A 56,958-nucleotide genomic window follows, 5' to 3' on the forward strand; every position below is an offset into this window, starting at 1 on the left:
CTATTTCGGGCCGCTGGCGGCGGGCATGCGGGCGTTCCTGATCGACCCGGCGGCACGACATGACGCCGTGCCGCCGGCGCACCGGCTGGCCTCGGTTTTCGACCTGCCGGCCGTCCTCTAGGCCGTGCTCCATTCGTGGGCGCTGCCTTCGTGCAGGGCGGCGTAGACGCGGTCACGGATCCCGTTGGCCTCTGTTGTGGACAGTGTGTGGCTAAGGTCGCGGAGCACGAGGCGGAGCAGGACGTTCTTCTGTCCTTGGCTGAGGCCCATCCGGTGGCGGGCGGATTCGGGCAGGTCGGCCCAGGGCGTCTCGCTCCTGACCGAGACCTCCTCGACGGCGGTGGCGTCGTCGCCGAGGGCCGCTCTGACCCGGTCGCCGAGCTGTTCGACGTCCTGGTCGTCGGCGACCGCGATCGACAGGTCGCGGCTGGTGGCGGGCATGGCCGAGACCGGTTGGTACGGGCTCAGGTCGCGCATCTGACGTGCGATGCGCGGATCGTCGGCCCGCAACAGGCGGATGTCGTCGATTCCCTTGACCAGCATGGCGATCCGGTCGAGGCCGAGGCCCATGGCGAGGCCCGTCCGGTGGTCGTCGCGCAGCACCTCGGGGTGGGCGAGGCCACACTCACCGATCTCGACGCCGTCGACGTAGATCTCGCGTCCGTCCAGTGTGTAGGGATGGGCGCTCTTGGGCGTGTCGATCCGCCGCCCCGGCAGCACGGCGTGGACCACTGTGTCGATCATCGCTTGCAGGTCGGCGACGGTCAGTCGCCGGTCGGTGCTGACCCGCCAGAGGTCGAGCTGGTGGGGCTCGCCGACGTGCTGGCGGTCGATCGCGTCGCGGCGGTAGCACATGCCGGGGACGCTGAGCAGGATGTCTGTTTCTTGGAGACCGTCCAGCAGCCTGGGTATCCGGGCGGTGGTGTGCGACCGCAGCATCCGCTCGGCGTCGACGTAACGGCTGTAGCGGCGGTCCCGGGTGACAGCAGCGCTCTCGTACCGCAGCCGGTCGTAGTTGTCGGCGACGCTGACGACGCGCGGCCCCGGATCGCGCCGGACCGGGATCTCCCAGCGCGCCGCCAATGCGGCCTCGATGTCGGCGACGACGTGTTGGATCGCGTGCTCACCGGCGGCGGGGTCGGTGAGGTCGCGACGGGCCAGGGCGGCATCGAGTTGGGCAGGGGTCAGGTAGGACATGGCAGTGCTCCTCACGGGTTTCGGGCGGACGATGCGACGAAAAACCCCCGGCGTAGGCCGGGGGTTCTTCGTGGTCGTCCGCACCCGCAAGGGGCGATCGAAATCAGCGCACGACGCTCAACCCACCGGTCTCCCGGGGGCGGCTAAATCGCATCACGCGCGGTCGCATGCCACCAGTGTATGCCGAACCGCAATCCCTTTGCCGGGTCACGGCTTTGACCGGTCTGGGTCGGTCCGGCCGGCCGTGGTTGGTCAGGCCGCGGCGCGGATCGCGGCTTCGACCCGGCGGCGGAGGTCGTCGACCTCGAAGCCGGCCTCGGTCAGCACCATCACCCCTAGGCCCTCGCCTTCGCGGAGCACGCCGAGCAGGACGTGCTCGGTGCCGATGTAGCGGTGCTTGAGCCGGAGCGCCTCGCGCAGGGACAGCTCGAGAGCCTTCTTCGCGCGGGGCGAGAACGGGCCGCCGGTCATCGGGCGGCGGCGGCGCAGGCCGAACAGGCCGCGGGAGTGTGGGCGGGCCGGGGGTCGCAGCGCGCCTTCGCCGAAGGCTGCTTCGACCTTTCGGCGCACCGCTTCCAGGTCGATCCCGATCTGCCGCAGGGCCTCCGCGTCGGCGTCGCTCAGGGCGCGCGATCCCGACCCGACATGCGCCTCGATGCGAGCGCGCAGGTCGTCGGCGGTCACGCCGGCCTCGCGCAGGACGCGCCCGGCCACTCCGCCGCCGCCGCCCTCCGGCGTGTCGTCGAGCATCGCGAGCAGCAGGTGCTCGGTGCCGACCTTCTCGTGCCCCAACGTGCGCGACTCGGCCACGGCGCCCTTGACCACTGCCCGCGCCCGATCGGTGAACCGCTCGAACATCACGCCTCCTGTGACGGACGCACGACCGGACGCCCGGCGTGCTTCTTGTGTACGGCCTGCCGACTCACCTCGAGCGCGGCGGCGATGTCCTGCCACGACCACCCCTGCGCCCGCGCGTTGTCGACCTGCACCGTCTCCAGGCTTTCGAGAAGGCGGCGCAGCGCCAACACCGCACGCAGACCGACCTTTGGATCGGTGCTGCTGGCGGCCGCGGCGAGGTCCACTGCCTGAGTCATGCCGTCAATCTACGTTGACATTCGTCGGTTGTCAACTCCGGTTGACGGCGCGGCTCGGACGGTCGACGTGGTGACGACGACCGGAGGGGAGGTCGGACGGCGAGGTCGCGGACTTGCGCGGTCGCGAAGCGGCGCGGGCGGCCGAGGTAGGGGCGCAGGGGAGGTTCCTGCGGTTGTGGCCTCGCTCCCGGGGAATGGGGGCTTTTCCGCGCGGCGGACGGCGACTTGTCAGCGGTCCTCGCCTCGATGCCGCTGCGGGTGTGGCGGCACGACACCGTCACGCCGTTGTCGCCGTACCCGAGTGCCCAGCTCGATCGGCCTGCCTGCCGAATACGGCGACTGCTTGGTCGGTTCTACCAAGTGGGAACCTCGTCGGTCTCGAGGAGCGTCTTGAGGCTGGAGATGATCTGCGGCCAGCCGGTGGTGATGGCGTTGAGCACCGCGCTGTCGGGGCCGGGGAAGCCGCCGTGGATCACCGTGAGCTTGACGGCCGTGCCGGCGGGCTCCAGTTCGAAGGTCACTGTGGACCGTGGCTCGGCCGCGAACCTGGCGCGATCCTCTTCGGCGATGCCGGACGCCTTGGCCCAGTCGGTGGTGAAGGTGTGCCAGGTGTAGGTCAGTCGCCGCGGCGGGTCGGACTCCAGGATCACCTGCTCGGGGTCGGCGATCCGGGCGCCGTCGGCGAGCCAGACCATGGTGGAGTCGGCGGCCCAGTCGGTCTCGAACTCCGTGCCCCAGTAGCGCTTCGTGAAGGCCGGGTCGGTCAGCGCCTGCCAGAGCTTCTCCGGCGTGGTGTTGATGTAGGTGGTGTAGACGAACTCCGACGTACTCATGCCTGATCGCTCCAATGTGGTCTTGAGGTCGGCCAGGGCCTGCGCGCGGCCGCGGTCGTAGCGGTTGATCCAGCGGTCGGCGATCGCGTTGACCGGGGCGGCGTTGAGGTAGTGCAGCTTCTCCCGCCCGCGGCGGACCGTGGTGACGAGCTCGGCGGCCTCGAGCACCGCGAGGTGCTTGCTCACCGACTGGCGCGCCATGTCGAGCCCGGCGCAGAGCTCGCGCAGGCTCTGGCCGTTGCGCGCGTTGAGCGAGTCGAGTAGTTGGCGGCGACTCGGGTCGGCCAACGCCTTGAAAACGAGGTCCACGGGGTCACGTCCTTACAGGCAACCTTATGGCTGCCTTTCGACCATAGGCAGCCGTGTGGCTGCCTGTCAACTGGGCTCGTTCTCGCCTTAGATGATCAAGTAAAAACTGTCGTACGTACGTTCTAATCTGCCTGCATGGATGTGGAGCTGGCCACCCCGGGTGGCGAAGGCGGTCCGTGGGGCGATGGGCCTCAGTGGCGTTCGGCGGCCGTGGGTTCCGGCCCGCGGTGCGGCGACCTGATGCGCGCCCTGGGCGCGGGTGTGCGGTGAGCTGAGATGACGATGCGGTCAGCGCAGGCGGGGCAGCAGCGCCGGCACCTCGCGCATGTGGTCGGCATAGCCGCCGCGGCGATCCAGCGACCGGCGGTCCATCAACGGAATGCTCGCGGCCTTGAAGAGCACGACCATGGCCACGGGCCCGAGCACAGTCCACCACCACGCGGGCGCGGCGGCCAGGCCGAACATCCAGAGCCCCCACCAGAACGCGATCTCACCGAGATAGTTCGGGTGGCGCGTCCGCCGCCACACCCCGGTCGCCAGGATGCGGCCGCGGTTCTCCGCCGCGGCCGCGAAGCGGTGCATCTGCCTGTCCGCCACGGCCTCCAGCGCGATCGCGCCCGCGGTCACCGCCGTGGCCACCACATCGAGCCAACCGAAAGGACGTGAGCCGGCGAGCGCGGGCCAGACCGGGAGCAGACCGAGAAACACGACGAGCGTGGGCATGAGCTGGATGCCGCCCAGGTTCACCAGCCACCACGGCACCCGGCCGCGCGTGGCCCGCAGGTGCTCGTAGCGCCAGTCGACGTGGTGCAGGCCCTTCCAGCCGTAGGCCCAGTTGCCGGTGAGCCGCACGGCCCAGACGGCGATCAGGGCGAGCACGACGGCCTGCCGCGCGCCGTCGCCGTTCGGGGCCTCGGCGACCCACCAGGCGGCGACGACGGGCGGGGCGACGCTCCAGTACGGGTCGTACAGGCTCGCGTTGTCGAGCACCATCGACATACCGAAGATCAAGATGGTCGCGACGATGTCGGCCACGAACACGATTAGCAACGGATGCCAGGAAGGAGGCGCCATAGCGACCACCACCCAAGCGGCGGCGAACGCGAGCAGATAGGCGCCCAGCACGACGACCATCGACCAGGCTCGCGACACCGATGGCCTACGCACGCGACCCTCCCGTCCGAGATCGCGATCATCGTAGGCGCCGCCACCGCCCAACACCATGCCCACACCACCTCTCGCAATCGAGGCGGCGACCGCCGTCGCATCGCGCCTCGCGGCGCCGGCTGGCTCGCGCTCGACGCTGCCACGCTGCGGCGAGGTGCTGCGTCACGGTGGGTGAGCGGCGCCGCGCCCCGCCGCGGCGGGCGCCGGGCGACGCGGCGCCGCGCTGCGCGGCGCTGCGCTGCGCTGCGCGACGCTGCGTCAAGGGCGTTGGGCGACGCTGCGTCAAGGGCGTTGGGCGACGCTGCGTCAAGGGCGCCAGGCGACGCTGGGCTGCGGTCCGGGCGACGCTGCGCTGCGCGACGCTGCGTCAAGGGTGCCGGGCGACGCTGCGTTCCTGGTGCTGCGGGCTGCTGGGTCGTGCCGGCCGTGCGGTGCGTGGCCGGCAGCGCTGGTTCGCTCCGCTGCGTTCCCGGCCTTCGCCAGCGCGGCGAGGCGGCGATGCGCGGGCGCGTGCCCCGGTTCCAGGCTGGGCATGCGTGAAAGTGGGGATGCGCACCCGAACGAAACTCGGGTCGCCAGAATCGTTGCGGTCCTGCACACTTCTGTCGTGGAAGGGAGACGTTCCGGGGTGCGCTCGGCTGTGGTGTTCAACCCGGCCAAGCTGGACGATCCCGACGATCTGCGGGTCGTGCTCGAGAAGGCTCTGGCCAAGGCCGGCTGGCCCGCGCCGGAGTGGCACGAGACCACCCGCGAGGATCCGGGGCGCGGGCAGAGTCGCGCGGCGGTCGATGCCGGCGCCGATGTCGTGTTCGCGTGCGGCGGTGACGGCACCATCATGGCCTGCGCGTCGGGGCTGGTCGGGACCGAGGCGGCGCTCGCCGTGCTGCCCAGCGGCACCGGCAACCTGCTCGCCGCCAACCTGGGCCTCTCCGGTGACCTCGCCGCCGGGATCGCCGTGGCGATCGAGGGTGGGCGGCGGCGGCTCGACCTCGGGCTGCTCAAGGGCGGCGACGAGAAGCGCTACTTCACCGTGATGGCCGGCATGGGGTTCGACGCCCAGATGCTGGGGTCGACCTCCGAGACGACGAAGGCGCGGATCGGCTGGCCGGCGTACATCGTGGGTGGGTTGAAGCATCTGCGTGACGGACCGATGCGGATCTCGGTGCGGATCGACGACCGGCCACCGATGCGGCGGCGGGCGCGGTCCGTGCTCATCGCCAACGTGGGCCGGCTGCAGGGCGGCGTGCGGCTGTTCAAGGAGGCCGAGCCCGACGACGGTTGGCTCGACATCGCGATCCTCACCCCGCGCACCGTCGGGCACTGGGCCGCGCTCGGCTGGGCGGTGCTGCGGCGCCGGGGCCGGGTGCCGCGGATGGAGACCTACCGCGGCCACCGCATCCAGGTCAGCAGCAACCGGCCGCAGCCGCGCGAGCTCGACGGGGATGTGATCGAGGCCGGCCGCACGCTCCAGGTCGAGGTGCAGCCGCGGGCGATCTGGCTGTGCGTACCCCGACCGGAAGACTCCGACGACCTGACCTACGACGTCGACGCGGCGTCCGAGCGGGGCGAGCGGCTGGTGCAGCAATGAGCTCCACCCGCATCGTGCCGGAGACGCGGCTGATGACCGCCGAGCAGCTCACCGCCGACGACGCCTGGCACACGCTCAAGCGCCACGGCGGTTGGCATCTGCTGCGCGACGCGTTCGTGCGGCTGCGCTACGGCGACGGCTTCAGCCACGCCCGGGCGTTCGCGTTCCAGCTCTGCCTGGCCGTCGTACCCTTCCTGATCGCCCTCACCGGTCTGACCACCGACCTGGGTGTCGAGGCCGGCGGCCGGGTGGTCGCCGACACCGTGATCGCGCTGACCCCGGGTGCCAGCGTCGACGTCGTGCGCGACCTGCTGGTCGACGACGAGCGCACCGAGGACGCCGGCGAGCTGGCGCTTGCCCTGGGTCTCCTGACCGGCCTGGTGGCGCTGACCATGGCGATGTCGCAGGTCGAGCGCGGGGCCAACCGGATCTACGGTGTCGAGCGCGACCGGCCGGCGTTCTTCAAATACGTCCGGGCCGCGGTGCTCGCGGTGACCGCCGGCCTGCCGATGCTGCTCGGCTTCCTCATCCTCGTCGCCGGCGGGCCGATCGGGGCCTCCCTCCAACAGCATTACGGCTGGGGTGGCTGGGTGCACGACGTCTTCGACGTGGTCCGCTGGCCGCTGTCGATCGCCCTGACCGTTTTCGCCGTGGCGGTGCTGTTCCGGCACACCCCGCGCCGGCGCCAACCCGGACTGTCGTGGCTGCTGTTCGGCGCCGGCATCGCGACCGTGCTGTGGGTCGGCGCGAGCGTCCTGCTCGCCATCTACGTCGCGGTCGCCGAGAGCTTCAACCAGACCTACGGCGCGCTCACCGGGATCATGGCGCTGCTCATCTGGGCCAACCTGACCGGCGTGGCGTTCTTCTTCGGCCTCGCGTTCGCCGCGCAGCTCGAAGGCATGCGGGTCGGCGCGCCCGAGCCCGCCGAGCCTGACATGTGGAAGCCGATCGAGCAGCGCGTCGACGAGGGTGTGCCCGAGACGACTTCCGGGTAACAGATCCGCCCATGACGGTCGGTACGGACACCGGGGCCCAGCCGGACGCGAAGGAACGCGGCGGCATCCTGCAGCGCCCCCTCGAACACTTCACCGCGCGCAGCCTCGGGGGCCTCGTCGCGGTCGTCGTCGCCGGGATCGCGTTCGGCGTGCTGCTCGCCCTGGTCCGGTTCAAGTTCGGCCCGTTGTACGACCTCGACCACGGCGTCGCCGACTCCGTCAACGGCTACGTCTCCGACCACGAGGGCCTGCTCAACGTCATCCGGTTCGTCACCGACCTCGGCGGGCCGCTCAAGGTCTGGGCGGTCGTCCTCGGCGTGGCGGTCCTGCTGATCCGCCGCCGCATCCGCCTCGCGGTCTACCTGGTGATCGCCGGCCTCGGCGCCCTCGTCCTCGACCCGACGATCAAGCTGCTGGTCGGCCGGCTGCGCCCGGTGGTCGACGTCCCGGTCGCCCACGCGCCCGGCAACAGCTTCCCCAGCGGCCACGCGCTCGGCTCGTTCGTCGTCTACGGCTCGCTGCTGCTGGTCTTCCTGCCGGCCGTGCCGAGGCGCTGGCGCCCCGCCGTCATCGCCGCGGTCGGCACCCTGGTCGCCCTGATCGGGGTCAGCCGGATCGCGCTCGGCGTGCACTTCGTCTCCGACGTGCTGGCCGGCTGGCTGCTCGGCGCGGCCTGGCTCGGCATCACGTTGTACGCGTTCCGCCTCTGGCGCCGCGAGGACGGCCGCCCCGAGCCGGCGCTCACCGAGGGCCTCGAGCCGGAAGCCGCGCAGGACCTCAAGCCGGCGCCGACCGAGCGCGCGGTGCTGCACCACCCGTGGGTCGGGCTGGCCGAGGTGCTGGTCGGCTGGGTGCTCGTACTCGGCGCGCTCTTCGGTTTCGGCATGTGGGCCAGCTACCACGCCGACGGCACGGTGATCGCGGCCCTCGACGACGCGGTGCCGCGCTGGTTCGCCGAGCACCGCACCCCGATGCTGGACGGTTGGAGCCACTGGGCCAGCAAGGCGGGTGACACCCACACGATCCTCGCCGTGTCGCTCGTGTTCTGCACGCTGGTTCTGGCACGCTGGCGGCAATGGCGGCCGATCCTGTTCCTCACGCTCGTGATGATCGGCGAGCTGACGCTCTTCCTCTCCTCGGCCGCCGCGGTCAACCGCCCGCGCCCCGACGTGCCGCACCTCGACCAGAACCTGCCGACGGCGGCGTTCCCGAGCGGCCACATCGCCGCGACGCTGTGCCTGTGGACGACGATCGCACTGATCGTCATGGCCCGCACCGACAGCTGGTGGCGCTGGCTCTCGATCGTCGCCGCCGTCGTCATGCCGGTCATCGTCACCACGTCGCGCTTTTACCGCGGCATGCACCACCCGAGCGACCTGATGGGCGCACTCATGCTGACTGCCCTTTGGGTCGGCCTGCTCTTCGTCGTGCTGCGCCCCAACGCGGAGGCGGTGAAGGCAGATGCGGGTGATGACCTACAACATCAAGACCGGGGGGTACGACGGTTCGCGCGGCGCTCGGCTTGACGACATCGCTGAGGTCATCGCCTCCGCCCGACCCGACATCGTAGCCCTCCAGGAGCTCCGCGGCGAATCCGGCCCCTGGCTGGCCGAGCGCCTCGGCATGCGGATGGTCCGCGCCCGCTCGTTCTGGGGCCAACCGGTGGCGATCCTGACCGATCCAGAGTGGACGGTGCTGTCGGCCGGCAGCGTCGCCCGCCCGTTCCACCACGCGGCGGCCCGCGCCGAGGTGGCCACCCTCGGCGGCCCGCTCACGGTGATCTCCGCACACCTCAACCCGCACTGGGGCTGGCGCCGCCTCGCCGAAGCCCGCTGGCTGGTCAACGCGGTCGGCCGGGCGCGCCTGGCGCTGGTGATGGGCGACCTCAACACCCTCGACCCGTGGACCGACCACCAGGAGCGGCTACGCGCCCTGCCGCCGCCCTACCGGGTCCGCCACCTCCGCCGCCGCCCCTTCGGCCGCCCCCCGTCCGACCGCGACGTGGGCGCGCTCGCCCGCGTCGACACCCGCGCCATCGCGGCCCTCGACGCCGCCGGCCTGATCGACGTGTTCCGCACCGTCGGCGAGGGCCCGGCCGAGACGGCACCGACGGCGCTCGGGGGAGCGGAGTTCTCCGGCATGCGCCTGGACTACATGTTCGCCACCCAAGGGCTCCGCGACCACCTCCGCTCCTGCCGCGTCCTGCGCACGCCGGCCGCCGACCGCGCCAGCGACCACTACGCGCTGCTCGCTGAGATCGACATCTGACGGGCGATTCACTGCCTGCCTGCGACTTCATGGCTCGTTCGTCGCGCTGCCCGACGATGCCGCGGATAGTGCCGCAGCGCCCGGCCGTCGTGCGCCTCAGCGCATTCTGTCGACCGCGTCGGCGAGGGCCGAGACGGACGCCACCGATGCCAGGTCCGCCTTGTAGTGGTCGTCGTTCCGCGCCGGTTGCTCGGCCAACGGAGTGTCGATCGCGTCCCGGGAGGTCGCGGTCCACAGCCCTCGGGAGTTGACGACCCGGTAGAGACCCGCCTCGGCCCCGCCCTTGTGTCGCAGAAAGACCACCATCTCACCCTGGGGCAGCGACGCGGAGACCTCTTTGACGGCGTCGTCGGGGCCCGCGCCCTGTTGAGCGCTGATCATGAACTCGACGGGAACGGGGGACGGGATGCGTCCGCCGGCGAGCTGGCGTGACACCGAAAGGTTCACGGCGAGATAGTGGACACTGTCGCCAGCCTCCGCGCTCACGGTCCGCATCTTCCCGACTCCGCTGAATCGGCCGAGAACGGTCGCGTCGGCGCTCATCACCATGCTGCCCATGGGCGCGTACGGCTCCACCTCGTCCCCGGTGATCCGGAACGTCTCCCAGAACCGTTCCGAAGCGTCACCGGAGTTGCTCAGCGCGCCCGCCGAGTCATCGGACGCGCACCCCACCGCACCAACGAACAAGGTGACGGTAAGCAGCGCGGTCAATGACGCCGCCCGAATCCGTTTGGCGAGTGACATCTGATTCATCGGATCCCCATCGAGTGTCGCCCTCGCTGGCCTCGCACGCGTTCCAGTGTCACAGAACCAGGGCGAGGCCACACTGACGATGAGGCAGGCTCGCCTCGCGTGGGGAACGCACGATCCGAAACCAGCTGGTGCGCCGGGCGCCGGCGGGTGCAGGATCTGGCGGTGGACGAGGTCGCGGCGCGGTTCGGGCTCGGGACGGTTGCGGACAACCCGGTCCGGGTCACCGGGGGACTGTCCAATGAGGTGTGGCGGGTCGTGACCGACACGGGAGCGTTCGCGGTCAAGCGGATGGTGCTCAACGCCGACCGGCCCGACTTCGTCGGCAACGTCGAGGCGTCCTACGCCGTCGAACGACGGGCCTGGCAGGCCGGCGTAAGAATGCCGGAGCCCGTCCCGGATCCGGACACCGGCCGAGCCCTCGCCACCGTCGACGGCAGCCTCTTCCGCGTGCACCGCTGGCTCGACGGCCAACCCCGAGCCGGCACCGCCACGGACGCCGCCGACCTGCTCGCCACCATCCACGCCGCCGGCGCACCCCGCCGTGCCCACGGCATGCTCGTCGTCGACAGCCACCGCGACCTCGACCGCAAGAACGCCCTCCTGCGCGCCGACGGCACCCTCGCCGCCCTCGACTGGGACGCCGCCGGCCCGATCGGCGCCGTCCACGAGGCCGCGGCCCTCGCGCTCGACTGGTCCGCCAACGACCCCGGAACGTTCGCGACCGCCATTGACCGCTACCAGGACCGCAGCGGCCTCACCGTCCCCGCCGAGCCGTGGATCTTCGACGGTTGGATCGCCGCCCAACGTGGCTGGCTTGATCACCACCGAGGGGAGAACGGCGACCCGGAGCAGGTCCGGCTGACCCTCGCCCACCTGCAGGGACTCGACGACAACCGCGACGACCTGCTCGCCGCCATAGGCGCCTGACGTCCCGACCCGAGCATTGACAGCCCTGAAACCCGATGGCAACATGGGAGCGCTTCCAGCCATAGTCATCAATGGAGGGGACGGCTCGTGACCCGTCATGCCCGCGGCCCGGCCGCCCTCGTCATCACCGCGCTGCTCGTGGCCGCGGCGCCCGCGGCACCGGCCCACGCGGCCCCGGTCGAGCACATCGCCAACGGCACCTTCGACGCCGGCACCTCGCCCTGGTGGTCGACCGCCAACACCACCCTGGCCGTACGCGACGGCCGCCTCTGCGTCGACGTTCCCGGCGGCACCGCCAACCCCTGGGACGTCGCCATCGGCCACAACGGCATCCCGCTCGCCGACGGCGCCGCCTACACCCTCGCCTTCACGGCGGACGCCACAGTGGACACCACCGTGGCGGCCAACGTCCAACTCAACGCCGCCCCCTACACCACGGTGTTCTCCACGAGCGTCACCGCCGACGGCACACCGCGGACCCACACGTTCACCAGCGACCTGACCGCCACCGACGGCACGTTCACCCTCCAGCTCGGCGGCAAGGCCGACCCCTACACGTTCTGCCTCGACGACGTCAGCCTCACCAGCGACGGCGAGCTCGACCCCGAGCAGATCGAGAACGGCGACTTCGGCGACGGCCAGGCCGGCTGGTACTCCTACGGAACCACGAGCACCGCGGTCGAGGACGGCCGGCTCTGCTCCGTCGTGCCCGGCGGCCTGGCCAACCCGTGGGACGGCGGGGTCGGCCAGAACGACGTCCGCCTCACCGCCGGCGCCGCCTACACGCTGAGCTTCGACGCCCAGGCCGACCCGGCCGCCACCGTACGCGTCGCGGTGCAGCTCGGCGCCGACCCGTACACCGGCTACTTCAGTCGCGACCTCGCGCTGACCCCGGCCGGCGACCACTACGAGTTCACCTTCACCGCCCCCGACGACACCCCGGCGGGCCAGGTCGCGTTCCAGGTCGGCGGCAACGCGGCCGGCTACCGCTTCTGCCTCGACAACGTCTCCCTGCGCGGCGGCGAGGCCGAGCCGCCCTACGTGCCCGACACCGGCCCGCGCGTCCGGGTCAACCAGGTCGGCTACCTCCCCGACGGCCCGAAGCGCGCCACCCTCGTCACCGACGCCACCGCCGCCGTGCCGTGGCAGCTCAGGAACAGCGCCGGCGCCACGGTGGCCAGCGGCTCGACCACCCCGCGCGGCACCGACGCGGCATCCGGCCAGAACGTGCACACCATCGACTTCACCGGGTACGCCGCCGAGGCGCGCGACCTCACCCTGACCGCCGACGGGGAGACCAGCCACCCGTTCGACGTCACGAAGACCCTCTACGACCAGCTGCGCTCCGACTCTCTGCAGTTCTTCTACATCCAGCGCAGCGGCATCGCGATCGACGGCGACCTGGTCGGCGAGGAGTACGCCCGCCCCGCCGGCCACTTGGGACAAAGCCCGAACCAGGGCGACACCGACGTCCCGTGCCAGCCCGGGGTCTGCGACTACCGGCTCGACGCCCGGGGCGGCTGGTACGACGCCGGCGACCACGGCAAGTACGTGGTCAACGGCGGCATCGCCACGGCCCAGCTGCTGAGCACCTACGAGCGCACGAAGACCGCTCCCACCGGCCGTTTCGGCGAGAAGCTGGCCGACGGCACGCTCCGCGTCCCCGAGCGCGGCAACGCCGTCCCGGACGTCCTCGACGAGGCGCGCTGGGAGCTGGAGTGGCTGTTGCGAATGCAGGTCCCCGCCGGCAAGCCGCTGGCCGGCATGGCCCACCACAAGCTGCACGACCAGAACTGGACCGGCCTGCCGCTGCAGCCGCAGGACGACCCGCAGCCCCGCGAGCTGCACCCGCCGTCGACCGCCGCCACGCTCAACCTGGCCGCCGCCGCGGCGCAGGGCGCCCGGCTCTGGGCGCCCTACGACCCGGCCTTCGCGGCCCGCGCCCTCACCGCGGCCAAGACGGCGTACGCCGCCGCCAAGGCGCACCCCGCCGTCTACGCGAGCCCGACCGACGGCAACGGCGGCGGCGCCTACAGCGACAACGACGTGACCGACGAGTTCTACTGGGCCGCCGCCGAGCTCTACCTCACCACCGGCGCGGCGACCTACCAGGCCGACGTCACGGCCAGCCCGCACCACACCGGCGACGTGTTCGCCGCGACCGGCTTCTCGTGGGGCAGCACCGCGGCGCTCGGCCGGCTCGACCTCGCCACGGTCCCCAATGGACTGCCGGCCGCCGAGAAGAACCGCATCCGGCAGTCCGTGCTGACCGCGGCCGACGCCTACCTCGCCACGGCCGCCGGCCAGGCCTACGGTCTGCCGATGCCGGGCTCGCCCAACGCGTACTTCTGGGGCGCCAACAGCAACATCATCAACAACGGCGTGGTGCTGGCCACCGCGTACGACCTGAGCGGCCAGGCCAAGTACCGCGCCGGCGCCATCGAGGCGATGGACTACATCCTCGGGCGCAACGCGCTCAACCAGTCCTATGTGACCGGCTGGGGCGAGAACGCGTCCGAAAACCAGCACAGCCGCATCTTCGCCAACCAGCTCGACTCCGCGCTGCCGCACCCACCGGCCGGCTCGATCGCCGGTGGCGCCAACGCGAGCCTCGACGACCCGTTCGCCAAGCAGTTGCTCGACGGTTGCCGGCCGATGTTCTGCTACGTCGACGACATCAACTCGTACGCCACGAACGAGGTCGCCGTCAACTGGAACTCGGCGCTGGCCTGGCTCGCGTCGTTCCTCGCCGACCAGGGCGCCGGCCCGGCCCCGACGGCCGTGTCCTGCCGCGTCGTCTACACCAACTTCGGCGCGTGGCAGGGCAACACCGGCTTCACCGGCCAGCTCGACATCACCAACACCGGCCGCACTCCGATCGACGGCTGGACCGCCCGGTTCGCGTTCACCGGCGACCAGAAGCTGCGCGACGCGTGGCTGGCGCAGGCGAGCCAGGCCGGTGCGGTGCTGACGGCCCGCAACGAGGCGCACAACGCCCGCATCCAACCGGGGGCCACCGCGATGTTCGGCTTCAACGCCACCCAGTCGTCCTCCTACGCCAATCCCGCGCCGAGCCTGGTGACCGTCAACGGAAGCCGGTGCTCGTCATGAGGACGCCAGCGGTCGTGACGGCGACCGCGCTCCTCGGCGCGAGCCTCGCCGCCGCGGTGGGCACCGCCACCGCGGCGGCGGGGTGCCGGGTCGACTACACGGTGCCCAACCAGTGGCAGGGCGGATTCGGCGCGAGCGTGACCGTGACCAACCTCGGCGACCCGATCAACGGCTGGACGCTCACCTGGGCCTACACCGCGGGCCAGACCGTCACCCAGGCCTGGAACGCCACCGTGACCCAGTCAGGGACCGCGGTCACCGCCCGCGACGCGGGCTACAACGCGGCCCTGCCGACCAACGGGACGGCCACGTTCGGCTTCAACGGCGCCTGGACGAGCAGCAACCCGGCCCCGGCGACCTTCACGCTCAACGGCACGGCCTGCACCGGCGGCACCGCGCCGGAAACGCCAGCGCCGACCCCGACCGACCCGCCGACCAACCCGCCGGCACCGGGCGCCAAGCAGGTCGAGGACCTCGACCGCGGCGCCATCTCCGTCCGCTCCGGCACCGGCAACCTCGTCTCCTGGCGCCTGCTGGGCACGGAGGCCACCAACACCGGCTTCCACGTCTACCGCGGCACCACCCGGGTGACCACCACCCCGATCACCACGACCACGAACTACCTCGACGCCGGGGCCCCGACCGACGCCGCCTACACGATCCGCGCGGTCGTCAACGGCGTCGAACAGCCCGCGAGCCCACCGGCCCTGCGGTTCGTCAACGGCTACCTCGACGTGCCGATCCAGCGCCCGGCCGGCGGCACCACCCCGACCGGCGAGGCCTACACCTACAGCGCCAACGACGCGAGCGTCGGCGACCTGGACGGCGACGGCGACTACGAGATCGTGCTCAAGTGGGACCCGAGCAACGCCAAGGACAACTCGCAGGCGGGCTACACCGGCCCCGTTCATGTCGACGCCTACCGGCTCGACGGCACCCGGCTGTGGCGGATCGACCTCGGCCGCAACATCCGCGCCGGCGCCCACTACACCCAGTTCCAGGTCTACGACTACGACGGCGACGGCGCCGCCGAGGTGGCCATGAAGACCGCCGACGGCAGCCGCTCGGGCACCGGTCAGGTGATCGGCAACGCGGGCGCCGACCACCGCAACAGCAGCGGCTACGTGCTGGCGGGCCCGGAGTTCCTCACGATGTTCGACGGCCGCACCGGCGCCGTCCGGTCCACCGTGGACTATCAGCCACCGCGCGGCACGGTGTCGAGCTGGGGCGACAACTACGGCAACCGGGTGGACCGCTTCCTCGCCGGCACCGCGTACCTCGACGGCGCACGGCCGTCGCTGATCGTCTCCCGCGGCTACTACACCCGCACGGTCATCGTCGCCTACGACTTCCGCGGCGGCGCCCTCCAGCGCCGCTGGACGTTCGACTCCAACACGGCGGGCAGCGCGTACGCCGGGCAGGGCAACCACAGCCTCACCATCGGCGACGTCGACGCCGACGGCCGCGACGAGGTGGTCTTCGGCGCGATGACGGTCGACGACAACGGCTCTCCACTGTGGAACACCCGGCACGGCCACGGCGACGCCGCCCACCTCGGTGACCTCGACCCGGGCCGCCCCGGTCTCGAATACTTCAAGGTCTCCGAGGACGCCAGCAAGCCCGGCTCGTGGTTCGCCGACGCCCGCACCGGCCAGGTGCTCTGGTCGACCGCGCCGGCCGGTGACAACGGCCGGGGCGTCGCCGCCGACGTGCACGCCGGCAGCCCGGGCGCGGAGTCGTGGTCCTCCGCCGTCGACGGCCTGCGCTCGACCACCGGTGCGAATGTCGGCCGCAAGCCGTCGTCGGCCAACTTCGTCATCTGGTGGGACGGCGACCCCGTGCGGGAACTGCTCGACCAGACCCGGATCGACAAGTACGGCACGGGCGGCGACACGCGCCTGCTCACAGGATCCGGGGTGGCCGGCAACAACGGCACCAAGGCCACCCCGGCCCTGTCCGGCGACATCCTCGGCGACTGGCGCGAGGAGGTGATCTGGCGGACCACCGAGAGCACGGCGCTGCGGATCTACGCGACGCCGAGCCCGACGGACCGGAGGATCCACACGCTGGCCCACGACCCGCAGTACCGGGTCGCCCTCGCGTGGCAGAACACCGCCTACAACCAGCCGCCGCACCCGAGCTTCTTCATCGGCGCGGGCATGGCCCAACCACCGCGCCCCAACGTCTACGTGAGCTGACTGACCAGCTCGAACGAGCGGATCCGGTCCTCGACGTCGTACACCATGGTGGTCAGCATCAGCTCGTCCGCCCTGGTCGCCTCGAGCAGGGCCGACAGCTGCCCGGAGACCGTCGACAGCGAGCCGACCGCCTGCCCGACCTGGCGGTCGGCCATGAACACCCGTTCCACCTCGGTGTAGGGGTGGGCGGCGGCCTCCTCCGGCGTGGCCAGCGGCTGCGGCCGGCCCTGGCGCAGCCGCAGGAACGACAGCCCGGCCGGCCCGGTCAGGAACTGCGCCCGCTCGTCGGTCTCCGCGGCGACCACGGACACCGCGACCATGGCGTACGGCGCGTCCAGCCACCGTGACGGCCGGAACCGGTCGCGGTAGAGGGCCAGGGCCGGCAGCGTGTTCTGGGCGCTGAAGTGGTGCGCGAACGCGAACGGCAGCCCGAGCAGCCCGGCCAGCTGGGCGCTGTAGCCGCTCGAGCCCAGCAGCCACACCTCGGGCGACTCGCCGGCGCCCGGTGACGCCACGATCTGCCCGGGGTCATCGCCGGTGAAGAAGTTGATCAGGTCGGCCAGCTCCTGCGGGAACTGCTCCGCCGACAGGCCCTCGACGGTCCGCCGCAGCGCCAGGGCGGTGGCCTGGTCGGTGCCCGGAGCGCGGCCGATGCCCAGGTCGATCCGGCCCGGATGCAGGGCCGACAGGGTGCCGAACTGCTCGGCGACCACCAGCGGCGCGTGGTTGGGCAGCATCACGCCGCCCGAGCCGACCCGGATCGTCGAGGTGTTGGCGGCCAGGTGCGCGAGCAGCACGGCCGGGGCCGAGGAGGCGATGGCGGGCATGTTGTGGTGCTCGGCCACCCAGAAGCGGCGGAAGCCGAGCTCCTCGGTGCGCTTGGCGAGCGCGGTGGTGTGGGCCAGCGCCTCACCGGGCGAGCCGTTGGCGGCGACGGGGGCGACATCGAGGACGGAGAGCGGAACGTCGATCACGAACCAGACTCAACGCCGCCGGGCGGGAATACCTTCCCGTTACAGCCGTCGGAGAGCCGGAATCAGGTCACTCTCGGCCCAGTCGAGGAAATCCCGCTGGCTCTCGTCGCCGATCTGGAGGACCGAGACGCTGGTGAACCCGGCGTCGACGTACTTCTTGACCGCTTCGACGTGCGCGTCGAGGTCCGGACCGCAGACGATGCCCTGGGCGACGTCCTCCTCCCGCACGAACCGTGACGCCTGGGCGAACGCGTCGGGGTTCGGCAGGTTGGAGTTGACCTTCCAGCCGAGGCCGAACCACGGGAACTGCTCGTGGGCGATCTTCCGGCAGGCCGCCTCGTCGGTGCCCCAGCAGATCGGCACCTGGCCGTAGCGGGGCTTGCCGGCGCCGCCCGCCTCGTCGAACATCCGCAGCAGCTTGGCCACCGGCTCGGTCGCGATCGCGCCGTCGCCGTACTCGCCGGCCAGTCCCGCCGACTCCGGCCCGGAGAGCGCCACCGCGATCGGCACCCGGCGGTCCGAGCGGTCCCAGACGTACGCCTCGGGCACCTCGAAGTACTCGCCGGAGTAGGTGAGCTTCTCGCCGTCGAGCAGCGGCCGGATGATCTCCAGCGCCTCGGCCAGCATCGCGTGCCGCTCGCGCACGTGCGGCCACGGCCCGACCACGTGCTCGTTGAGGTTCTCGCCGGCGCCGACGCCGAGCACGAACCGGCCGTCGGCCAGCAGCTGCATGGTCGCCGCCTTCTGCGCCACCACGGTCGGGTGGTAGCGGCGCGTGGGACAGGTGATGTAGGTCATCAGCTCGACCCGGGAGGTCGCGTGGGCCACGGCGCCCAGCACCGACCAGGCGTACGGCGCGTGCCCCTGCGCGTCCAGCCACGGGTAGTAGTGGTCGGAGATGGTGATCTGGTCGAAGCCGACCTCCTCCGCCCGGATCGCGTAGTCGACCAGTTCCTTCGGCCCGGACTGCTCGCACAACAGGGAGTAGCCGACGGCGACCATGGTTTCCCTCCTCGAAACATCACCTTTCGCCCCGCATACCCCGCTCGCCGGGGGCCAACCGCCCTCGGCCCGGCCGATGTGACGACCGTCAACTTAACCGGTTGACCTGTCCCGGTCGGCGGCCCTAATGTGGAGCGACGCCCCAGGGAGCCGGGCGGCAGCTGACGGGCCAGCTGCCGACCCCTTGTCACGTCTCCCTTGTGAAGGCAGGAAATGCGATCCCGACTCCTCGCCGTCCTCACGGCGCTGTTCGCCGCCGCCCTCGCGGCCACGTTCGTCCTGACCATCGGTTCGCCGGCGCGCGCGGCCGCCGGCTTCACGGTCGCCAACGGCCGGCTCTACGACGCCAACGGCACCGAGTTCGTCATGCGCGGCATCAGCCACGCGCACACCTGGTACCAGACCCAGACCCGCGCCTTCGCCGACATCAAGGCGACCGGCGCCAACACCGTGCGGGTCGTGCTCAGCGGCGGCCGCTGGCCGGCCAACGGCGCGGCCGACGTGGCCAACGTGGTCAACCTGTGCAGGCAGAACCGCCTGATCTGCGTGCTGGAGAACCACGACACCACGGGGTACGGCGAGCAGAGCGGCGCCGTGCCGCTGGCCACCGCCGTCGACTACTGGATCGGCCTGCGCGACGTGCTGGCCGGCCAGGAGCGCTACGTCATCATCAACATCGGCAACGAGCCGGTCGGCAACAACGCCGTCAGTCCGACCTGGACCCAGGCGACGACCACGGCGATCCAGCGGATGCGCCAGGCCGGCTTCGACCACACGCTGATGGTCGACGCGCCCAACTGGGGCCAGGACTGGCGGTTCGAGATGCGCGACAACGCGGCCGCCGTGTTCGCCGCCGACCCTGACCGCAACACGGTGTTCAGCATCCACATGTACGGCGTCTTCGACACCGCCGCCGAGATCACCGACTATCTCGGCCGGTTCCGCACGGCCGGGCTGCCCATCGTCGTCGGGGAGTTCGGCCACAACCACTCCGACGGCAACCCCGACGAGGACACGATCATGTCGTACGCCCAGGCCAACCGGATCGGCTACATCGGCTGGTCGTGGAGCGGCAACGGCGGCGGCGTCGAATACCTCGACATGGTCACCAACTTCGACCCCGCGCGGCCGACGAGCTGGGGTCAGCGGATCGTCGACGGGGTCAACGGGATCCGGTCGACCTCGCGCGAGGCGACCGTGTTCGGCGGCGGCCCGACCGGCAGCCCCACCGCGACGCCGACCACCGGGCCGACCCAGACCCCGACCGCGCAGCCGACCACGCCGCCGCCGGCCCGTGGCTGCACGGCCGCGTACCGCGTGATCGGTCAGTGGCCGGGCGGTTTCCAGGCCGAGGTCACCGTCACCGCCGGCAGCGCCGGCACGAGCGGGTGGACCGTCGGCTGGAGCTGGGCCAACGGCCAGCGGATCAACCAGTCCTGGAACGCCACACTGTCCACCTCGGGCACCGCGGTCACCGCGCGCAACGTGACCTACAACGGCACGCTGGGCGCCGGCGCCAGCGCCACGTTCGGCTTCCTCGGGTCGTGGACGGGCAGCAACACCACGCCGACGCTCACCTGCACCGCGAGCTGAGCCGGCCGGCGGCGCCGGGGTCGCTCAGTCGACCTCGGCGCTGCCGCTGACGCGGAGCTTGCGCCGCGCGCGCTCCGAGAACGTGGTGTGGCCGAGCCGGATGACCCGCGCCGCGGCCGGCACGGCGTTGACGTCGATCCGGTCGCCCGGGCCGACATAGGTCGCCACGCCGCCATCGACCTCGACCGCGAGCCGCCCGCTGCGCTCCAGCACGTCCAGCGTCACGGTCTCGTCGACCGAGAGCATCAGAGCCCGGTTGTACGACGAGTGCGGCGAGGACGGCACCACCAGCATGCCCTCGAGCCGGGGCGACACGATGGGGCCGCCGGCCGAGAACGCGTACGCCGTCGACCCGGTCGGCGTCGCCACGATCACCGCGTCGGCGGCGTAGCGGACGAACGGGACGCCCAGGATGCGCACCCCGACGGCCGCGGAGCCGTCGCCGGGCACGCGTACGAGCGCGATGTCGTTGAAGGCCGTGACCTCTTTGTCGTTGGGCAGCCGCGAGCGGATGGCCAGGCGCTCCTCCAGCGAGAACTGCCGGTTGTCGATCGCGGAGAGCGCCCACGGCAGCTCGTCGACGTCGATCTCGGGCAGGTAGCCGAGCTTGCCCAGGTTGACGCCCAGCACCGGCGACTTGGTGCCGGCCGCGAGCCGCATGCTGCGCAGCATCGTCCCGTCGCCGCCGAGGCTGACCAGCAGGTTGGCCTTGGTCGCGAGGGTCTCCGCGTCGACCGGTATCGCGCTGCAGTCGATCCGCGCGATGTCGTCGGCCAGCCCCAGGACGGACGCGCCGTGGCCGTTGGCCCACTGGAGGATGGTCTCGATGGCCGTGGCCGAGTCGCGCTGCGGATGCAGCACGATCCCGACGGTATGCACCATTCCCACAGCGCAACTGTAGTGCGTAGACGACGGAGCGCCCGGTCTCGACGACCGGGCGCTCCAGTGCGACGGTCAGCGGTTGGCGGCCGCGACCTCGTAGAGCTTCTCCGGGCTGACCGCGCCCGCGAACACCCGGCCGTCGTCGGTGAGCAGGCCGGTGACCAGGCGGCTGGTGAACAGCCGGCCGCTGCCCCAGGCGCCGCTGACCTTGGGGAGCTGGCCGAGCAGCCCGCTGATCTCCGGCGCCTCCGCGTCGTTGGCCTTGTTGTCGAGCTTGCCCATGACGACGCTGGTCCAGCCCTCGCCGATGATCTTCGGGCCGGCGCCGGCCGGCCGCTCGGCGAGCTCCTTCTCGAACTCCTTCTTGGCGGCTTCGCCCTCCTTGCGGGCGGCCTCGCCGTCGACCTTGTCGCCGGCCTCGGTGACCTTGGTGCCGGCCGGCGGGTTGAAGACGAACTGGCCGTCGTCGGGGCGGTCGAAGCTGACCATGGTGAAGGCGACCTCGAACGCCGGCTTGTCGGAGGCGCTCGGGTAGACGCGGAACCGCAGCGGCACGTGCTCTGTGGCGTCGATCGCGATCGATACCTGGCCGACCAGTGACTCGTGGTCGCGCGGGGTCAGGTTCAGCTCGTACGCGTCACGCCCGGCGATCTTAGTCGATCGGCCGACGCTGACCTGGGTGCTGGGCTCGATCGCCTTGAGCGCCAGGTCGGCGGCCTCCTGCGGGGAGGCGGGCACGCCCGCCGGCGGCGCCCCGTGGTCGCCGTCGGCGTCGATCTTGGTGTGGGTGGCGGTCTTGGTGCGGCTGCTCCAGAGCCAGGCGTCCGTGCCGTTGCGAATCACGTCGGTCTGGGCGGTGCCGCCCACCAGCGAGACGCGGGCCTTGTCGGGGCCGGCGTACCAGACCCGCAGGGTGTGCTGGCCGTCGACCAGCGAGGCCAGGTTGTCGTCGCCCAGCATGCCGGCCATGCTCACGATCGGCGGCAGGCCGAGGTCGGCGCGCTGCACGACGGTGCCGGAGAGGCCGTCGAGCCGCGCGGTCTGCAGGTCGACGAGGAGTTGGGCGGCGGACCGCTCGGGGAGGGTCGGGTCGGCCGCGCCGGCGACGGTCGCCACCGCGGCGCCGCCACCGATCACGGCGGCCGCTGCGGTCGCGGGGACCAGCCAGCGCATCACCGGTCGCTTGGACAAAACAGACATGGGTGGTTACCTCCTGCGAAACATGATGGCGGGTGCCGGCTGTGACGCGGCTGAGAGGGCTGGGAACCCATGGCCCTGGGATGGCACGCTTTGCTGGTGCGGTTGCTGGTGGTCGAAGACGAGGAGCGGCTGGCCTCGGCGCTGCGGCGTGGGCTGCAGGCCGAGGGGTTCGTCGTCGACCTCGCGGCCGACGGCCCGACGGGGCTGGAGCTGGCCCGGCACGGCGAATATGACGCCATGATCCTCGACGTGATGCTGCCCGGCCTGTCCGGTTACCGGGTGGTCCGCGCGCTGCGGGCCGAGGACCGCTGGCTGCCGGTGCTCATGCTCTCGGCCAAGGACGGCGAATACGACCAGGCCGACGGGCTCGACTGCGGGGCCGACGACTACCTGACCAAACCCTTCTCGTACGTCGTGCTGCTGGCGCGCCTGCGGGCCCTGCTGCGGCGCGGGGCGCCGGCCCGGCCGACCGTGCTGGAGGCCGGCGACCTGCGCCTCGACCCGGCCCAGCGCACGGTGACCCGCGACGGCGACCCGGTCGGGCTGACCGCCCGCGAGTTCGCGCTGCTCGAATATTTGATGCGCCGCAGCGGCGAGGTCGTGTCCAAGACCGAGCTGCTCGACCACGTCTGGGACGCCAGCCTCGAGACCGCGCCGAACGCCGTCGAGGTCTACGTGGGCTACCTGCGCCGCAAGATCGGCCGCGACCGGCTCGAGACCGTCCGCGGCGCCGGCTACCGGCTGGCGTCGTGAACCCCCGCGGGCTGTGGCAGCGGCTGAGCCTGCGGGCCCGGCTGATGCTGCTCGGCGTCTCCGGCCTGGTGGCCGGCCTGCTGGTCGGCGGGGTCCTGCTCGTGACGGTGCTCGGCGGCACCCTGCACCGGGGCGCGGAGGACGCCGCCAACCGGACGGCGACCGAGTTCGCCGGCCTGATCGCCAACGACTCGCTGCCCGACCCGCTGCCGGTCTCCGGCGACGACGTGCGGGCCCAGGTGATCGACGACCAGGGCCGGGTCGTCGCCGCGTCGCTCGGGGCCGACCGGCTCGTGCCGTTCCTCTATCCCGACGAGCGGCCGGCGCCCGGGAGCGACCGGACCAGCAGCGTCTACATCGCCGGGGAGCGGATCGGCGTCACCGGGCCCGTGCAGGTCGTCGCGGTGCCCGCCGGCACGGCCGCGCAGCCGCGGACCGTGCTGGTCGCCAAGTCGCTCGGCGACCTCGTGCGCGCCGTCGACCTGCTCAAGCACTCGCTGCTGATCGCGTACCCCCTGCTGGTGCTGCTCCTCGCGGCCATCGCGTGGCGGGTGATCGGCGCGACCCTGCGGCCGGTCGAGGCGCTGCGGGCCGGCGCGCAGCGGATCACCGACGGCAGCCGGGCCGACCGGCTGCCGCTGCCGGCGAGCCGCGACGAGATCCACCGGCTGGCGGTGACCCTCAACGGCATGCTGGCCCGTCTGGAAGGCTCTCGCGCGCGGCAACGGGCATTCGTGGCCGACGCCGCCCACGAGCTGCGGTCGCCGCTGGCCAACCTGCGCACCCAGCTCGAGGTCGCGCAGCGGATCGGGGATCCGCCGGACACCGACGAGCTGCTCGCCGACGTGCGCCGCCTCGGCCGCCTCGTCGACGACCTGCTCCTGCTGGCCCGCTCCGACGACCTGGCCGGTCGGCCGGACCCGGTGACCGGGCCGGTCGACGTCGGCGGGCTGCTGGCCACGGTGGCGGCGCGCTACCCGGGCACGGTCACGCTGCGGCCGGTCGACGGCACACCGTGGACGGTCGGCGACGAGGCGGCGCTCGACCGGGTGGTGGCCAACCTGCTCGACAACGCCGTGCGGCACGCCCGCGGCCGGGTCGAGCTGGCCGGCGGCGTGACCGGCGACCGGGTGGAGATCACGGTGACCGACGACGGGCCGGGCATCCCCGCGGCCGACCGCGACCGGGTCTTCGACCGGTTCACCCGCCTCGACGACGCGCGGGCCCGGGACGCGGGCGGCGCCGGGCTCGGGCTGTCGATCGTGCGGGAGCTGGTCGCCCGGCACGGCGGCACCGTCACCCTGGCGGACGCCGGGCCCGGACTGCGGGTCACGGTGCGGCTGCCGGCGGCGGAGCCGGACCCGGTCGAGCCCGACGTCGACTCCGACAGCGCCGCGCCGGCTCAGGCGCGGTCGGTGCAGACCGGCTTCGCCCGGCCGACCACGCCGGCCGGATAGACGACGCCGACCACGAAGCAGTAGTCGTCGCCGGCGGCGAGCCCGTAGACGACGTAGTTGTCGCTGCCGGCGGGCAGCTCCTCGATCGGTCGTGGCTGCTGGCCGGTGGGTCCGGCCGAGACCACCACCGGACCGCTCGCGCCGGCCGGGTAGCGCCAGCGGAGAGTGATCTGGTCGGCCCCGTCGACCAGGGAGACGCTCGCGGGCGGCGTGCCGGGCCGGGCCACCGCGGGCGCTGTGGTCGCCGGCGGCCGGTTCGTGGGTGCCGCGGTCGGCCCGGCTGTCGGGCGCGCCGTCGGCTGGGTGATCGGGACGTCGCCCTGGTCGTCGATCAGGGCGAAGCCGGCGATCACCGCCGCGGCGCCGAGCACGACCACCAGGAGGCCGGCGAGCACGAGAGGGAGCACGCGGCGGGTGCGGCGCGGCGGGGGCAACGGCTCGACCGCCCGGCGTTCCGGAAGGCGGGCGGCGCGCCGCTCCGCGTCGTCGCCGGCTTCCAGCGCCCGCGGGTAGGCCGGGGCGCCCGCCGCCCATGGTCCGGCTCCGAGGGCGGATCGGGTCTCGTCGGCGGCTTCGGCCGGTTCGCCGGCGCCGACCGGTCCGCCGGGGTTGGCCGGTCCGCCCGCATTGGCCGGTCCGCGCGCGGTGTCCGGTCCGCCGGCTCCGGCGACGCGGGCTACCCCGGCCGTTCCGGCTGCGCCGGTCCCGCCCGCCGCTCCGGCTGCGCGGGTCCCGCCGGCCGCTCCCGGCAGCGACGCCGCGCCCGGGTCCGGGCCCCACGCGTCGCGCTCCCAGTCGTCATCCGGGGCGGGCGCGGCCCACCGCTCGTCGTCGCTCCCGGTCCGGTGGCTCGACCAGACCTCTTCGCCGGCGTCCCAGCTGCCGTCGGCGCCGTCCCAGGTCTCGCTGGTCGTGCGGTCCCAGGTGGCGTCCTGGCGGGCCCAGATCTCGTCGCCGGCCGGCGCGGCGTCGTCGCGGCGCTGGGCCCAGGCCGACCGGTCCTCGTCGGTCGCGTGGTGGGCCCAGCCCGCGGCGGGACCGGCCGCCTCCGGCCACACCGGGCGCTCCTGCGCCGCCCGCTGGAGCGGCGGCGACCAGGGCTCCGCGTCGGCCGGGTAGGTCTCGGTGGCGTACGCGTCGCGCAGGTCCGCGCCGGCCGCGAAGCGGTCCGGGACGGCGTCGTCCGCGGCGTGCCGGGGCCCGCCCGGCGCCCCGTCCTCCTCGAGCGCGGCGCCGCTGTCGAAGCCGTCACGAAGGGTGGGCGTGACGGGCTGCGGCGCCAGCGGAGGCGGGGCGACCGGCACGGGCGCGACCGGCGGGGGCGTCATGGGCCGGGGGGCCACCGGCGGGGTGTGCTCCGGCACGGGGGTGAACGGCCGGACGTAGCCGGCCCCGGCGGGCGAGATCGGCGAGCGCGGCGGCGGGGGACCGGAGTCGGTGGCCACCCGCTCGCTGTCGTCGACCGCGCACACGTGGTCGGGGTTGGGTGCGGCCCGAGATAGCGCGGCCACCTGGGCGATGAGCGGGTGCTCCGGGGGCAGGTGGGTGCGGCACAGCTCCTGGGCGAGCGCGAGGTGGGCACGGGCGTCGTCGGCCCGGCCGCAGTCGCGCTCCATCGCCCCCAGCTTGGCGAGCATCCGGATGCCGGCCGGGTGGCCGTCGCCGTAGACCTCGCGATGGAGCTCCCAGGCGTCCTCGAGCCGGGTGCGGGCGGTCGCGCAGTCGCCCCGGGCGTATTCGACGGTGGCCAGGTCGGCGTGCGCGGCCAGGACCCGGGCCGACTCGGGGCCCTCGACGGCGGACAGCTCGAGGATCACGTCGTGGTAGAGCCGGGCGGCCCGCTCGTGCGCCCCGACCCGGTGCAACACCGCGGCGAGGGTGGTGGCGGTGTCGGTGGTGCGCGGGTCGTGGGCGCCGTAGAGCCGGGTGGTCGCCGAGTAGGCATAGGAGGCCCAGCCGCGCGCGTCGTGCGCCTCGCCGAGCGCCAGCAGCACCTTGGCCTGCAGCGCGGCGGCCAGCGCGAGGTCGTCGGTGGCGGTGGCCGGGGACGGGTCGGCCTTGGCCAGGGCGTCGGCGAGCAGCTCTTCGGCGCCGGCCAGGTCACCGGCGTGGATCCGGTCCTGCGCGCGCGCCGTGAGGTCACCGAGGCCGATGGACATCGCCTCATCGTGCTTGTTTGGCGACGTTGGGTACAAGAGCCAGTTGGCGGAGATATTGACCGGACGCTACGTGACCTGGGCCCGCGTACCCCGAAGTCGTCCGTTCGTGCGCATGGCGCACGTCCGTTATGGGCGGAAGTCCTTCAGGCCGCCGAGGATCGCGTCGCTGATCTTGCGAAGCTCGGCCACCTGCGCCGGGGTGAGCTGGTCGAAGAGGTGGGTCCGGACGCCTTCGACGTGACCGGGCGCGGCCTCGGCGAGCCGGCGGAAACCCTCGTCGGTCAGCACGGCGAGCTGGCCGCGGCGGTCGGTCGGGCAGTCCTGCCGGCGCACCCAGCCCGACTCCTCGAGCCGGGCGACGGCGTGGGAGAGGCGGCTCCGCGACGAGCCGCACGCGTCGGCGAGCTCGCTCATCCGCATGGTGCGGTCGGGCGCCTCGGAGAGCCGCACCAGGATCTCGTAATAGGCGTGCGGCATGCCGGCCTCGTGCTGCAGCTCGCGGTCGAGGGCGTCCATCAGGGCCCGGGTGGCGCCCAGGAACGCACGCCAGGTCGCCTGCTCCTGGTCGTCCAGCCATCGCGTCATGGCGGCATCATACCCACCTAGTTGAACTCTCAACTAGACGGCGCTACCGTTGTGGCCATGGGCATCCACCGACTCAACCACGCGGTCCTGTTCGTCAGCGACCTGGCCCGCAGCGTCGCCTTCTACCAGGACGTGCTCGGCTTCCACCGGGTGCCGATGACGCCCGACGGGTTCGCCGGCGCGGCGTTCCTCCAGGCCAAGGACTCGACCAACGACCACGACCTCGGGCTGTTCGAGGTGAAGGGCGCGGGCCCCTCGCCGGCCGGCCGGGCCACCGTGGGTCTCTACCACCTGGCCTGGGAGGTCGACACGCTCGACGAGCTGTCGGCGACCGCCGAGCGCCTGGCCGCCGCCGGTGCGCTGGCCGGCACGTCCGACCACGGCAGCACCAAGTCGCTCTACGGCAAGGACCCCGACGGCCTCGAGTTCGAGATCGTCTGGCTGATCCCGGCCGACCGGCTCGACGACGCGGCGCTGGCCGCCCGCCGCCGCATCGGCCGGCTCGACATCGAGGCCGAGAAGGCCCGTTACGGCGGCCAGACGCGAGGCGGTGTCGGGATCTCCGTTCCCGCCTGACGCCTTTTCGGCCAAAATGGTGGCATGGCCGGGCCGATCGACGACGTCGTACGCGAGATCCTCGTGCGACAGCTCGACGCGTGGGGTCCGGCCGCCCTGCACCGCAGCAAGCGGGCGACGTTCGCGCAGGCCTACGGCGGCCCGCTCGACGGGTTGCCCGAGGCCGCACTGCGGGTCTTCGACGAGTTCACCGACCTGCTGCGCGGCCGCCGGCTGACCGCGCCGGTCGTGGCGCCTGATCCCGACCGGCCGGCGCTCGACGCGGTCTACCGTGAGCTCGACTCGCCGTCCGGGTTGGACATCCACGCCGTCGACGGCGGGGTGGACACCCTGGCCGCGGTGCTGCGCGCCGCCTCGGCCGCCGGCGCGCCGCTGTTCGCCTACCTCGACGCGACCACCGGCCCGGCCCCCGCCACCGCGACCGTGGCCGCGGTGGCCCGCGGCAAGCCCGGCGAGCTGCTGCTGGTGCTGCCGGCCGGCACCCGCGACCATCGGGCGTTGCTCGGCGAGGCCGGCTTCCCGCTGGTCGCCGACGTCGAGCTGGTCGCCCGCGACGGCAGCGCCCGGCTGGTCGCGTTCGCCACCGGCGCGGGCAAGAGCCTCGACACCTTCAAGGACGCGATGTGGGCGGTCGACGAGTACGCGGGCGTCCGTTACCGCGACCCGCACGACCCGGAGGAGCACCTGCTCGACATCTCCGAGCGGCCCCACCCCGGCCCGTTGCGCCGCGAGCTGCTGGCCCACCTCGGCGAGGTCGGCCGGGCGACGGTGACCGAGCTGCGCCGGTTCGCCGTGACCGACACCGTCTATCGCGCCGCCGACGCCAACCGGGTGCTGACCGCCTTGTTGACCGCCGGCCAGGTCACCCGCGACCCGCCGGCCGGCCGGCTCGGCGGCGACGTGGTCATCGCTGCCGCCGGTTGGCGCGCACCCGGGCGGACGCCTGGTTGACCAGCAGCGACGCGCCCGTTGCCAGCACCGCGATGTTGAACACCATCTGGAAGCAGAGCAGCACCCGCGCGCCCTGACCGGCGGCGTGCACGTCGCCGAAGCCGACGGTGAACAGCGTCGACAGTGCGAAGTAGAGCGCGTCGGTGCGGGTCTCCAGCCCGTCGAACTGGGCGGGCAGCGTCACCTCGAGCACGTAGTCGGCCAGCGCGAACGCGATCGCCCCGGCCACCAGCGCGACGGCCAGGCCCTCCAACGGGAGCTGGTCGCTGCGCAGCCGGCGGCGGATCTGCCAGACCACCAGGGCGACCGCGCCACCGACGAAGACGAGTGCGGCCAACGCGCGTAGGGCCAGCCGCCAGCCGGCGTCGCCGCGCTCGACCGGCACGACGTAGTAGAGCGCGACCAGCAGCACGACCGCCGTCACCACACGGACCCACGCCGCCCGGTTCATATCGGACAATCTACTCAGGGCAGACGCACTCGCGGCGCCCTTCCGGAGGACCGGAGGGCGCCGCGAGCGGGGGAGGTCAGCTCTTGTCCTGCTTCCAGGACAGCGGTCCCGGCAGGTCGACGCGGTGCGCGCGCGCCCGGGAGTTCCACGACCAGCGACCGATCTTGATGCTCCAGGAGCTGAAGCCGTTCTCCGTGAAGTTCAGGATGATCGGGCCGAATTTCTTCCGCTTACGGAACATCAGACCCATGATCAGGCACCCTTTCTTTGTCGGCCCGCGGCATCCCTGGCGCCGGGGTCGAGCCTGAATGTGCCCAGATCGCTGATTTCCGAAACCGGCTTAGTGGATCAACGCGATCGACCGGAGCGCATGACGCCGAGCCGGGACGCCCACGACATGACCGACCGCTCGGACGCGGCCGACAGCAGCGAGAACGCGCTGGCCCAGGAGCCGATCGAGAACGCGGAGAAGGCCGACCCGACGGAGCCGATGCTCCCGATCGACCCGATCGAACCGATCGAGAGGATCGATCCCTTGGACGCGATGCTGAGGACGGAGTCCTCGGAGCGGATGCACAGCATGCCTTCGGGTGCCCCGTGCGCGCGGCGCTATTCTCGATGGGTGAGCCGGGCTCGGATCGCCCTGACCGTGGTCACCGTCGTCGTGCTGGTCGCCGCCGCCCTCGGTGGCGTCGCGGCCTGGCGCGGCTGGTTCGCCGAGCCGTCCGTCGACGCCGCGCCCGACGCCCGGGCCGCCGCCGTGTCCGACGTGGTCACCGACCTGCGCGCGCTGTGGGGCCTGGCGTTCCGGTCCGACGGGTCGGCGCTGGTCACCGAGCGCGACACGGCCCGCATCCTGTCGGTGCAGGGCAACAGCGCCCGCGAGGTGACGGTGGTCGACGAGGCACAGCCGGCCGGCGAGGGCGGGTTGCTCGGCATCGCGATCGCGCCCGCCGGCGACTGGGTCTACGTCTACTACACCGCGGCCGACGACAACCGGATCGCGCGGTTCCGGCCCGACCAGCCCGACGCCCGCTCGGTGGTGTTCAGCGGGATCCCCAAGGCCGGCAACCACAACGGCGGCCGGATCGCGTTCGGACCCGACGGGATGCTCTACGTCGGCACCGGCGACGCGGGGGAGCGGGACGCCGCACAGGACCGCGCCAGCCTGGGTGGCAAGATCCTGCGACTCACCCCGGACGGCGCGCCGGCGCCGGGCAACCCGTTCGGCGCCACGCCGGTCTACAGCTACGGCCACCGCAACGTGCAGGGGCTGGCCTGGGACTCCGGCGGCGCGATGTTCGCCTCGGAGTTCGGCCAGAACACCTACGACGAGCTCAACCGGATCGAGCCGGGCCGCAACTACGGCTGGCCCGAGGCGGAGGGCAACTCCGACGACCCGGCGTTCACCAACCCGATCGCCACCTGGCGCACCGCCGACGCGTCGCCGAGCGGCATCGCCGTCGGCCCGGACGGGCGGGTGTGGATGGCCTGCCTGCGCGGGGAGCGGCTCTACACGATCAACAGCGACGGCAGCGGCGCCCAGGCGCTGCTGCGCGGCGAGCACGGCCGGCTCCGGCACGTCGCGGCCGCGCCGGACGGGTCGATGTGGGTGCTCACCTCCAACCACGACGGCCGGGGCGACCCGGCGCCCGGTGACGACCGGATCCTGCGCGTCACCACCTGACACCGGTAATTTCGCCGATGCGCTCCCGTGGGGGCGCGCCAAACACTGGTCCACGTCGATGTCCCCCGACGGACCAGGAGCCCCCCACGTGAAGACACCCATCCGCCTCGCCGCCGCGGCCGCGGCCGCCGTGCTCGCCGTCGGTGTCGTGGGCGTCCCCAGCGCCCACGCCGCCGAGAACCCCTACGAGCGCGGCCCCGATCCGAGCGTCTCCCTCCTCGAAGCCTCCCGTGGCCCGTACGCCACGTCTTCGACCACCGTTTCCTCGCTGGTCAGCGGCTTCGGCGGCGGCGTCATCTACTACCCGACCAGCACCGCCGACGGCACCTTCGGCGGCATCGCGATCTCGCCGGGCTTCACCGCCGCCTGGTCCAGCATCAGCTGGCTCGGCCCCCGGCTCGCCTCGCACGGCTTCGTGGTCATCGGCATCGAGACCAACAGCCGCCTCGACCAGCCCGCCAGCCGTGGCCAGCAGCTCCTCGCGGCGCTCGACTACCTGGTCAACAGCAGCTCGGTGCGCACGCGGGTGGACCGCAACCGGCTGGCCGTGGCCGGCCACTCGATGGGTGGCGGCGGCAGCCTCGAGGCCGCCTCCGACCGGCCGTCGCTGCAGGCCGCGATCCCGCTCGCGCCGTGGAACACCGACAAGACCTGGTCCGAGCTGCGGGTGCCCACGCTGATCATCGGTGGCGAGAGCGACACGGTCGCGCCGGTCTCCTCGCACTCGATCCCGTTCTACAACAGCATCCCGGCGTCGGCGGAGAAGGCCTACCTGGAGCTCAACAGCGCCAGCCACTTCTTCCCGCAGAGCACCAACACCCCGACCGCCCGGCAGATGGTGGCCTGGCTCAAGCGGTTCGTCGACGACGACACCCGCTACGAGCAGTTCCTCTGCCCCGGGCCGAGCGGACTGTCGATCGAGGAGTACCGCAACACCTGCCCGAGCAGCTGATCCGCGTACGCACGACGAAGGCGCCCGTCGATCGACGGGCGTCTTTGTTGCCAGAAGCTTTCGGATAGGTGAAACTGGATACATGCTTGTTGCACCGGCAGTGCAGATATCTGCGCTGCTGCGTGGGCGGGCACGCGAGCTCGCCGCGATCGGCCAGCTGCTGCGCCGCGCGGCCGACGGCGCCGGCGGCGCGCTGGTGCTCGAGGGCGACCCGGGGTCCGGCCGCAGCGCGCTGCTCGCCCATGCGGTGCGGCAGGCCCCCGGCTTCGACCGGATCCCCGTCCTCGGCCTGCCCGGCGAGACCGACCTGCCCTACGCGGCGCTGCACCGGCTGCCCGTGCCGCCACCGGTCCGCCGGCCGCGGACGGCCGACCAGCGGCTGCGGCTGTGCACCCGGGTGCTCGACGCGGTCGTCGCCCGCAGCCGTCGCCGGCCGGTGCTCGTCGTGGTCGACGACGCCGACCTGGTCGACCCGCCGTCGCTCGAGGTGCTGGCGTTCGTCGCCCGGCGCTGCGGTGACCACGCGGTCGCGATGGTCTTCGCCGGCGCCGCCGGGCCACCGGTCGACGGGGCGGCGCTGCGGCTCGCGCCGCTGGATCCGGCCACCGCCGGTGACGTGCTGGCCGACCACGGTCTCGGTGGGCCGCTCGCGGAGGTGCTGGTCGGGCTGGCCCGCGGCAACCCGGCGGCGTTGCACGACCTGATCCGGGCCCTGACGCCCGAGCAGCGCCGCGGCGCCGAGCCACCGCCGGCCGGGCTGCCGGCCGACGGTGCACTCCGCCGGGCGTACCGGACGCGGTTGCGGTCCCTGCCCCCGGCCACCCGGCGCGCGCTGCTGCTGGTCGCCCTCGACGACGCGCTGGACCCGGCGGTGCTCGCCCGGCTCGGGGGCGGCGCCCTGGCCGCGGCCGAGCGGGCCGGGCTGGTCCGCGGCACGGAGCTCGCGCATCCGGCGGTCCGTGAGGTGATCCGCGACGAGGCCACGCTGGCCGAGCGCCAGCGGGCCCACCGCACGCTGGCCCGGCTGCTCACCGGCGACGCGCACCGGCTGCGCCGGCTCCTGCACCTGGCCGCCGCGACGCCGCCACCCAACGCCGCGCTGGCCGACGAGATCGAACGCGCGGCGGAGTCCGTCGTGGACTGCCGGGTCGGCGCGGTGGCGTTGGAGCGGGCGGCCGAGCTCAGCCCCGACGCCGGCCCGGCGTCCGCCCGGCGGGTCGCGGCCGCCCGCTACGCGTGGCTCGGTGGCGACCCCGCGCGCGCCCGCCGCCTGCTGGCCCGTTCCGGCGCCACCGGCTCGCTGCTCGCGGGCGAGATCGCGCTGCGCGGCGGCACCGCCGGCCAGGCGCTGGAGCTGCTGCTCGCGGCCGCCGACGAGCTGGCCCCCGCCCGGCCCGACCAGGCCTGGCGGGCGCTCGTGCTGGCCGGAGAGGCGGTCTGCCTCGACGGTGACCACGGGCGCTACCGCGAGGTGCTCCGCCGTGCCGTCCGGCTGCGGCGCGCCGGTCTGGTCGAGCCGGTCCGCGCGGCCCAGGTCGCCGGTCTCGCCGCCGTGCTCCGCGGTGACCACGAGCGGGGCCGGCCGGCGTTGCGATCGGTCCTCGAACTGTCCACCTCGGACCCGGACGTGCTGATCTCCGCCGCCGCGGCCGGCCTGCTGCTGGGCGACGACACCGCCGCGCATCGGGCCCTGGAGCGCGCCGCCGAGCTGGCCCGGTCGAGCGGCGCGGTCGCGCTGCTGCCGCGGGCGCTGGAGCTGCGCACGTTCGTCGAATATTGGATGGGCTGCTACGGCGCCGCGGCCGCCAGCGCGGCGGAGGGCGTCGCGGTTGCGCGGGCCTGCGGGCAGGCGTCGACCGCCGGCAACCTCGTCGGCCTGCTCGCGGTGCTGGCCGCCCTGCGCGGCGACGCGCCCGAGTGCATGCGGTGGATGCGCGAGCTGCGCTCGGCCTCGCCGGCCAGCCGGCCGCGGGCGCTGGTGCAGTGGGCGCTGGCGGTGCTCGACCTGGTCGCCGGGCGGGCGGGCGACGCGCTGCGGCGGCTCGTCTCGATGGCCGACCCGGCGTCGGGCAGCGGCACCCTGCTGATCCAGATGACCGCCACGCCGCACCTGGTGGAGGCGGCCGCCACGGCCGGCGACCCGGAGGCCGGCCGGTCCGCGGCCGAGGTGTACGACCGCTGGGCCGCCGCCACCGGCGACCCGACCCGGCGCGCCCTCGCCGCGCGCTGCCGGGCCCTGCTCGCGCCGCGCGGTGGAGCGGAGGCGGTGGCCGCGTTCGAAGAGGCGCTGCGCCTGCACCCGGCCGACGGCGGCGATTTCGAGCGGGCCCGCACCGAGCTGCTCCTCGGCCGCGAGCTGCGCCGGGCCCGGCATCCCCGCGACGCCCGGCCGCACCTGCACCGCGCCGCCGAGGGTTTCGCGCTGGTCGACATGCCGGTCTGGGCCGCGCAGGCCAACGCCGAGCTGCGGGCCGCCGGCGACGCCTGCGACCTGCCGGCGTCGCTGCCGCCCGGCCCCGGCCTGACCGCCCAGCAGCAGCGGATCGCCCACCTGGTCGCCGCCGGCGCCACCAACCGCGAGGTGGCGGCCCAGCTGTTCCTCTCGACCCGCACGGTCGACCATCACCTGCGCAACATCTTCAGCCGCCTCGGCGTGCGCTCCCGCACCGAGCTGGCCCGCGTCATCTAGCTTGCGGTGAACGCGGCCAGCAGCTTGCCGACCGCCGTGGCCAGGTCGGCGCGGTTCTCCGGCGTCCCGGGTGCCGGGGCGGTGAGCGCGCCGGCGCCGGCGAGGCGGTCGAACAGCAGCCCGTCGACGCAGGCGACGAAGTGGTCGCCGGCCTGGCCCGGGTTCGCCACGCCGGCCGCTGTCATCAGCGCGCGGGCCTGGTCGCGGGAGGCGCGGCCGTACGCCAGGATCGTGCGCAGTTCGGGATGGTGCGTCGCCTCGAGCAGGCAGGCGTAGCGGGCCAGGGTGCGTTCGCGGCCCGCCGTCAGCCAGGTGTCGAGCACCCCGGCCACCGCGTCGGCGAACGCCGTCGGATCGGTCGGCGGCGGGTCGAGCGTCTGCGTGGCCACATCGGCGTTGTCCAGCTCGGCGAGGCGACCGACCAGGCCCTCGATCAGCGCCTTGCGGGTCCGGAAGTACGCCGACGTCGTGCCCAGGGGCAGGCCCGCCCGCGCGTCCACCGCCCGGTGGGTGAGGCCGCGCATGCCCTGCTCGGCCACCACGGCGATCGCGGCGTCGGTCAGGTCGGTGAAGCGGGTCACGGGCGCCCTCCTGCTCTTCTACACCTGTAGTATGGTGATTCTACAGATGTAGAAGGGCGGAGGGGTCATGGCGACAGCGATCGTGGTCGGGGCCGGCATCGGCGGGCTGAGCGCGGCGATCGGTCTGCGCCGGCGTGGCTGGGAGGTGACCGTGCTCGAGCGGGCGCCGCGGATCGCTCCGGTCGGTGCCGGGCTGACCCTGCTGGCCAACGGCATGCGCGGCCTCGACGCGCTCGGCGTCGGCGACGCAGTGCGGGCCCAGGGGCAGGTCGAGGCGTCGGGCGGCCTGCGCACCTCGGACGGTCGCTGGCTGTCCCGCGTCGACGGCGACGCGATGACCCGGGCGCTGGGCACCTCCGCGATCGGCATCCACCGGGCCACGCTGCACCGGGTGCTGCTCGAGGCGCTCCCGCCGGACACCGTGGTCACCGGCAGCGAGGTGCGGCAGGTGAGCGCCGGCCCGCGACCGAGCGTCGACGGGCGCACGGCCGACCTCGTGGTGGCGGCCGACGGCATCGACAGCCTGATCCGCCGGCGGCTGTGGCCGACCGTCCCGTCGCCGGCCTACGCGGGCACCACCGCCTGGCGCGGGGTGACCACCGAGCCGTGGCGGGGCCCGCTGGTGGTGGCGGTCACGTGGGGCGAGGGGGCCGAGTTCGGCATGGTGCCGCTCGGCGACGGCCGGGTCTACTGGTTCGGCGCGGTCACCTCGCCGCGGGAGGCCTGGAACGAGGACGAGCTCGCCGCCGTGCGGGCCCGCTTCGGGCACTGGCACGACCCGATCCCGGCGCTGATGGCGGCGACCGACACCGTGCTCCGCGACGACCTCCGCCACCTCCGCACGCCGGTGCCGTCCTATGTGCACGGCGGTGTGGCGCTGCTCGGTGACGCCGCGCACGCGATGACGCCCAACCTGGGGCAGGGCGCCAACCAGGCGATCGAGGACGCGGTGGTGCTGGCCGCCCGCTGCGACCCCGACGGCGACGTGCGGGTGGGGCTGGCCGCCTACGACGCCCAGCGGCGACCGAGGTCACAGGAGGTGGCGCGGGCCGCGTACCAGATGGGGCGGTTCGGCCAGCAACTGCGCAACCCGCTCGCGGTCGCCCTGCGCAACGCGGTGATCCGCATGACCCCGGCGAGCGCGGGCCTGCGCTCGATGGCCCGCTACGCCAACTGGACCCCGCCCCAGCTCTAACCTTGGCGGATGGCGAACAACCCGGTGGAGCGGCTGCGGGACGAGCGGCGCGCGACCGTCGCGCAGATCGAGGCGCTGGGGCGGGTGGTCGAGGGGATCGTGACCGCGCAGACCGGAGCCAACACCGACGACGAGCACGATCCCGAGGGGCAGACCATCGCGTACGAGCGGGCGCAGGCCAGCGCCCTGTTGCAGCGCGCCCGCGACCGCCTCGTGGCGATCGACGACGCGCTGCGGCGGGTCGAGGACGACAGCTACGGCCGGTGCGAGCGCTGCGGGCGACCGATCCACCCGGAGCGCCTGGCCGCGCTGCCCGCGACCCGCACCTGCGTCAGCTGCGCCGCCTGACGCCGGTCACGCCTCGCGGACGACCGCGAGCTGGCTCAGCGCCTGGGTCTCGCTGCCGGCGTTGGGCGTCTCGACGCCGAGCGCACGCAGCTGGCCCTGCATGAACGCGACGAGCTGGGTGCGGTAGTCGCGGTCGAACTGCTGCAGCGAGTCGATCTCCTGCTGCAACGCCTCGCGCTGGGGCTGGAGGCTGCCGACCTGCTCCTCGTAGCGGCGCTGCGCGTCCTGCTCCAGCGCCTCGGCCGCGTCCTGCGCGTCCTGGGTGATCTGCTCGGCATTGGCCTGTGCCTCGCTGACCAGCCGTTCGGCGGTCTCGTTGGCGTCGGTGACGGTCTGCTCGGCCGTCTCCTGCGCCTCGTTGAGCAGGCGCTCGCCTTCGCGGCGGACGTCGTCGGCGTGGGCGGCCGCCTCGCGGGCGGACTGCTCGGCCGATGCGCGGGCGTCGGCGAGCACCTTGTCGGCCTGCCGGCGCATCTCGTCGGAGTAGCCCTGCGCTTCGCGGGCCACCTGGTCCGCGGCCCGGCGGGCCTCGGCCATCAGCTGCTCGGCCTGGCGCTGCGCGGCGGCGACATGCTCGTCGGCCGTGCGCTGGGCGAGCGTCAGCACGGCGAGAGCCTGGTGCGAGTTGGGGTCGCCGAACGTCTCGGTGGGCACGGGCTCGACCATATGCTGGCCATTGTCCGGAGTCGTACCGCCGAACAGCCCTTTCACTCGGCCCTTCACCCGGTTGTCCGTCACCGGTCGACCTCCGTCCTTGAGCGACCCGGTCGGCCGGACGCTACCAGGCCGAGCGCCCTCGTATCGAGGGGGAAGACGACAGGATCCACTCTTGACCAGGCGCGTTCGCCCTTAATGTCCACGATGAGATGAGTGAATAAGCCCTGCTAGCGGATGATCCGGGCAGCAAGATCGGCGGCCAGTCGCTCCGTGTCGGGCCGAAGTCCACGTGCGACGGCCGCACGCTCCGCCGCCAACCGATCACGCCCCGCCGCGACGATCTGATCGGCCTCGGCCCGCGCCGCCACCAACGCTGTGGCGCGCGTCTCGTCGGCGTCGGCCCGTGCCTCGTCGCGGATGCGGGCCGCCTCGACCCGCGCTTCGGCCAGCTTCTCGCGGTAGGAGTCGCGGAGCTGCTCGGCCTCGGCCCGCAGCGCCTCGGCGCGGGCGAGCCCACCCTCGATCGCGTCGGCGCGGGCCTGGGTCATGCGTTCCATCCGCGGAAACACGACCTTCATCAGCACCAGCGCGAGGAGGCCGAATGTGACGACGCCGGTCAGCACCTCCGGCCAGAGTGGGGTGATCGCGAGGAAGGGGTTGTCTCGATCGAACATCGCCACCTCCGTGCCGGGACATCGATCTTACCGCATACTCACCGGAATCAGTTCGCCCGCGGCCCACAGCGGCAGCTGGTCGGCGTAGTGCGGGTCGCCCGGCCGTCCACTAGCGCCGAACGGCACGATCCACCGGCTCGCCGCCCGGTCGCCGAGATCCCACACGTAGCGCGCGACGGGTCCACGCCAGCACGCGTCGGAGACCCCCGGCACGCTGGTCGTGGCCAGCACGCAGTCGGTGTCGCCGGCGAGCGCCGCGGTGGGCACGCCACCCGGCAGCGCCTGGATCGGCGCCAGCACGTGCCGCTCACCCCAGGGCCGCGACGGCTCCGCGGCGGCCTCGGCCAAGGCGGCCGCCGCGACCGGCGCGCACAGCGCGGGCCCGAGGCCGGCCACCACACTCGCCAGCGCGACGCCGATGCGCCCCAGGGGGTCCGTCCAGGGCGCGAACAGCCGGTCGTACGCCGACGGCGCGTGCAACGGCCGCAGCACGGGGTGCGCGTGCAGCCGCCGCACCAGCGCCGACCGCCACGCCGCATAGTCACCGGCCTCGACACTGGCCACGCCCATCGCCCCGTCCCAGCCGAGCAGCCGGTCGCGCAGCGCCGCCGCCGAGCCGCTGACCGACGCCGCCGCGAGGAGATCGCGCAGCACCGGCCCGCGGACGTCGGTGTGGATCGCCGCCGCCGCTGTGCCCGCGTCGACCAGCTCCCGGATCCGCCGCGCCCGGTGCGGCGGCGCGAAGTCCACACCGAGGTCCGCCACCTCGGCGCGACGGTCGTTGGCGTGCACCGCCACACCGTCCACCGCCGACTCGGCGGCCGGCGCCCAGCCGTGCCAGGCATGGGCGGGATCCCAGGCCGGCACCGGCTCACGCAGGCACCGCGCGGAGCGCACCGGCACCAGGCCGGCCACCAGTGAGCGCACGTCCCCGGTGGAGTCGGCGACCAGCACGCTGTTGACCGGCTCCACCCAGACCCGCAGGGCGGCGACCACGTCGGCCGTGCGCCGGGCCCGCAGCAGCGGTAGCAGCGCGTCGAAGCCCAGCGCGGCCCGCGCCCGGCTCGGCGTGCGCAGGCTCAGCGCCTCCCCGGTGCGCCGGTCGGTGTCGATCACCGGGCCGCGCGGCGTCTCGATCACCTCGACCAGCTCCGGCGCGCCGTCGCGGACCATCAGGTGTTCGATGTGGACGGTCGCCGGCTGCCACCCGGCCGGGCCGCGCACGGACACCCCGCCGTGCGCCCGGCGCACGCGCTCGCGGTAGAGGTCCTGGTAGTCGGCCATCGCGTTGGTGATGCCCCAGGCGACCCCGCCGGCGTGCCCGAAGTGCGGGACGCCAGGCACGCCGGGGAAGGCCAGCCCGACCACGTCGAACTCCGGGCACGCGAGCCCGACCTGTTGATAGACGCCGGGCAGCTCGAGCAGGCGGTGGGGGTCGCCGGCGATCGTCGCGGGCGGCCCGGCCAGCGCCCAGGCGTTGCTGCCGGCCCCGCCCGGGTCGGCCGGGCCGAACAGCGCGGTGTCACCGAGCGCGGCGGCCAGGTCGGCCCGCCACAGCTTGTGCGGAAAGGCGCCGAACAGCGCGTGCTGCACGAGGAAGACGCCGAGCGGTGTCCAGGGGCGCCACCGCCCGGGCCGGTGGCCGGCCGCCGCGAACTCGGGCGCGTCCGCGGCGACCAGCCCGGCATTGACACCGTCCACATAGGCCGACACCCAGCGCCGGGTCTCCGGTGTCAGGCGGGCGAAACAGCGCCGGGCGGTGTCGTCGAGCCGGGCCCGGCGGGCGAACCGGTCCCACGGCAGCTCGGCCGGGCCCAGCACCGCCGCGAGCCGGCCCTCGGCGCGGAGCCGCTCCACCTCGATCTGCCAGGCCCGGTCGGTGGCGGTGACCCGGCCCTGCAGGAAGGCGAGCCGGTCGGCGTCGTCCGCCCACAGGTACGGGATGCCCCAGTCGTCCCGGCGTACCTTCATCGCGCGATCGGGTTGGCCAACGTGCCGGCGAAGATGAGCGAGCCCGCCTGGTCGGTGAGGTCGACCATCTGCAGCGTGTTGCGGAGCTGCAGTCGGTTGAGGCACGAGTGGGCGAACTCGGGCCGGGCGAGGTCGAGCCGGCCGCGCAGGTCCGGGTGGTCCGCCGCGTGCGCGTCGACGCAGTCGGCGACGAGCGCCCAGAACCGGTCCCAGGGCAGCACGCCGTCGCCGTCGAGGATCCCGGCCAGGTGCCGCAGGAACCCGTCGAGCACGTCGGTGTGCAGCGCCAGCGCCTTCACGTCGTCGGAGACGTCGATCCGGATCCGCTCGATCTCGGGCGGGAGCGGGCGGTCGAGGCTCATCACCGCGACCTCCTCGCCGATGTCCTTCATGAAGACCCGGGTCGGCACGTGCCCGGCCAGCACCATGATCACGTTTTCGCCGTGGGGCATGAACGCCAGGTCGTGCCGGAGGATGCAGTGCACCACGGGGCGCACGTAGGCCCGCAGGTAGGCGGCGACCCACTGCCCGGCCGGCAGGCCCGACTCCTGGACCAGCGCCGCCACGAGCGACCGGCCGGCGCGGTCCCGGTGCAACAGGCTGGCCATCGTTGCCAACCGTTCGCCGGGCGCCAGCCGCGGCACCGGGCTCTCCCGCCAGAGCGCGGCCAGCATGCGCTGGTGCGCGGACGGAAAACCACTGCGGTGGTACGCGTCCCCGGTGTAACCCACCGACGCCAGCTCGCGCAGCACGCCGAAGCCGCACTCGCGCAGCGTGTCGTCGGCCGCCACCACGCCGGCCACCCAGTCGTTGATCGGCGGCGTCGCGCGCATGTAGGCGGGGGAGAGGCCGCGCAGGAAGCCCATGTTCTGGATGGCCAGCGCGGTCTTCACATAGTGCCGGTCGGGCCGGTCGGTGTTGAAGAACGTCCGGATCGACTGCTGCGCCCGGTAACGGTCCGGCCCGGCGCCCAGCGGCACGATGGCCCGACGTGCCACGTCGGGCGCGAACGTCACCGCGTGCTTGTGCTCCCACTGCCACGGGTGCACCGGCAGGTAGCGGTAGTCGGCCGGGTCCAGGCCGAGAGCGCGCAGCCGGCCGGCGAACCGGGCCAGCGTCTCCGGGCCGAGCTCCGCGGCGTAGTGGTCCTCCTCGGTGACCCCGGCGCCGGCGGTGAAGTCGCTCTCCGACCGGAGTGCCGCGAGCCAGAGCAGCCGGACGGGCCGGCCCGCCTCGGGCGCGTACGCCTCGTGGTCGGCCAGGCCGAAGCCGATCCGCCCGTTGTTGGCGACGAAGCCGGGGTGGCCTTCGGTCATCGCCGCCTCGATGGTCTGAAAGTCGGCGTGCACGAGGGCCGCCGCCGGTTGGCGCTCGTGGTGGTGCTTCCAGGCCGCGCCGGCCAGCGTGGCCGCGATCTCCTCCAGATAGGTGCCGACCAGCCGGTCCGGGATGCCCAGCGTCCCGGCCAGCCCCGCGAGGAAGGCCATCGCGTCGAGCGGCTCGCCGTCGTCGCGGCGCAGCGAGCCGGGATCCACCACCCAGTGCTCGAGCCCGTAGCGGCGGGCGCTGAACCGGTGCCCCTCCAGCACGAATCCGTCGCCGTCGGGGGCGGGCGTCACGATCCGCTCGTGGCTGAACTCGGCGATCGCCTTGGCGATCAGGTTGCGGTGGGCGACCGCCATCGTCTCCGGCGTCAGGTGGGCGGGCGGCTCCGGCGCGGTCAGGGCGTACGCGTCGCGCGTGCAGAAGCTCAACCGGGCCACCTTGTCGGAGAGCTGGATGCGGCGCTCCTCGACGAAGCCGACCTCGGCGTTCTTGCGCGCGATGGCGTCGTTGCGCTCGTCCGGCTCGACCACGACCCGCTTCGCCCGCGGGTCGGCGAAGATGAACGACATCACCGCCCGCATCACACCGGAGGTCAGGCCGTGCCGGGCCGGCGCGCCGGGCGCCGGGGGTGCGACCAGCACGTGCATCCCGACGTCGCCATCCTCCACTGTGTAGTGCTCGGCCAGCTCGCTGTGCGCCGGCTCGTAGGTCTCGGCCAGGAAGACCGGCGCACCGTCGAGCCGGCCGAGCCACGCCTCGTGGTGCGGGTCGCCGGCGATCTCCGCATAGGCCTTGCGCACGGTGTCGACCGAGGCGCCCTGCATTCCCCAGTAGACGGACCGCGGATGGGTGACCCAGGCGTGCAGCAGGTCCGCGTGCGCGTCGAGGTCGAGCGGTTCGAGCGTGAACGTCACGGCGCCACCTCCGCGAGCGCCGGCGCGGGGACGCCGAACTCCTGGAACGCGATCCGCTCCTCGACCGGGTAGACCTCGCGGCCCGTCAGGGCACGGATGATGACCGAGTTGCGGTAGGCGCCCATGCCGAGGTCGGGGGCGGTGAGGCTGTGCGTGTGCTCCTCCGCGTTCTGCACGAAGATCTCGTCGCCGGCCACGTCGACCGCGTAGCCCAGCGAGACGTCGTAGCGGCCGCGCTCGTCCCAACGGATCCGGTCGCGCACGGGGTCGAGGAAGGCCGGCACGCGGGGCGCGTAGCCGGTGGCCAGGATCAGCCCTCGCGTCTCGGCGGTGAAGGAGCGGTCCTGTTCGCCGTGGTGCAGGTCGAGGGTGAACCGCTCGCCGTCCCAGCTCGCCCCGGTCACCTCGACGCCGGTGCGCAGCGTCGTCCGGACCGGTCCGCTCAGGCCCTGCTCGTAGAGGGTGTCGAAGATAGTGTCGACCAGGTCGCCACTGATTCCCTTGTAGAGGCTGCGCTGCTCGCGGCCGAGCCGGTCACGGGTGTCGGCCGGCAGGGCGTGGTGGTAGCGGATGTATTCCGGCGAGGTCAGCTCCAGCGTCAGCTTGGTGTATTCCATCGGAAAGAACCGCGGCGACCGGGTCAGCCAGGTCAGGTGGTAACCGCCGGGGTGCGCGCCGGGCAGCAGGTCGAGGTAGATCTCCGCCGCGCTCTGTCCACTGCCGACGACCGTGATGGAGTCGAGCCGCTGGAGCTCCAGCTTGGCCGCGAGATAGTCCGCGCTGTGCCGCACCGGGCCGGGCAGGTCGCGCAGGGCGGCCGGCACACGCGGCGCCGTGCCGATGCCGAGCACGAGCTTGCGCGCCCACACCGTCTCGACCGCGCCGGCGGAGAGCACCCGCAGGGCGTACGCCCGACGGGTGTGGTCGTAGTCGACCCGCTCGACGCGGCTGCCGAACCGGATCGGCAACTGGGCGGCCGCCCACCGGCAGTAGTCGTTGTATTCCGCGCGCAGCGGGTAGAAGCTCTCGCGGATGTAGAACCGGTAGAGCCGGCCGGTCCGCTTGAGGTAGTTGAGGAACGAGAACCGCGAGGTCGGGTCGGCCAGCGTGACCAGGTCGGCCAGGAACGGCACCTGGATCGTGGCGCCCGGGATCATCAGGCCCGGGTGCCAGTCGAACCCGTCCCGCTGCTCGAAGAACACACCGTCCACATCGGGCAGGTCGGCGGTGAGGCAGGCCAGCCCGAGGTTGAACGGGCCGACGCCGACCGCGGCGAAGTCGTGGACCCGCATGTCACACCACCGCCGTGGCGAGCCGCGGGTCGTCCTCGGCCAGCAGCGCCCAGCCGGCCTCGCGCACCCGGTCGAGCACCGCACGCAGGTGGTCGGCCGTGGTCATCGGGTTGAGCAGCGTGAACTTGAGCCAGTGCCGGCCGTCGCGGGTCGTGCCGGCGATGATGGCCTCGCCGCCGGCGAACAGCCGGGCCCGCAACCGCGGCGTCAGCTCGTCGCAGGCGTCCTCGTCGAGCCAGGCCGGCCGGTAGCGGAACAGCACCGTGCTCAGCGTCGGCGTCGCGGCCACCTCGAACTCCGGGTCGGCGCCGAGCAGCTGGTGCGCCTCCTCGGCGAGGTCGACGACCCGGTCGAACATCGCGCCGAGCTGCTCGGCGCCGACCGTGCGGAGCGTCATCCAGAGCTTGAGCGCGTCGAACCGGCGGGTGGTCTGCAGGCTCTTGTCGACCTGGTTGGGCACGATCGCCGTGGCCGGGTTGAGGTAGTCGGCGTGGTGGGCCATCCGGCGCATGGCGGCTGAGTGGCGCACGATGATCGCGCTGGAGCTGATCGGCTGGAAGAAGCTCTTGTGGAAGTCGACGGTGACGGAGTCGGCCCGCTCGATGCCGTCGAGCAGGTGCCGGCGCCGGGTCGAGACCAGCAGACCGCAGCCGTACGCCGCGTCGACGTGCAGCCAGACGCCGCGGCGGGCGCAGGCGTCGGCGATGTCGGCGATCGGGTCGACGCAGCCGAGGTCGGTGGTGCCGGCCGTGGCCACGACGGCCATGGGCACCAGGCCGTAGCCGACCAGGTCGTCGAGCGTGCGGGTCAGCGCGGCCGGGTCCATCCGCCCGGCGGGATCGGTGGCGACCGCGACCACCGCGTCCCGGCCGAGGCCGAGCAGGATGGCGGCCTGGGTGACGCTGAAGTGCGTCTCGGCGGTGGCGAGGACGCGCATGCGGGACAGGTCGGTGGCGCCGCTCGCCTCCCGGGCCAGCAGTAGGCCGTGCAGGTTGGACTGGGTGCCGCCACTGGTGAACACGCCGTCGGCGTCCGGGCCGAAGCCGATCCGGCCCGCGGCCCAGTCGACGAGCCGGCGCTCGATCAGCGTGCCGGTGGTGCTCTGGTCGTAGGTGTCGACCGACGAGTTGACCGCGGCCAGCAGCACCTCGGCGCTGAGGGCGGGCAGGGCGACCGGGCAGTTGAGGTGGGCGACGTAGCCGGGCTCGTGGAACCAGACGGCGTGGTCGAGGTAGAGGCGGGCGACCTCGTCGAGGGCGGCGTCGGTGTCGCCGAGCGGCCGGTCGAGGTCCACGGCGTCGACCATGCCCTGCAGGTCCGTCAGGGTGGCGCCGGAGTAGGGACGGCGCACGGTGCGCACGCGGTCCGCCACGGCCTGCGCGGCGCGGGCGACATCGTGTTGGAACGTCGTCACAGTGGACCGGCCGAACAGGTGTGGAGTCTGGTGCTCCAACACGACCTCCCTTTAGGTTAGCCTTGCCTAACTCGGGGCAGACGTTACAGGGCGGCGAGGGCAAACGGGAAGGGGGCTGCCCATAGAGTGGGCATTCATGAAGATGATTGGCGTGGGGTTCGGCCGGAGTGGCACGCTGTCGCTGCGGGCGGCGCTCGAACGGCTCGGCGCGGGGCCCTGCCTGCACATGCAGGAGCTCAGCATCGGCGCGCACCGCGAGCGCGAGGCGGCCCGCTGGAAGCGGGTCGCCGACGGGGAACCGGTCGACTGGCGGGAGGTCCTCGGTGGCTGGCAGTCCACTGTCGACTGGCCGGCGTGCACCCGGTGGCGGGAGATCTGCGCCGCCTTCCCCGACGCGCTGGTGTTGCTCAACCACCGCGACTTCGACGGCTTCTACCGCAGCTGCGAGCGGACCATCTGGGCCGTCCGTCAGGCCGCCCGGGCCGGCCGGCTGGCGCCCCGCCCCGACGGCCAGGTGCCGCCGGCGGCCTTCCGCCACGTCATCGAGCGCTTGGTCTGGCAGGAGGACTTCCAGGGCCGGTTCCCGGACCGGGACTGGATGGAGCGGATGTACGTCGAGCGGATCGCGGCCGTCCGCCGCGAGATCCCGGCGGCGCGGCTCGTGGAATGGCGCCTCGGCCACGACGGCTGGGCGCCGCTGGCCCGCGCGCTCGGCGTGCCCGTGCCCGACGAGCCGTTTCCGCACCTGCACGACACGGCCGAGTTCCGCGAGCGCTCGGGCCTCGCTCATTCGGCGACGTAACGCCCGCCCTCGTCGCCCAACACCCGGAGGAACTCGAAGCTGTCGGCCGTGTGCGAGCCGGGCTGCGGCCGGAAGACGACCAGCCGCTGGCCGGTGGTCTCGCTGCGCACGTAGTCGCACTGCACGTCGAGATCGCCGGCCCGCGGGTGGACGATCAGCTTGCGGGTGCTGTGCAGCGGCGCCACGCGCATCTCGCCCCAGTAGCCGGCGAACTCCGGGCTGGCCGCCGAGAGGTCGGCCACCAGCCGTTCGACCTCGGGATCGGGGCCGCGCCGGGCCGCGGCCGCCCGCAGGTCGGCGACGTAGCCACGGCCGAGCGACGCGTGCTCCTCAGGCGCGTTCAACGCCCGCGACTCCGGATCGGTGAACCACCGCCAGACCACATTGCGGGCGCGCTGGTCGCCCTCGGTCCACCGGCCGAGCAAGGCCCGGCTGAGCGCGTTCTGGGCGAGCACCGTGCTGAGATCGTCGGTCACCTGGGCGGGCACGTCGTCCAGCGTGTCGAGGAGGAACAGCAGCGCCGGGTCGACGTACCCGGTGACCGCTCCCGGGTTGGGCGCCGCGTATCCGCCGAGCCGGTAGAGGTAGTCACGCTCCTCGACCGACAGGCGCAGGGCGCGGGCCAGCGCGCCCAGCAGCGCCTCCGACGGGGTGCCGGCCCGGGACTGCTCGAGCCGCTCGTAGTAGTCGACCGAGAGGTTGGCCAGCAGCGCGACCTCCTCGCGGCGCAGGCCGGGCGTGCGCCGCCGGCCGCCCGACGGGATGCCCACGTCGGCCGGCCGGAGCGCCTCCCGACGACTCCGCAGGAAGTCGCCGAGCTCACCACGGGCCACTGCGTCACTCCTCGATGGCGGCCATCGCCGCGGGCGTGTAGCGGGCGCCGACCGCGGCCCCGACCGGCGCCGCCGCGTCGATCTCCGCCCGCAGCGCCGGTGTCAGCTCGATCGCGGCGGCGGCCACGTTGTCGTCGAGATAGCCACGGCGCTTGGTGCCCGGTATCGCGGTCATGTCCTGCCCCAGCACCCAGGCTAGTGCGAGCTGGGCGGCGCTGACGCCGGCGCGCTCGGCGACGGCCCGGATGCGGTCGACGAGCGCCAGGTTGCGGTCGAGGTTCCCGTCGGTCAGCCGGGGCCAGGTCCGGCGGAAGTCGCCTTCCGGGACGTCCGCCAAGGTGCGGATGGTGCCGGAGAGGAAGCCGCGGCCGAGCGGGGAGTACGCGACGAAGCCCAGCGCCAGCTCGCGGGTGGCCGCCAGCACGCCGTTGGTCTCGACGTCGCGGGTGAACAGCGAGTACTCGGTCTGCACCGCGGACAGCGGCGCGGTGCGGTGGGCCCGGCGGATGCTCTCCGGCCCGGCCTCGCTGATGCCCAGGTAGCGCACCGTGCCCTCGGTGACCAGCCGGCCCAGCGCCCCGAACGTCTCCTCGACCGGCACGTCGGGGTCCACCCGGTGGAGGTAGAGCAGGTCGATGTGATCGACGCCGAGGCGGTCCAGACAGCGTTCGACGGCGGCGCGGACGTACTCGGGCCGGCCGTTTGCCGGACCCACGATCCGGCCGTCCGCGTCGAGGGTGAGGCCGCCGACCTTGGTGGCGACGATCGCCTCGGCCCGCCGGCCCGCGAGCGCGCGGCCCAGCAGCCGTTCGGCGCTGCCGGCGCCGTACATGTCGGCGGTGTCGAACATGGTCACGCCGAGGTCGAGGGCGCGGTGGATGGTCGCGACCGCCTCGGCGTCGTCAGGGGTGCCGTACATGGCGGTCAGGCCGAAGGTGCCGAGCCCTTCGACGGACGCGGACAGGCCCTGGGTTCCGATGGTGTGTGTGCGCAATGCCATGCGCTCCACCGTGCTCCGCGCCGGCGGCCGTAGCGGCGTCCTCGTTTTCCCCGACTTGGCAGGGCGACCCTGCGGCGGTAGCGTCCGGTGCGGAAGTGACGATGGTTGGAAGCCGGTGAGACTCCGGCGCGGTCGCGCCACTGTGACCACGCTTCGCGTGGAAGTCAGACCCTCCACCGTCACGGAAACCCGTCGTGGGACGCGTGATCCCGAGGAGGTTCGTTTCGTGTCCAGCATTTCGTCTTCCGCCACCCCGCGCCCGGCCGTCCAACCGGTGGCGATTCCGTGGCGCCAGCTCCAGCCGTGGCTACTGTTCGGCGCCGTCCTCGCCATCGTGCTGCTCTATTTCGTCGGCACCGAGCAGGGCGTCTTCCACGTCATCGGCGGCAGCGGCGTGCACGAGTTCGTGCACGACGGTCGCCACCTCCTCGGTTTTCCTTGCCACTGACATGCTGTCTCCCCGTACCCTGCTGATTCGCGGCATGCTGGTGGGACTGGCCGCCGGCCTGCTCGCGTTCGTCATCGCCTACCTGATCGGCGAGGGCCCGGTCGACGCCGCCATCGCTTTCGAGGAGGCGCATGCCGACCCGGCCGCCGCCGGTGAGCCCGCACTGGTCAGCCGGACCGTGCAGAGCACAGTCGGTCTGCTCACCGCGACGCTGATCTACGGAGTCGCGCTGGGCGGCATCTTCTCGATGGTCTTCGCCGGCGCCTACGGACGCCTCGGTCGGCTCGGCGCTCGGGCGACGGCCGCACTGGTGGCGCTGGCCGGTTTCGTCACGGTCGCGCTCGTGCCGTGGTTGAAATATCCGGCCAACCCGCCGGCGACGGGGTCCGAGGAGACCATCGGCCGGCGGACGTCCCTCTTTTTCCTGATGCTGGTGATCGCCTTGGCCGCCCTGGCGTTGTCGATCTACATCGGACGGTCGCAGGTGGCCCGCTTCGGTGACTGGAATGCCACCATCCTCGCTGCGGTCGTCTTCGTGGCCGTCATCGCGGTGGCGCACGTTCTGCTGCCCTCCATCGAGGAGATTCCTGACGGGTTCTCCCCGCTCGTGCTGTGGAACTTCCGCCTGGCGTCGCTCGCCACCCAGGCGGTGGTGTGGACCACCCTCGGCCTCGGCCTCGGTGCCCTCGTCGAGCGCAGCCTGCGCCGCGAGGCCGTGCTCACCACGTCCGCCTAGCGCACGGCCGGCCACCGCCGTCAGTGGTGGTGGTCGGCCGGGTGGTGGTGGGGCAGCTGGGCGGCGCCGACCGCGTGCTCGTGGAACGGCAGCGCGATCCGGTACTTGCACGTGTCGCAGTTGGCTCGGATGTCGCCGCCGAGGGCCTCGTGGTAGCGCTCGACCACGATCTCGGCCAGCCCGGCGCAGTCGCCGATCACCTCGGCCGTCTCCGCGCCCCACGCCGCCGCCTGCGCGGCCACCCGGCGCGGCAGGACGCCGGTGAAGAGGAAGTAGGGCAGCACCACGATCCGCTTCGCCCCGAGCGCCCGGCAGCGGTCCAGGCCGGCCGGCACGCCCGGCTCCGCCAGGGACACGAACGCGTACTCCACACCGGACACCGGTGTCGTCTCGGCCAGCAGGCGGGCCACCTTGGCCACCTCGGCGTTGGCGTCCGGGTCGGTGGAGCCGCGGCCGACCAGCAGCACGGTGGTCTCCGCGCCGGCACCGGTCGCGGCGATCCGGTCCCGCAGCAGCGCCAGGATGCCCGGGTGCGGCCCGAGCGGGCGGCCGTAGGCGAACGACAGCCCGGGATGCCGGGCCCGTTCGGCGGCCAACGAGCCCGGGATGTCGCTCTTGGCATGACCGGCGGCCACGAGCATCAGGGGTACGCAGGCCAGCCGGCGCGCGCCGCCCTCGACGAGCCCGGCGACCGCGTCCCGGACCGGGGGCGGCGACAGCTCGATGAAGCCGCCGGCGACCGGCACGTCGAGGCTCCGGCCGACCCGGGCCACGAAGCGGCGGAACTCCTCGGCACCCTCGGGGTCGGTGGTGCCGTGGCCGGCGATGAGCAGGGGGATGGTCATGCGAGCGGGTCTCCGTACAGCAGGGCGTTGACGGCGGCGGCGGCGACGGCCGCGCCGCCGCGGGCCGACCGGTTGGACAGTTGGGGCAGCGTGGTCGCGCGCAGCGCCGCCTTGGACTCGGCGGCGCCGACGTAGCCGACCGGCAGTCCGACGACGAGGGCGGGCCGGATCGCACCGGCGGTGGCGAGGCGGACGATCTCGGTCAGCGCCGTCGGCGCGTTGCCGACCACCCACAGCGCGCCGTGGGCGTGGGTCGCGGCGGCCAGCCGGATGCCCGCGGCCGACCGGGTCAGGCCCTCCTCCCGGGCGAGCGCGCCGGCGTCCGGCGCGGCCACCAGGCAGGTCGCCGGCCGGGTCGTGATGCCGGCGGCGACCATCGTCACGTCGGTGACCAGCGGGGCGCCGGCCGCGAGAGCCGCGGCGCCGGCGGCCAGCGCGGCCTCGTCGGCCACCAGGTCATCGAGCCAACCGGGGTCCGCGGTGGTGTGGATGATCCGTTCCACCACGTCCTTCGTGTGCCGCGGCAGCCCGGCCGTGTCGGCCTCGCCGCGCAGGATCCGGTAGGACTCCGCCTCGATGGGGTGCACGGCGCGCTTCACGACAGCCACGCGTACTCCCGGGGTGTGACCATTCGCCCGGCCGCCGACCGGGTCCGGCTCGAGCCGACCAGCACCACGGATCGCATGTCCACGATGGATGGATCGGCGGCCAGCGCGGCCAGCGTGGTGCGGTGCACCTGTTGGCCCGGCCGGGTGGCGTCACGGACCACCCCGACCGGGGTCGCGGGCGGCCGGTGGTCGGCCAGGATCGCCAGCGCCTCGGCGAACTGGGCGGTGCGGGCCCGGCTGCGCGGGTTGTAGAGGCAGGCGACGAGGTCGGCGGCGGCCACGGCGCGCAGCCGGTCGACGATCACCGGCCAGGGGGTGTGCAGGTCCGAAAGCGAGACGTACGCGTGGTCGTGGCCGAGCGGCGCGCCCAGCAGCGCGCTCGCCGCGAGCGCCGCGGTCACCCCGGGAACGGCCTCGACGTCGACGTCGGCGCCGGCCAGCTCGAGCGCCGGGGAGGCCATCGCGTAGAGGCCGGCGTCGCCGGAGCCGATCAGCGCGACCGCGTGGCCGGCGGTGGCCAGGTCGACCGCCTCCCGGGCCCGCCTGGCCTCCTCACCGAGCGCGGAGGCGACGATCCGGGCGCCGGGGGAGAGCAGGTGGCGGACCTGGTCCACGTACTGGTCGAGGCCGACGACGACGGCCGCCCGGCGCAGCGCGGCCGTGGCCCGCGGCGTGCGCAGGTCCTCGGCGCCGGGCCCGATGCCGACGATGGTCAGCCGGCCGCGCGGGACCAGCCGGGCCACCGCCGCGGTCGCGGTCGGCGTGACCTGCTTGGGCACCACGAGCGCGGCGTCCCGACCCGCGTCGCGAGCGGCCCGCAGCGCGGCCGCCTCGGCCACGCTCGGCGTGCCGACCGCGGCCCGCACGACCTCCGACGGCGTCGGCACGTCCTCGGCGGCCAACTCCGCGGCGGGGAAGGTGAGCAGCGGCCAGCCGCGTTCGGCTGCGAGCGCCAGGATCCCGGCCTCGTCGGCCTTGACGTCGACGGTGGCCAACGCCCGGACCGAGGCGGCGACCAGCCCACCGGCGGCCAGGGCCGCGTCCACCACGGCGCCCACCGCCGCCGCGGTGACTCCGCGACTGGCGCCGACACCGACCACCAACGACGGCGGCCGGTACACGAGGTCCCCGCCCGCGTCGACCCGGTCCGACACCACGAGCCGCACCGGTTCGGCGGCCGGGCTGTCCTCGGCTTCAGCGGACAGGCCCGGCCGATCGCCGGTGGGCAGCGGCGGTGTCGGCCAGGTCGCGTCGGAGACGACGGTCACGGCGGCGCCGTCGAGCATGGCTCGGGTCACCCGGGCGACCGGGGCCGCGTCGGCCAGCCGGAAGCCGAGGTCGGCGCCGAAGCCGTCCAGTGGCGGCAGGCCGCGGCTGTCGGTGGCCGTGGTGACCACCGGCTCGGCGCCCAGCAGCGCGGCGATCCGGTGTGCCGCGTCGTTGGCGCCGCCGTCATGACCGCCGGTCAGCGCGACCGCGAATCGTCCCGCCTCGTCGACGCAGACCACGCCGGGGTCGGTGTGCTTGTCGGCGAGCAGCGGAGCGATCAGCCGGACCGCCGCGCCCGTGGCGAGGAAGCAGACCACGACGTCGCTGCCGGCCCAGGCGGCCGCGAGCTGGTCGCGGGCCGGTCCCCCGTAGCTCCGGACCTCGCCGGGCCAGGCGCCGACGAGCCGCTCGGCCATCCGGCGCCCGGCCGCGGTCGGCGCCACCACGCCGATCATCGCGAACCCCAGACGAGCGTGACCGGGTTGGTCGCCGCCAGCCGGTGCCGGCCGGCGATCTCGGCGAGGCGGTTGGCCTGGACCTGGACGCCCCCGGTGGCATAGCCCGCGGCGGTGAGCGCGTCGGCGGTGGCGCCGACCGGTTCGAGCGCCGCGTAGGCGGCGACGACCCGCGACGGTCGCCGGGTCAGCACGGCGGCGAGCACGTCCGGCCCGCCGCCCCCGACGAAGACGGCGTCCGGGTCCGGCAGGTCGGCCAGCACGCCGGGCGCCGCGCCGGTCACCACCCGCACGTCGACCGCGTGCCGGACGGCGTTGGCCCGGACCAGGTCCGCGGCGGCGGGATCGCGGTCTATGGCCACGACGGCCGCGCCGAACCGGCCACACTCGACGGACACCGAGCCGGAGCCGGCGCCCACGTCCCAGACCAGCGCGCCGGGCGCCGGAGCAAGGTGGGGCAGCGCGACCGCGCGTACCTCCGCCTTGGTGATCATCGAGGCGCGATGGGTGAAGGAGTCCTCGGGCAGCGCCCAGCCGGCCGGGACCCGCACGCCGCCGGCGAGCCAGCCCGCGGAACCGGCGTCGGCGTCCGCCAGCGTGACCACCACGTTGGGCTCGGCCCAGTGGCCGTCGGGCCCGGTCAGCCGCTCGTCGGCCGCGCCCAGCCGGGACGCCACGACGATCCGCCGGGGCCAACCCGCCAGCGCGGCCGCGATCTCCGGCGGCTCCGCGCCGGGACCGGTCAGCACGGCCACCTTCGGGTACGCGCGGCAGACGTTGACCGCCCGCCGCAGCCCGCCGTCGCGCCCGTGGGCCGACACCACCACCGCGTCGTCCCAGGGCAGCCCGAGCCGGGCGAACGCCTGCGCCACCGACGACACCGCCGGCCGCACGACGGGGTCCACGCCGGCCCGCCGCAGCGCCCGCACGATGCCGAAGAACCCGGGATCGCCGCTGGCCAGCACCGCGACGGGTCCACTGTGGGCGATCACCCGGTCGACCGCGGCCGGCACCGAGCCCATCACCACCCGCTCCGCCGGTGAGTCGACGTGACCCAGGTGCCGGGCCCCACCGACCAGCAGCGTCGCGTCGGCCACGGCGGGCGGCAGCGGCCCGCCGTCGTGCCCGTAGACCGTGACCTCAGGCACGGCGAGCCTTGAGCTCGTCGCGGGCCGACCGGTCGGCCCGGCGGTGCCCGTGGAAGTGCCCCGGGTGGTAGAGGTGGCTGCGCGTGCCGTGCGCCGCGAGCGCCGGGCCGACCAGGAACAGGGTGTGCTTCCAGAGCTTGTGCGCCCGAACGGTCTCGGCCAGCGTGCCGATCGTGCACCAGGCCAGCAGCTCGTCGGGCCAGCTGACCCGGGACCCGATCACCACCGGCGTCTCCTCGGCGTAGCCGCCGGCCAGCAGCTGCTCGGCCAGCTGCTTGGCGCGGGCCGCGGAGAGGAACACCGCCATCGTCGTGCCATGGCGGGCGAAGTCGGCGATCCGCTCGCCGGCCGGCATCGGGGTCTTGCCGCCCTCCAGCCGGGTCAGGATCACGGACTGGGCGACCTCGGGCACGGTCAGCTCGCGGCCCGCCGCGGCCGCCACCGCCGCGAACGCGGAGACACCGGGCACGATCTCGGTCGCCAGGTCGAGGCCGGCGCACGCGTCGAGCTGCTCGGCGACCGCGCCCCACAGGCTCGGGTCACCGGAGTGCAGGCGCACCACGTGCAGGCCCTCGGCGGCGGCGCGGCGGTAGATCTCGACGACCGCCTCCAGCGGCACGGCGGCCGAGTCGACCACCTCGGCGTCGGGCCGCACGTGGTCGAGCACCTCGGCCGACACGAGGCTGGAGGCCCAGACCACCACGTCGGCCTCGGCGAGCCGGCGGGCGGCCCGCAGTGTCATCAGGTCGGCGGCGCCCGGGCCCGCGCCGACGAACGTCACCCGCCCGGTCACAGCTTCCCTCCGCGCCGCTCGCGCACGGCCGGGATCAGCACGGTCGCCAGGTACGGCAATGGCCCGTCGACCGCGTCCAGCGGCTGGACCCGCTCGTCCGGCAGCCCGAGGTGGCTGCCGACCACGGCTCCGCGCCCGGCCGCCGCCTCGGCGATCGCGGTCATGTGCCGCCCTCCCTTGTAGACGACGACGGTGGCGTCGCGCTCCAGCGCCGCGTGCAGCGGGCCCAGGTCGCCGCGGGCCAGCGGCAGCAGCACCAGCTCCTCGCCTCCCTCGACCAGCGGCCGCCCGGCCGCCGCGGCCAGCGCCTGCATGGCGGTGATGCCGGGCACCGTCTCGACCTCCACCTCGGGCACGAGCCCGCGTACGGTCTCGGCCAGGTAGCCGAAGGTGGCGTACACGTTGGGGTCGCCGATCGTGGCGAACGCGGCCGTGCCGCCGGTGTCCCGCAACCACCGCGCCACCCGCCGGCCGGCCGCGTCCCAGTAGCGCTCCCGCCGGCCGGCGTCCGCACGCTCGTTGAGCGCGAACACCAGCCGCTCGATCCGCTCGTGTGCGGCGTGCGCGCGCACCGTCGCCTCGGCCCGCCCGACGTCGGCCGGGTCGAGCACGGGCACGAAGACCCGGCCGGCGGTGGCCAGCGTGCGCACCCCTTTGAGCGTCAGCAGCTCCGGGTCGCCCGGACCGACGCCGACCCCGATCAGCCGCATGCCGCCACCAGCCGTTCCGCGATCTCCGGCGCGCCGGCCCAGTGCAGGTGCAGATAGGACGCGTGCACGTTGCCCACCACGAATCCCTCGGCCGGCCGGCCCCGCCAGGCCCAGGCCGGTGGCTCGCCGGCGCCGGGCGTGACCGCCGTCCGGTGGAACTCGTGCCCGGTGACCCGCGCGCCGACCGGCGCCAGCCAGCTCGGCGACACGGCCACGGCGTCGCGGTAGCCGAGGGTGAGCTGACCGGTCATCGCGGCGTCGGCCGGCAGCACGCCGCACATCGGCGCGCCGTCGAGGCTGCGGGCGAGCCAGAGCAGGCCGGCGCACTCGGCGGCGATCGGCGCGCCGGCGGCGGCCAGCCCCGCCACCGCCGCGCGCAGGGGCGCGTTGGCGGACAGTTCGGCCGCGTAGACCTCGGGGAAGCCGCCTCCGACGACCAGCGCGGCCGTGCCGGCGGGCAGCGACTCGTCGCGCAGCGGGTCCACCCCCACGACCTCCGCGCCGGCCGCGGCCAGCAGCTCGGTGGTCTCGGCGTAGGAGAAGCTGAACGCCGGCCCGCCGGCCACCGCGACCACCGGGCGCCGCTGTGCGGGGATGACGGGCGGCGACCACGGCTCGACGGGCAAGGGCGGCGCGGCAGCGGCGGCGGCCGCCACCGCGTCGAGGTCCACACTGGACTCGATCAGGGCGGCCAGCGCGGCCACGGCGGCGGTCGCCTCGGCCCTGCGCTCCACCACCGGCACGAGCCCGAGATGGCGCGACGGGGCGGCGACTGCGTCGCTGCGCCGGAGCACGCCGAGCACCGGGGTGCCGGTCTCCTCGAGCGCCTCGCGCAGGATCGCCTCGTGCCGGTCGGAGCCGACCTTGTTGAGCACCACGCCGGCCAGCCGCAGCGTCGGGTCGAAGCCGCGGAAGCCGTGCGCCAGCGCCGCGACCGAACGGCCGACCGCGGAGCCGTCGACCACCAGCAGCACCGGCGCGGAGAGCAGCTTGGCCACCTGGGCGGTGGAGCCGTGCTCACCGGCGTGCGCCCGGCCGTCGAACAGCCCCATCACGCCCTCGACCACCGCGAGGTCGGCGCCGGCCGCGCCGTGCGCGAACAAGGGCGCGATCCGCTCCTCGCCGACCATGACCGGGTCGAGGTTGCGCCCGGGCCGGCCGCCGGCCAGCGCGTGGTAGCCGGGGTCGATGTAGTCGGGGCCCACCTTGAAGCCGGCCACCGCGCGAGCGCGGGCCGCGTACGCCGCCAGCAGCCCGCTCGCGACCGTCGTCTTCCCGTGGCCGGATGCCGGCGCGGCCACGACGATCCGTGGCGTGCTCACCACTCGATGCCCTGCTGTCCCTTGCGGCCGGCGTCCATCGGGTGCGCGACCTTCGTCATCTCGGTGACGAGATCGGCCGCCTCGACCAACGCCGGCGCGGCGTCCCGCCCGGTGACCACGACGTGCTGATTGCCGGGCCGGGCGCGCAGCGTCGTCACCACCTCGTCGACGTCGACCCAACCCCACTTCATCGGGTACGTGAACTCGTCCAGCACGTAGAACCGGTAACGCTCGCCGGCCAGGTCCCGCTTGACCTGCGCCCAGCCCTCCGCCGCCTCGGCCGCGTGGTCCCGTTCGTCGCCCGGCCGGGCCAGCCACGACCAGCCCTCGCCCATCTTGTGCCAGGTGACCGGTGCGCCGGCGCCGGTGGCGGCGTGGTGGGCGCCCAGCGCCTTGAGCGCCGTCTCCTCGCCGACCCGCCACTTCGGACTCTTCACGAACTGGAACACCACGATCGGCCAGCCGGCGTTCCAGGCGCGCAGCGCCATCCCGAACGCGGCGGTCGACTTTCCCTTGCCGACGCCGGTGTGCACCGCGAGCACTGGCTGCCGTCGCCGTTCGCGGGTGGTCAGGCCGTCGTCGGGTACCCGCTCCACCTTGCCCTGTGGCATCTCACACCGCCCTGACGGCGGCGGCGTCGAGCGCGGCGAGCGGCAGGTATTCGGCGTCCAGCGCGGCCGCCAGCGTGCGGGCCATCGCGAGCCGCACCGGGCCCGACTCGCAGTCGACGACGACCGTGGGCACGCCGGCCAGCGCCGGGGCGACCGTGCGGGGGTCGGGGCCGCGGGTGTGCCGGCCGTCGGTGACCACGACGAGCAGCGGCCGGCGCAGCGGGTCGCGGCGGCGCTCGCCGACCAACGTGCGGGCGGCGGCGGTCAGCCCCGCGGCCAGCGGCGTACGCCCGCCGGTGCGCAGGTCGGCCAGCCGCCGCACGCCGACCTCGTGGCTGGCCGTCGGGCGCAGCACGGTGGTGGCGTCGGTGTCCCGGAAGGTGATCATGCCCACCGTGTCGCGCCGCTGGTAGGCGTCGCGCAACAGCGAGAGCACGGCGCGCTTGACGGTGGCCATCCGGGCCCGGGCGGCCATCGAGCCGGACGCGTCGACCACGAACAGCACGAGGTTGGCCTCGCGTCCGATGTGGACCGCCTCGCGCAGGTGCCGCGCGCGGACCTCGAGCGTCCCGTGGCCGGCTTCGCGAGCGGCGGCGAGCACCGTGGCGGGCAGGTGGACCGCGCCGATCCGGCCGCGCGGGGCGCGCGATCCGGC

52 protein-coding genes, 1 pseudogene and 1 riboswitch (2 of these 54 cut by a window edge) are annotated in these 56,958 nt (G+C 73.8%); of the genes and pseudogenes, 21 read left to right on the plus strand and 32 right to left on the minus strand.

The annotated features are described in order from the left end of the window. Positions 1-121, plus strand: partial view of an HAD family hydrolase gene (locus tag O7635_RS19280; protein ID WP_278081836.1) — the 3' portion only. The gene continues 536 nt to the left of window position 1, outside the view; only the last 121 of its 657 coding nucleotides appear in the window; its start codon lies beyond the left edge, outside the window; the stop codon is at positions 119-121. On the opposite strand, the gene O7635_RS19285 is transcribed toward O7635_RS19280, so the two are convergent. The 5 genes from O7635_RS19285 to O7635_RS19305 form a co-directional block, all read right to left on the minus strand. Continuing rightward, positions 118-1,197, minus strand: coding sequence for a hypothetical protein (locus tag O7635_RS19285; protein ID WP_278081837.1), 1,080 nt, complete (start codon positions 1,195-1,197; stop codon positions 118-120). The genes O7635_RS19280 and O7635_RS19285 overlap by 4 nt on opposite strands. A 252-nt stretch (positions 1,198-1,449) precedes the next feature. Continuing rightward, positions 1,450-2,055: a Clp protease N-terminal domain-containing protein gene (locus O7635_RS19290; protein ID WP_278081838.1), complete on the minus strand. Its 606-nt coding sequence runs from the start codon at positions 2,053-2,055 to the stop codon at positions 1,450-1,452. Further along, positions 2,055-2,291, minus strand: coding sequence for a helix-turn-helix domain-containing protein (locus tag O7635_RS19295; RefSeq protein ID WP_089248094.1), 237 nt, complete (start codon positions 2,289-2,291; stop codon positions 2,055-2,057). Before O7635_RS19295 ends, O7635_RS19290 begins: the two co-directional genes overlap by 1 nt. A gap of 353 nt (positions 2,292-2,644) precedes the next feature. Then, complete coding sequence (locus O7635_RS19300; RefSeq protein ID WP_278081839.1) at positions 2,645-3,433, minus strand: metalloregulator ArsR/SmtB family transcription factor; 789 nt, start codon at positions 3,431-3,433, stop codon at positions 2,645-2,647. A gap of 288 nt (positions 3,434-3,721) precedes the next feature. Further along, a complete protein-coding gene (locus O7635_RS19305) occupies positions 3,722-4,600 on the minus strand; it encodes a DUF1295 domain-containing protein (protein ID WP_278081840.1) in 879 nt (292 codons plus the stop codon). Positions 4,601-5,207: 607 nt separating this feature from the next. Here O7635_RS19305 and O7635_RS19310 point away from each other — a divergent pair. Genes O7635_RS19310 through O7635_RS19325 form a run of 4 tightly spaced genes read left to right on the plus strand, consistent with a single transcriptional unit; the run spans position 5,208 to position 9,451 of the window. Continuing rightward, on the plus strand, positions 5,208-6,188 hold the full coding sequence (locus O7635_RS19310; protein WP_278081841.1) for a diacylglycerol kinase family protein: 981 nt from the start codon (positions 5,208-5,210) through the stop codon (positions 6,186-6,188). Continuing rightward, on the plus strand, positions 6,185-7,183 hold the full coding sequence (locus tag O7635_RS19315) for a YihY/virulence factor BrkB family protein (protein ID WP_278081842.1): 999 nt from the start codon (positions 6,185-6,187) through the stop codon (positions 7,181-7,183). Before O7635_RS19310 ends, O7635_RS19315 begins: the two co-directional genes overlap by 4 nt. A gap of 11 nt (positions 7,184-7,194) precedes the next feature. After that, entirely contained in the window at positions 7,195-8,709 is a 1,515-nt protein-coding gene (locus tag O7635_RS19320) for a phosphatase PAP2 family protein (RefSeq protein ID WP_278081843.1), read from the plus strand. After that, complete coding sequence (locus O7635_RS19325; protein ID WP_278081844.1) at positions 8,654-9,451, plus strand: endonuclease/exonuclease/phosphatase family protein; 798 nt, start codon at positions 8,654-8,656, stop codon at positions 9,449-9,451. Before O7635_RS19320 ends, O7635_RS19325 begins: the two co-directional genes overlap by 56 nt. A 96-nt stretch (positions 9,452-9,547) precedes the next feature. Here the strand turns inward: O7635_RS19325 and O7635_RS19330 are convergent, their stop codons facing one another. Continuing rightward, positions 9,548-10,195: a hypothetical protein gene (locus O7635_RS19330; RefSeq protein ID WP_278081845.1), complete on the minus strand. Its 648-nt coding sequence runs from the start codon at positions 10,193-10,195 to the stop codon at positions 9,548-9,550. Positions 10,196-10,366: 171 nt separating this feature from the next. Between O7635_RS19330 and O7635_RS19335 the strand changes: the two genes are divergently transcribed. The 3 genes from O7635_RS19335 to O7635_RS19345 all read left to right on the plus strand — a co-directional run bounded on the left by O7635_RS19335 (position 10,367) and on the right by O7635_RS19345 (position 16,440). Further along, positions 10,367-11,131, plus strand: coding sequence for a phosphotransferase (locus O7635_RS19335; protein ID WP_278081846.1), 765 nt, complete (start codon positions 10,367-10,369; stop codon positions 11,129-11,131). 87 nt (positions 11,132-11,218) lie between these two features. Continuing rightward, positions 11,219-14,242: a glycoside hydrolase family 9 protein gene (locus tag O7635_RS19340; RefSeq protein WP_278081847.1), complete on the plus strand. Its 3,024-nt coding sequence runs from the start codon at positions 11,219-11,221 to the stop codon at positions 14,240-14,242. Continuing rightward, entirely contained in the window at positions 14,239-16,440 is a 2,202-nt protein-coding gene (locus tag O7635_RS19345) for a cellulose binding domain-containing protein (protein ID WP_278081848.1), read from the plus strand. Before O7635_RS19340 ends, O7635_RS19345 begins: the two co-directional genes overlap by 4 nt. Here O7635_RS19345 and O7635_RS19350 read toward each other — a convergent pair. Then, the gene (locus O7635_RS19350; protein ID WP_278081849.1) at positions 16,428-17,414 is read right to left on the minus strand and encodes an LLM class flavin-dependent oxidoreductase; all 987 of its coding nucleotides are present in this window, start codon (positions 17,412-17,414) and stop codon (positions 16,428-16,430) included. The genes O7635_RS19345 and O7635_RS19350 overlap by 13 nt on opposite strands. 39 nt (positions 17,415-17,453) lie before the next feature. Beyond that, entirely contained in the window at positions 17,454-18,416 is a 963-nt protein-coding gene (locus O7635_RS19355; protein ID WP_278081850.1) for a TIGR03557 family F420-dependent LLM class oxidoreductase, read from the minus strand. Positions 18,417-18,629: 213 nt separating this feature from the next. On the opposite strand from O7635_RS19355, the gene O7635_RS19360 reads away from it, so the two are divergent. Then, complete coding sequence (locus O7635_RS19360; protein WP_278081851.1) at positions 18,630-20,009, plus strand: cellulase family glycosylhydrolase; 1,380 nt, start codon at positions 18,630-18,632, stop codon at positions 20,007-20,009. A gap of 24 nt (positions 20,010-20,033) precedes the next feature. Here the strand turns inward: O7635_RS19360 and O7635_RS19365 are convergent, their stop codons facing one another. Then, positions 20,034-20,891: an NAD(+)/NADH kinase gene (locus O7635_RS19365; protein WP_278085527.1), complete on the minus strand. Its 858-nt coding sequence runs from the start codon at positions 20,889-20,891 to the stop codon at positions 20,034-20,036. Positions 20,892-20,963: 72 nt separating this feature from the next. After that, positions 20,964-22,091 (minus strand): hypothetical protein, encoded by a 1,128-nt coding sequence (locus tag O7635_RS19370; protein WP_278081852.1) that lies wholly within the window; start codon positions 22,089-22,091, stop codon positions 20,964-20,966. 96 nt (positions 22,092-22,187) lie between these two features. Here O7635_RS19370 and O7635_RS19375 point away from each other — a divergent pair, with 96 nt between their 5' ends. Both O7635_RS19375 and O7635_RS19380 read left to right on the plus strand, forming a co-directional pair. Next, the gene (locus O7635_RS19375) at positions 22,188-22,844 is read left to right on the plus strand and encodes a response regulator transcription factor (protein ID WP_278081853.1); all 657 of its coding nucleotides are present in this window, start codon (positions 22,188-22,190) and stop codon (positions 22,842-22,844) included. Positions 22,845-22,888: 44 nt separating this feature from the next. Then, on the plus strand, positions 22,889-24,301 hold the full coding sequence (locus tag O7635_RS19380) for an ATP-binding protein (RefSeq protein ID WP_278085528.1): 1,413 nt from the start codon (positions 22,889-22,891) through the stop codon (positions 24,299-24,301). A 1,463-nt stretch (positions 24,302-25,764) separates the two neighbouring features. On the opposite strand, the pseudogene O7635_RS19385 reads toward O7635_RS19380, so the two are convergent. Together O7635_RS19385 and O7635_RS19390 are read right to left on the minus strand one after the other, a co-directional pair. Continuing rightward, positions 25,765-26,460, minus strand: a pseudogene (locus O7635_RS19385) (tetratricopeptide repeat protein); the annotation flags it as partial. 126 nt (positions 26,461-26,586) lie between these two features. Next, the gene (locus tag O7635_RS19390; RefSeq protein ID WP_278081854.1) at positions 26,587-27,045 is read right to left on the minus strand and encodes a MarR family transcriptional regulator; all 459 of its coding nucleotides are present in this window, start codon (positions 27,043-27,045) and stop codon (positions 26,587-26,589) included. Positions 27,046-27,102: 57 nt separating this feature from the next. Here O7635_RS19390 and O7635_RS19395 point away from each other — a divergent pair, with 57 nt between their 5' ends. Both O7635_RS19395 and O7635_RS19400 read left to right on the plus strand, forming a co-directional pair. Next, positions 27,103-27,621 (plus strand): VOC family protein, encoded by a 519-nt coding sequence (locus O7635_RS19395; protein ID WP_278081855.1) that lies wholly within the window; start codon positions 27,103-27,105, stop codon positions 27,619-27,621. Between the two features lie 24 nt (positions 27,622-27,645). After that, a complete protein-coding gene (locus O7635_RS19400) occupies positions 27,646-28,572 on the plus strand; it encodes a hypothetical protein (protein WP_278081856.1) in 927 nt (308 codons plus the stop codon). Here O7635_RS19400 and O7635_RS19405 read toward each other — a convergent pair. Then, positions 28,526-29,023, minus strand: coding sequence for a potassium channel family protein (locus O7635_RS19405; protein WP_278081857.1), 498 nt, complete (start codon positions 29,021-29,023; stop codon positions 28,526-28,528). The genes O7635_RS19400 and O7635_RS19405 overlap by 47 nt on opposite strands. Before the next feature lie 76 nt (positions 29,024-29,099). After that, positions 29,100-29,273 (minus strand): DUF4236 domain-containing protein, encoded by a 174-nt coding sequence (locus O7635_RS19410; RefSeq protein ID WP_278081858.1) that lies wholly within the window; start codon positions 29,271-29,273, stop codon positions 29,100-29,102. A 120-nt stretch (positions 29,274-29,393) separates the two neighbouring features. Here O7635_RS19410 and O7635_RS19415 point away from each other — a divergent pair, with 120 nt between their 5' ends. The 3 genes from O7635_RS19415 (at position 29,394) to O7635_RS19425 (ending at position 34,351) form a co-directional block, all read left to right on the plus strand. Continuing rightward, positions 29,394-30,710, plus strand: coding sequence for a PQQ-dependent sugar dehydrogenase (locus O7635_RS19415; protein ID WP_278081859.1), 1,317 nt, complete (start codon positions 29,394-29,396; stop codon positions 30,708-30,710). An 88-nt stretch (positions 30,711-30,798) separates the two neighbouring features. Beyond that, positions 30,799-31,662 carry an alpha/beta hydrolase gene (locus O7635_RS19420; protein WP_278081860.1) on the plus strand — a complete coding sequence of 288 codons (864 nt, stop codon included), beginning with the start codon at positions 30,799-30,801 and terminating at the stop codon, positions 31,660-31,662. Positions 31,663-31,762: 100 nt separating this feature from the next. After that, a complete protein-coding gene (locus tag O7635_RS19425; protein ID WP_278081861.1) occupies positions 31,763-34,351 on the plus strand; it encodes a helix-turn-helix transcriptional regulator in 2,589 nt (862 codons plus the stop codon). Here O7635_RS19425 and O7635_RS19430 read toward each other — a convergent pair. After that, positions 34,348-34,932 carry a TetR/AcrR family transcriptional regulator gene (locus tag O7635_RS19430; RefSeq protein WP_278081862.1) on the minus strand — a complete coding sequence of 195 codons (585 nt, stop codon included), beginning with the start codon at positions 34,930-34,932 and terminating at the stop codon, positions 34,348-34,350. The two genes, O7635_RS19425 and O7635_RS19430, sit on opposite strands and share 4 nt — an antisense overlap. Positions 34,933-34,999: 67 nt before the next feature. Here O7635_RS19430 and O7635_RS19435 point away from each other — a divergent pair, with 67 nt between their 5' ends. Both O7635_RS19435 and O7635_RS19440 read left to right on the plus strand, forming a co-directional pair. Continuing rightward, positions 35,000-36,127, plus strand: coding sequence for an FAD-dependent oxidoreductase (locus tag O7635_RS19435; RefSeq protein WP_278081863.1), 1,128 nt, complete (start codon positions 35,000-35,002; stop codon positions 36,125-36,127). Positions 36,128-36,136: 9 nt separating this feature from the next. Beyond that, positions 36,137-36,475: a TraR/DksA C4-type zinc finger protein gene (locus tag O7635_RS19440; protein ID WP_278081864.1), complete on the plus strand. Its 339-nt coding sequence runs from the start codon at positions 36,137-36,139 to the stop codon at positions 36,473-36,475. A gap of 6 nt (positions 36,476-36,481) precedes the next feature. Here the strand turns inward: O7635_RS19440 and O7635_RS19445 are convergent, their stop codons facing one another. From O7635_RS19445 to O7635_RS19470, 6 genes are all read right to left on the minus strand, one after another. Next, a complete protein-coding gene (locus O7635_RS19445) occupies positions 36,482-37,129 on the minus strand; it encodes a hypothetical protein (protein WP_278081865.1) in 648 nt (215 codons plus the stop codon). Positions 37,130-37,359: 230 nt separating this feature from the next. Beyond that, a complete protein-coding gene (locus tag O7635_RS19450; RefSeq protein WP_278081866.1) occupies positions 37,360-37,806 on the minus strand; it encodes an ATP synthase F0 subunit B in 447 nt (148 codons plus the stop codon). A gap of 27 nt (positions 37,807-37,833) precedes the next feature. Next, on the minus strand, positions 37,834-39,777 hold the full coding sequence (locus tag O7635_RS19455; protein ID WP_278081867.1) for a penicillin acylase family protein: 1,944 nt from the start codon (positions 39,775-39,777) through the stop codon (positions 37,834-37,836). Then, positions 39,774-42,017 (minus strand): GNAT family N-acetyltransferase, encoded by a 2,244-nt coding sequence (locus O7635_RS19460; RefSeq protein WP_278081868.1) that lies wholly within the window; start codon positions 42,015-42,017, stop codon positions 39,774-39,776. Before O7635_RS19460 ends, O7635_RS19455 begins: the two co-directional genes overlap by 4 nt. Continuing rightward, on the minus strand, positions 42,014-43,309 hold the full coding sequence (locus O7635_RS19465) for a SidA/IucD/PvdA family monooxygenase (RefSeq protein ID WP_278081869.1): 1,296 nt from the start codon (positions 43,307-43,309) through the stop codon (positions 42,014-42,016). The genes O7635_RS19460 and O7635_RS19465 overlap by 4 nt, the downstream gene beginning before the upstream one ends. A 1-nt stretch (position 43,310) precedes the next feature. After that, positions 43,311-44,723, minus strand: coding sequence for an aspartate aminotransferase family protein (locus O7635_RS19470; RefSeq protein WP_278085529.1), 1,413 nt, complete (start codon positions 44,721-44,723; stop codon positions 43,311-43,313). A 136-nt stretch (positions 44,724-44,859) separates the two neighbouring features. Here O7635_RS19470 and O7635_RS19475 point away from each other — a divergent pair, with 136 nt between their 5' ends. Further along, positions 44,860-45,525: a sulfotransferase family protein gene (locus O7635_RS19475; protein ID WP_278081870.1), complete on the plus strand. Its 666-nt coding sequence runs from the start codon at positions 44,860-44,862 to the stop codon at positions 45,523-45,525. Here O7635_RS19475 and O7635_RS19480 read toward each other — a convergent pair. Then, positions 45,510-46,358, minus strand: coding sequence for a helix-turn-helix transcriptional regulator (locus tag O7635_RS19480; protein ID WP_278081872.1), 849 nt, complete (start codon positions 46,356-46,358; stop codon positions 45,510-45,512). The genes O7635_RS19475 and O7635_RS19480 overlap by 16 nt on opposite strands. 4 nt (positions 46,359-46,362) lie before the next feature. Further along, positions 46,363-47,358 carry an aldo/keto reductase gene (locus O7635_RS19485; RefSeq protein WP_278081873.1) on the minus strand — a complete coding sequence of 332 codons (996 nt, stop codon included), beginning with the start codon at positions 47,356-47,358 and terminating at the stop codon, positions 46,363-46,365. A 95-nt stretch (positions 47,359-47,453) separates the two neighbouring features. Beyond that, positions 47,454-47,541, plus strand: a riboswitch (adenosylcobalamin (AdoCbl) riboswitch). A 43-nt stretch (positions 47,542-47,584) separates the two neighbouring features. On the opposite strand from O7635_RS19485, the gene O7635_RS19490 reads away from it, so the two are divergent. Beyond that, entirely contained in the window at positions 47,585-47,806 is a 222-nt protein-coding gene (locus tag O7635_RS19490; protein ID WP_278081874.1) for a CbtB domain-containing protein, read from the plus strand. A 1-nt stretch (position 47,807) separates the two neighbouring features. Continuing rightward, positions 47,808-48,542, plus strand: coding sequence for a CbtA family protein (locus tag O7635_RS19495; protein WP_278081875.1), 735 nt, complete (start codon positions 47,808-47,810; stop codon positions 48,540-48,542). A gap of 20 nt (positions 48,543-48,562) precedes the next feature. On the opposite strand, the gene O7635_RS19500 is transcribed toward O7635_RS19495, so the two are convergent. The 9 genes in view from O7635_RS19500 to O7635_RS19540 are tightly spaced (at most 1 nt apart) and all read right to left on the minus strand, a layout consistent with a single transcriptional unit that may run on beyond the window. Beyond that, positions 48,563-49,387 carry a sirohydrochlorin chelatase gene (locus O7635_RS19500; RefSeq protein ID WP_347405292.1) on the minus strand — a complete coding sequence of 275 codons (825 nt, stop codon included), beginning with the start codon at positions 49,385-49,387 and terminating at the stop codon, positions 48,563-48,565. Continuing rightward, positions 49,384-49,986: a precorrin-8X methylmutase gene (locus O7635_RS19505; protein WP_347405336.1), complete on the minus strand. Its 603-nt coding sequence runs from the start codon at positions 49,984-49,986 to the stop codon at positions 49,384-49,386. Before O7635_RS19505 ends, O7635_RS19500 begins: the two co-directional genes overlap by 4 nt. Beyond that, a complete protein-coding gene (gene cobJ / locus O7635_RS19510; protein WP_278081877.1) occupies positions 49,983-51,719 on the minus strand; it encodes a precorrin-3B C(17)-methyltransferase in 1,737 nt (578 codons plus the stop codon). Before cobJ ends, O7635_RS19505 begins: the two co-directional genes overlap by 4 nt. Then, positions 51,716-52,867, minus strand: a complete 1,152-nt coding sequence (gene cbiE / locus O7635_RS19515) for a precorrin-6y C5,15-methyltransferase (decarboxylating) subunit CbiE (protein WP_278081878.1) — start codon at positions 52,865-52,867, stop codon at positions 51,716-51,718. The genes cobJ and cbiE overlap by 4 nt, the downstream gene beginning before the upstream one ends. Further along, on the minus strand, positions 52,860-53,660 hold the full coding sequence (gene cobM / locus O7635_RS19520) for a precorrin-4 C(11)-methyltransferase (protein ID WP_278081879.1): 801 nt from the start codon (positions 53,658-53,660) through the stop codon (positions 52,860-52,862). Before cobM ends, cbiE begins: the two co-directional genes overlap by 8 nt. Continuing rightward, positions 53,657-54,370 (minus strand): precorrin-2 C(20)-methyltransferase, encoded by a 714-nt coding sequence (gene cobI / locus O7635_RS19525; RefSeq protein WP_278081880.1) that lies wholly within the window; start codon positions 54,368-54,370, stop codon positions 53,657-53,659. The genes cobM and cobI overlap by 4 nt, the downstream gene beginning before the upstream one ends. Then, a complete protein-coding gene (locus tag O7635_RS19530; protein ID WP_278081881.1) occupies positions 54,361-55,695 on the minus strand; it encodes a cobyrinate a,c-diamide synthase in 1,335 nt (444 codons plus the stop codon). Before O7635_RS19530 ends, cobI begins: the two co-directional genes overlap by 10 nt. Further along, on the minus strand, positions 55,689-56,303 hold the full coding sequence (cobO, locus tag O7635_RS19535) for a cob(I)yrinic acid a,c-diamide adenosyltransferase (RefSeq protein WP_278081882.1): 615 nt from the start codon (positions 56,301-56,303) through the stop codon (positions 55,689-55,691). The genes O7635_RS19530 and cobO overlap by 7 nt, the downstream gene beginning before the upstream one ends. Before the next feature lies 1 nt (position 56,304). Beyond that, positions 56,305-56,958, minus strand: the 3' end of a protein-coding gene (locus O7635_RS19540) for a VWA domain-containing protein (protein ID WP_278081883.1). 1,326 nt of this gene lie beyond the right edge of the window; only the last 654 of its 1,980 coding nucleotides appear in the window; its start codon lies beyond the right edge, outside the window; the stop codon is at positions 56,305-56,307.

Origin of the sequence: Asanoa sp. WMMD1127, assembly GCF_029626225.1 — a bacterium.
Lineage (GTDB): Bacteria > Actinomycetota > Actinomycetes > Mycobacteriales > Micromonosporaceae > Asanoa.

Coding starts and splice junctions, on each gene's coding strand:
- O7635_RS19380 (WP_278085528.1), top strand. CDS start 22,889: ATGCTGCTCGGCGTCTCCGGCCTGGTGGCCGGCCTGCTGGTCGGCGGG.
- O7635_RS19355 (WP_278081850.1), bottom strand. CDS start 18,416: ATGGTCGCCGTCGGCTACTCCCTGTTGTGCGAGCAGTCCGGGCCGAAG.
- O7635_RS19400 (WP_278081856.1), top strand. CDS start 27,646: ATGGCCGGGCCGATCGACGACGTCGTACGCGAGATCCTCGTGCGACAG.
- O7635_RS19405 (WP_278081857.1), bottom strand. CDS start 29,023: ATGAACCGGGCGGCGTGGGTCCGTGTGGTGACGGCGGTCGTGCTGCTG.
- O7635_RS19370 (WP_278081852.1), bottom strand. CDS start 22,091: ATGTCTGTTTTGTCCAAGCGACCGGTGATGCGCTGGCTGGTCCCCGCG.
- cobO (WP_278081882.1), bottom strand. CDS start 56,303: ATGCCACAGGGCAAGGTGGAGCGGGTACCCGACGACGGCCTGACCACC.
- O7635_RS19345 (WP_278081848.1), top strand. CDS start 14,239: ATGAGGACGCCAGCGGTCGTGACGGCGACCGCGCTCCTCGGCGCGAGC.
- O7635_RS19290 (WP_278081838.1), bottom strand. CDS start 2,055: ATGTTCGAGCGGTTCACCGATCGGGCGCGGGCAGTGGTCAAGGGCGCC.
- O7635_RS19440 (WP_278081864.1), top strand. CDS start 36,137: ATGGCGAACAACCCGGTGGAGCGGCTGCGGGACGAGCGGCGCGCGACC.
- O7635_RS19395 (WP_278081855.1), top strand. CDS start 27,103: ATGGGCATCCACCGACTCAACCACGCGGTCCTGTTCGTCAGCGACCTG.
- O7635_RS19295 (WP_089248094.1), bottom strand. CDS start 2,291: ATGACTCAGGCAGTGGACCTCGCCGCGGCCGCCAGCAGCACCGATCCA.
- O7635_RS19500 (WP_347405292.1), bottom strand. CDS start 49,387: ATGACCATCCCCCTGCTCATCGCCGGCCACGGCACCACCGACCCCGAG.
- O7635_RS19325 (WP_278081844.1), top strand. CDS start 8,654: ATGACCTACAACATCAAGACCGGGGGGTACGACGGTTCGCGCGGCGCT.
- O7635_RS19450 (WP_278081866.1), bottom strand. CDS start 37,806: ATGTTCGATCGAGACAACCCCTTCCTCGCGATCACCCCACTCTGGCCG.
- O7635_RS19315 (WP_278081842.1), top strand. CDS start 6,185: ATGAGCTCCACCCGCATCGTGCCGGAGACGCGGCTGATGACCGCCGAG.
- O7635_RS19475 (WP_278081870.1), top strand. CDS start 44,860: ATGAAGATGATTGGCGTGGGGTTCGGCCGGAGTGGCACGCTGTCGCTG.
- O7635_RS19285 (WP_278081837.1), bottom strand. CDS start 1,197: ATGTCCTACCTGACCCCTGCCCAACTCGATGCCGCCCTGGCCCGTCGC.
- O7635_RS19415 (WP_278081859.1), top strand. CDS start 29,394: ATGACGCCGAGCCGGGACGCCCACGACATGACCGACCGCTCGGACGCG.
- O7635_RS19455 (WP_278081867.1), bottom strand. CDS start 39,777: ATGAAGGTACGCCGGGACGACTGGGGCATCCCGTACCTGTGGGCGGAC.
- O7635_RS19435 (WP_278081863.1), top strand. CDS start 35,000: ATGGCGACAGCGATCGTGGTCGGGGCCGGCATCGGCGGGCTGAGCGCG.
- O7635_RS19390 (WP_278081854.1), bottom strand. CDS start 27,045: ATGACGCGATGGCTGGACGACCAGGAGCAGGCGACCTGGCGTGCGTTC.
- cobI (WP_278081880.1), bottom strand. CDS start 54,370: ATGCGGCTGATCGGGGTCGGCGTCGGTCCGGGCGACCCGGAGCTGCTG.
- O7635_RS19495 (WP_278081875.1), top strand. CDS start 47,808: ATGCTGTCTCCCCGTACCCTGCTGATTCGCGGCATGCTGGTGGGACTG.
- O7635_RS19330 (WP_278081845.1), bottom strand. CDS start 10,195: ATGTCACTCGCCAAACGGATTCGGGCGGCGTCATTGACCGCGCTGCTT.
- O7635_RS19320 (WP_278081843.1), top strand. CDS start 7,195: ATGACGGTCGGTACGGACACCGGGGCCCAGCCGGACGCGAAGGAACGC.
- O7635_RS19410 (WP_278081858.1), bottom strand. CDS start 29,273: ATGGGTCTGATGTTCCGTAAGCGGAAGAAATTCGGCCCGATCATCCTG.
- O7635_RS19365 (WP_278085527.1), bottom strand. CDS start 20,891: ATGGTGCATACCGTCGGGATCGTGCTGCATCCGCAGCGCGACTCGGCC.
- O7635_RS19485 (WP_278081873.1), bottom strand. CDS start 47,358: ATGGCATTGCGCACACACACCATCGGAACCCAGGGCCTGTCCGCGTCC.
- O7635_RS19360 (WP_278081851.1), top strand. CDS start 18,630: ATGCGATCCCGACTCCTCGCCGTCCTCACGGCGCTGTTCGCCGCCGCC.
- O7635_RS19465 (WP_278081869.1), bottom strand. CDS start 43,309: ATGCGGGTCCACGACTTCGCCGCGGTCGGCGTCGGCCCGTTCAACCTC.
- cobJ (WP_278081877.1), bottom strand. CDS start 51,719: ATGATCGGCGTGGTGGCGCCGACCGCGGCCGGGCGCCGGATGGCCGAG.